40 protein-coding genes, 4 tRNA genes and 1 pseudogene are annotated in these 41,974 nt (G+C 58.6%); 17 read left to right on the top strand and 28 right to left on the bottom strand.

Annotation, left to right across the window (positions count from 1 at the left end):
• Window positions 1–78: 78 nt before the first annotated feature.
• The 6 genes and pseudogenes from GIB19_RS26000 to GIB19_RS25975 all read left to right on the top strand — a co-directional run bounded on the left by GIB19_RS26000 (window position 79) and on the right by GIB19_RS25975 (window position 6,238).
• Window positions 79–888: pseudogene (locus GIB19_RS26000) on the top strand (IS5 family transposase).
• 394 nt (window positions 889–1,282) lie between these two features.
• Window positions 1,283–1,765, top strand: coding sequence for a toll/interleukin-1 receptor domain-containing protein (locus tag GIB19_RS25995; protein ID WP_256231998.1), 483 nt, complete (start codon window positions 1,283–1,285; stop codon window positions 1,763–1,765).
• Between the two features lie 62 nt (window positions 1,766–1,827).
• Window positions 1,828–1,959 carry a hypothetical protein gene (locus GIB19_RS25990; protein WP_256122401.1) on the top strand — a complete coding sequence of 44 codons (132 nt, stop codon included), beginning with the start codon at window positions 1,828–1,830 and terminating at the stop codon, window positions 1,957–1,959.
• Between the two features lie 1,212 nt (window positions 1,960–3,171).
• Window positions 3,172–3,807: an abortive infection family protein gene (locus tag GIB19_RS25985; RefSeq protein ID WP_274888561.1), complete on the top strand. Its 636-nt coding sequence runs from the start codon at window positions 3,172–3,174 to the stop codon at window positions 3,805–3,807.
• Window positions 3,808–4,526: 719 nt separating this feature from the next.
• Window positions 4,527–5,126 carry a Cap15 family cyclic dinucleotide receptor domain-containing protein gene (locus GIB19_RS25980; protein WP_027609779.1) on the top strand — a complete coding sequence of 200 codons (600 nt, stop codon included), beginning with the start codon at window positions 4,527–4,529 and terminating at the stop codon, window positions 5,124–5,126.
• Window positions 5,126–6,238 (top strand): hypothetical protein, encoded by a 1,113-nt coding sequence (locus tag GIB19_RS25975; RefSeq protein ID WP_027609780.1) that lies wholly within the window; start codon window positions 5,126–5,128, stop codon window positions 6,236–6,238. Before GIB19_RS25980 ends, GIB19_RS25975 begins: the two co-directional genes overlap by 1 nt.
• Window positions 6,239–6,496: 258 nt before the next feature.
• Here the strand turns inward: GIB19_RS25975 and GIB19_RS25970 are convergent, their stop codons facing one another.
• The 7 genes from GIB19_RS25970 to GIB19_RS25940 form a co-directional block, all read right to left on the bottom strand.
• Window positions 6,497–7,822 (bottom strand): hypothetical protein, encoded by a 1,326-nt coding sequence (locus tag GIB19_RS25970; RefSeq protein ID WP_141099613.1) that lies wholly within the window; start codon window positions 7,820–7,822, stop codon window positions 6,497–6,499.
• Window positions 7,823–7,861: 39 nt separating this feature from the next.
• Window positions 7,862–8,578: an SLATT domain-containing protein gene (locus GIB19_RS25965; protein WP_274888559.1), complete on the bottom strand. Its 717-nt coding sequence runs from the start codon at window positions 8,576–8,578 to the stop codon at window positions 7,862–7,864.
• 470 nt (window positions 8,579–9,048) lie between these two features.
• Entirely contained in the window at window positions 9,049–9,324 is a 276-nt protein-coding gene (locus GIB19_RS25960) for a hypothetical protein (protein ID WP_274888558.1), read from the bottom strand.
• Window positions 9,321–10,301 (bottom strand): integrase domain-containing protein, encoded by a 981-nt coding sequence (locus tag GIB19_RS25955; protein ID WP_274888557.1) that lies wholly within the window; start codon window positions 10,299–10,301, stop codon window positions 9,321–9,323. Before GIB19_RS25955 ends, GIB19_RS25960 begins: the two co-directional genes overlap by 4 nt.
• An 893-nt stretch (window positions 10,302–11,194) precedes the next feature.
• Window positions 11,195–12,523: a tyrosine-type recombinase/integrase gene (locus GIB19_RS25950; RefSeq protein WP_274888555.1), complete on the bottom strand. Its 1,329-nt coding sequence runs from the start codon at window positions 12,521–12,523 to the stop codon at window positions 11,195–11,197.
• 164 nt (window positions 12,524–12,687) lie between these two features.
• Window positions 12,688–12,763, bottom strand: a tRNA-Thr gene (locus tag GIB19_RS25945).
• Window positions 12,764–12,833: 70 nt separating this feature from the next.
• Window positions 12,834–13,244, bottom strand: a complete 411-nt coding sequence (locus GIB19_RS25940; RefSeq protein ID WP_274888553.1) for a pilin — start codon at window positions 13,242–13,244, stop codon at window positions 12,834–12,836.
• A gap of 217 nt (window positions 13,245–13,461) precedes the next feature.
• On the opposite strand from GIB19_RS25940, the gene GIB19_RS25935 reads away from it, so the two are divergent.
• Genes GIB19_RS25935 through yacG form a run of 4 tightly spaced genes read left to right on the top strand, consistent with a single transcriptional unit; the run spans window position 13,462 to window position 16,359 of the window.
• Window positions 13,462–14,670, top strand: a complete 1,209-nt coding sequence (locus tag GIB19_RS25935; RefSeq protein WP_274888552.1) for a type II secretion system F family protein — start codon at window positions 13,462–13,464, stop codon at window positions 14,668–14,670.
• 2 nt (window positions 14,671–14,672) lie between these two features.
• Window positions 14,673–15,539 carry a prepilin peptidase gene (locus GIB19_RS25930; RefSeq protein ID WP_274888551.1) on the top strand — a complete coding sequence of 289 codons (867 nt, stop codon included), beginning with the start codon at window positions 14,673–14,675 and terminating at the stop codon, window positions 15,537–15,539.
• Window positions 15,539–16,162: a dephospho-CoA kinase gene (gene coaE / locus GIB19_RS25925; RefSeq protein WP_274888550.1), complete on the top strand. Its 624-nt coding sequence runs from the start codon at window positions 15,539–15,541 to the stop codon at window positions 16,160–16,162. The genes GIB19_RS25930 and coaE overlap by 1 nt, the downstream gene beginning before the upstream one ends.
• Entirely contained in the window at window positions 16,159–16,359 is a 201-nt protein-coding gene (gene yacG / locus GIB19_RS25920) for a DNA gyrase inhibitor YacG (protein WP_027594560.1), read from the top strand. Before coaE ends, yacG begins: the two co-directional genes overlap by 4 nt.
• Before the next feature lie 143 nt (window positions 16,360–16,502).
• Here yacG and GIB19_RS25915 read toward each other — a convergent pair whose 3' ends face one another.
• The gene (locus GIB19_RS25915) at window positions 16,503–17,243 is read right to left on the bottom strand and encodes an energy-coupling factor ABC transporter permease (RefSeq protein ID WP_274888549.1); all 741 of its coding nucleotides are present in this window, start codon (window positions 17,241–17,243) and stop codon (window positions 16,503–16,505) included.
• A gap of 202 nt (window positions 17,244–17,445) precedes the next feature.
• Between GIB19_RS25915 and GIB19_RS25910 the strand changes: the two genes are divergently transcribed.
• The 3 genes from GIB19_RS25910 (at window position 17,446) to GIB19_RS25900 (ending at window position 19,761) form a co-directional block, all read left to right on the top strand.
• A complete protein-coding gene (locus GIB19_RS25910; protein ID WP_019473259.1) occupies window positions 17,446–18,075 on the top strand; it encodes a DUF1780 domain-containing protein in 630 nt (209 codons plus the stop codon).
• Between the two features lie 132 nt (window positions 18,076–18,207).
• Window positions 18,208–18,381: a DUF3094 family protein gene (locus tag GIB19_RS25905; protein ID WP_013970765.1), complete on the top strand. Its 174-nt coding sequence runs from the start codon at window positions 18,208–18,210 to the stop codon at window positions 18,379–18,381.
• Window positions 18,382–18,465: 84 nt separating this feature from the next.
• Window positions 18,466–19,761 (top strand): NAD(P)/FAD-dependent oxidoreductase, encoded by a 1,296-nt coding sequence (locus GIB19_RS25900; RefSeq protein ID WP_027594562.1) that lies wholly within the window; start codon window positions 18,466–18,468, stop codon window positions 19,759–19,761.
• Window positions 19,762–20,071: 310 nt separating this feature from the next.
• On the opposite strand, the gene GIB19_RS25895 is transcribed toward GIB19_RS25900, so the two are convergent.
• The 6 genes from GIB19_RS25895 to rluD form a co-directional block, all read right to left on the bottom strand.
• A tRNA-Lys gene (locus tag GIB19_RS25895) sits at window positions 20,072–20,147 on the bottom strand.
• A 6-nt stretch (window positions 20,148–20,153) separates the two neighbouring features.
• Window positions 20,154–20,230 (bottom strand) — tRNA-Pro (locus GIB19_RS25890).
• Between the two features lie 4 nt (window positions 20,231–20,234).
• Window positions 20,235–20,310 (bottom strand) — tRNA-Asn (locus GIB19_RS25885).
• 400 nt (window positions 20,311–20,710) lie between these two features.
• A complete protein-coding gene (gene clpB / locus GIB19_RS25880; RefSeq protein ID WP_274888546.1) occupies window positions 20,711–23,275 on the bottom strand; it encodes an ATP-dependent chaperone ClpB in 2,565 nt (854 codons plus the stop codon).
• Between the two features lie 185 nt (window positions 23,276–23,460).
• On the bottom strand, window positions 23,461–24,201 hold the full coding sequence (gene pgeF, locus GIB19_RS25875; RefSeq protein WP_027594564.1) for a peptidoglycan editing factor PgeF: 741 nt from the start codon (window positions 24,199–24,201) through the stop codon (window positions 23,461–23,463).
• Window positions 24,198–25,160, bottom strand: a complete 963-nt coding sequence (gene rluD, locus GIB19_RS25870; protein WP_085274311.1) for a 23S rRNA pseudouridine(1911/1915/1917) synthase RluD — start codon at window positions 25,158–25,160, stop codon at window positions 24,198–24,200. The genes pgeF and rluD overlap by 4 nt, the downstream gene beginning before the upstream one ends.
• Window positions 25,161–25,307: 147 nt before the next feature.
• Between rluD and GIB19_RS25865 the strand changes: the two genes are divergently transcribed.
• Both GIB19_RS25865 and GIB19_RS25860 read left to right on the top strand, forming a co-directional pair.
• Window positions 25,308–26,327: an outer membrane protein assembly factor BamD gene (locus tag GIB19_RS25865; protein ID WP_099428275.1), complete on the top strand. Its 1,020-nt coding sequence runs from the start codon at window positions 25,308–25,310 to the stop codon at window positions 26,325–26,327.
• A 94-nt stretch (window positions 26,328–26,421) separates the two neighbouring features.
• Window positions 26,422–26,652 carry a PP0621 family protein gene (locus tag GIB19_RS25860; RefSeq protein ID WP_099428274.1) on the top strand — a complete coding sequence of 77 codons (231 nt, stop codon included), beginning with the start codon at window positions 26,422–26,424 and terminating at the stop codon, window positions 26,650–26,652.
• 128 nt (window positions 26,653–26,780) lie between these two features.
• On the opposite strand, the gene thiO is transcribed toward GIB19_RS25860, so the two are convergent.
• Genes thiO through GIB19_RS25835 form a run of 5 tightly spaced genes read right to left on the bottom strand, consistent with a single transcriptional unit; the run spans window position 26,781 to window position 29,636 of the window.
• Entirely contained in the window at window positions 26,781–27,878 is a 1,098-nt protein-coding gene (gene thiO / locus GIB19_RS25855) for a glycine oxidase ThiO (protein ID WP_274888544.1), read from the bottom strand.
• Window positions 27,879–27,933: 55 nt separating this feature from the next.
• Entirely contained in the window at window positions 27,934–28,323 is a 390-nt protein-coding gene (locus GIB19_RS25850) for a type IV pilin protein (RefSeq protein ID WP_027594569.1), read from the bottom strand.
• Window position 28,324: 1 nt separating this feature from the next.
• Entirely contained in the window at window positions 28,325–28,789 is a 465-nt protein-coding gene (locus GIB19_RS25845) for a hypothetical protein (RefSeq protein WP_274888543.1), read from the bottom strand.
• Window positions 28,786–29,433 (bottom strand): PilW family protein, encoded by a 648-nt coding sequence (locus tag GIB19_RS25840; protein WP_274888541.1) that lies wholly within the window; start codon window positions 29,431–29,433, stop codon window positions 28,786–28,788. Before GIB19_RS25840 ends, GIB19_RS25845 begins: the two co-directional genes overlap by 4 nt.
• Complete coding sequence (locus GIB19_RS25835; RefSeq protein ID WP_085274286.1) at window positions 29,430–29,636, bottom strand: prepilin-type N-terminal cleavage/methylation domain-containing protein; 207 nt, start codon at window positions 29,634–29,636, stop codon at window positions 29,430–29,432. The genes GIB19_RS25840 and GIB19_RS25835 overlap by 4 nt, the downstream gene beginning before the upstream one ends.
• Before the next feature lie 109 nt (window positions 29,637–29,745).
• Between GIB19_RS25835 and GIB19_RS25830 the strand changes: the two genes are divergently transcribed.
• Window positions 29,746–30,228: a GspH/FimT family pseudopilin gene (locus tag GIB19_RS25830; protein ID WP_099428270.1), complete on the top strand. Its 483-nt coding sequence runs from the start codon at window positions 29,746–29,748 to the stop codon at window positions 30,226–30,228.
• Here GIB19_RS25830 and ispH read toward each other — a convergent pair whose 3' ends face one another.
• The 6 genes from ispH to murJ all read right to left on the bottom strand — a co-directional run bounded on the left by ispH (window position 30,229) and on the right by murJ (window position 37,564).
• Window positions 30,229–31,176, bottom strand: a complete 948-nt coding sequence (ispH, locus tag GIB19_RS25825) for a 4-hydroxy-3-methylbut-2-enyl diphosphate reductase (protein ID WP_027594574.1) — start codon at window positions 31,174–31,176, stop codon at window positions 30,229–30,231.
• A gap of 14 nt (window positions 31,177–31,190) precedes the next feature.
• Complete coding sequence (fkpB, locus tag GIB19_RS25820; protein WP_085274283.1) at window positions 31,191–31,628, bottom strand: FKBP-type peptidyl-prolyl cis-trans isomerase; 438 nt, start codon at window positions 31,626–31,628, stop codon at window positions 31,191–31,193.
• Complete coding sequence (lspA, locus tag GIB19_RS25815; RefSeq protein ID WP_027594576.1) at window positions 31,621–32,136, bottom strand: signal peptidase II; 516 nt, start codon at window positions 32,134–32,136, stop codon at window positions 31,621–31,623. Before lspA ends, fkpB begins: the two co-directional genes overlap by 8 nt.
• Window positions 32,129–34,960, bottom strand: coding sequence for an isoleucine--tRNA ligase (ileS, locus tag GIB19_RS25810; RefSeq protein WP_274888540.1), 2,832 nt, complete (start codon window positions 34,958–34,960; stop codon window positions 32,129–32,131). The genes lspA and ileS overlap by 8 nt, the downstream gene beginning before the upstream one ends.
• The gene (ribF, locus tag GIB19_RS25805) at window positions 34,957–35,907 is read right to left on the bottom strand and encodes a bifunctional riboflavin kinase/FAD synthetase (protein ID WP_027594578.1); all 951 of its coding nucleotides are present in this window, start codon (window positions 35,905–35,907) and stop codon (window positions 34,957–34,959) included. The genes ileS and ribF overlap by 4 nt, the downstream gene beginning before the upstream one ends.
• Window positions 35,908–36,025: 118 nt before the next feature.
• The gene (gene murJ, locus GIB19_RS25800) at window positions 36,026–37,564 is read right to left on the bottom strand and encodes a murein biosynthesis integral membrane protein MurJ (RefSeq protein WP_099428269.1); all 1,539 of its coding nucleotides are present in this window, start codon (window positions 37,562–37,564) and stop codon (window positions 36,026–36,028) included.
• Between the two features lie 249 nt (window positions 37,565–37,813).
• Here murJ and rpsT point away from each other — a divergent pair, with 249 nt between their 5' ends.
• Window positions 37,814–38,092, top strand: coding sequence for a 30S ribosomal protein S20 (gene rpsT / locus GIB19_RS25795; RefSeq protein WP_003247625.1), 279 nt, complete (start codon window positions 37,814–37,816; stop codon window positions 38,090–38,092).
• A gap of 206 nt (window positions 38,093–38,298) precedes the next feature.
• Here rpsT and GIB19_RS25790 read toward each other — a convergent pair whose 3' ends face one another.
• The 3 genes from GIB19_RS25790 to GIB19_RS25780 are packed head-to-tail and all read right to left on the bottom strand — an operon-like array spanning window position 38,299 to window position 41,861.
• The gene (locus GIB19_RS25790; RefSeq protein ID WP_099428268.1) at window positions 38,299–40,599 is read right to left on the bottom strand and encodes a PqiB family protein; all 2,301 of its coding nucleotides are present in this window, start codon (window positions 40,597–40,599) and stop codon (window positions 38,299–38,301) included.
• Complete coding sequence (locus tag GIB19_RS25785; RefSeq protein ID WP_099428267.1) at window positions 40,592–41,215, bottom strand: paraquat-inducible protein A; 624 nt, start codon at window positions 41,213–41,215, stop codon at window positions 40,592–40,594. Before GIB19_RS25785 ends, GIB19_RS25790 begins: the two co-directional genes overlap by 8 nt.
• Window positions 41,202–41,861: a paraquat-inducible protein A gene (locus GIB19_RS25780; protein WP_027594582.1), complete on the bottom strand. Its 660-nt coding sequence runs from the start codon at window positions 41,859–41,861 to the stop codon at window positions 41,202–41,204. The genes GIB19_RS25785 and GIB19_RS25780 overlap by 14 nt, the downstream gene beginning before the upstream one ends.
• Between the last annotated feature and the right edge of the window lie 113 nt (window positions 41,862–41,974).

Below are 41,974 nucleotides of genomic sequence, written 5' to 3'. Positions count from 1 at the left end.
TCCCGTGAAACCCAATCGCCGCGCCGCGAACGCTGAGGTTTTGTAGAGTCCCCGCCATCTACGGAAAGGAATCCTGTGATGGCAAAGCGTTACGAACTCTCGGATGAGGCCTGGGTTGTGGTTGCCGATCTCTTCACCGAAACTCATGGCCGGGGGCGGCCTCGCTTGAGCGACCACCTGATGCTCGATGGCGTGCTCTGGGTGCTCTGCTGCGTGGCGAGATGTACCGGACTCTTCGGCCCATGGTTAACGGCGTACCAACGGTTTCGGCGCTGGCGAAACCAGCGGACATTCGATCAAATGCTTCAACGCTTGCATCTGAGATTGAATGAGCAAGGCTTGATCTGATTTGCAAACCTGGATGATCGACTCAACCGCAGTACGCGCAAACCGAGCCTCTTCTGGCGCCGGGAAAAAAGGGGGCCTGACAAGCCTGCCGATCGCACTTTAGGCCGCAGTCGCGGTGGCCTTACTACCAAAATCCACATGCTCTGCGACGCCTATGGCACACCGTTGCGCTTCCTTCTCTCTGGCGGACGAAGTCAGCATTCCATCGAGCCAACGTGGCCGCCCGCGTAAACGCTGTAAATGGTTGCTTGCCGACATAGGCTACGACGCCGAACCGCTACGCCGCTACTGCGACCAATATCGAATGCAACCCGTCATCCCGCTGCGCTCGATGAAGCGCAAACCCAAGCCTGGCTTACCAGGCTGTTTGATCAGCCCAAGTACCTACAGCGCAACATCATCGAGTGCGTGTTTGGCTGGCTGAAAGAGAACCGCCGGATCGTGACACGATTCGATACACTCGCGAAAAGCTATGCCGCCATGGTCTCGCTGGCATGCTCCAGACAATGTTTGCGACATCTCTTTTCGTACAGAGCCTAGCGGAGTTCGCGCTATGGGCTATCGTTTGTGCCAGCATTTTGAAATCACGACCTGAGGTTCAGGTTGATTTCTAGCCAATAAGGATGGGCTGCGGTGTTTTCAAAAGCTGATGGCTCGGTACAGCAGCTGCGTAATCATCTCTCGGGCATGCAGCTACAAACGGAAGGTTTACGACATGTCTAGATGTACAGCACCAGTACAGGGTCATCGTTCGGCAAGCGCAAGAGCAGCGTGTCCCGCATGTGGCGGCGGATATAGCGGCTATGGATCGCGATCGTATTCATCCTCGTCCTACGCACCATCCTATTCGTCCCCGTCTCACGGCGGGGGTAGTCGCAGTAGTGGCGGTTCATCCAGCAGCGCAAAGCCGCGCTGGTCGAAGTCCGGGTCCTCTGTGGCCTATACCTCCGCCGAGGTACGAACACTCACACCGGTACGCGAAAATGTCGAAAAGCGTGCGGCAATACCTGATCTACGTGACGTATTTCTTTGTCATGCCTGGGACGACCGGAAAGGATCCGCGAAAGAGCTGCATGATGTACTCGAGTCGCTCGGTGTTTCCGTTTGGTTCAGCGAGAAAGATGTCCTTCTAGGCTCCTCGTTAATGCGTGAAATTGATAAGGGATTGGCGAAGTCTCGAGTAGGGATTGTGCTGGTGACCCCTGCTTTGCTGCGCCGCCTAACGGCCGAAGGCATCGCCGACAAAGAACTTTCCGCGCTCCTCGCAAGGGATCTGCTGGTTCCAGTCATTCACGACACAACATACGAATCGCTTCGCGAAGTCAGTCCTTTACTCGGCTCGAGAAGCGGCTTGAGCACCGCTGAAGATACCTTTGGAGATATCGCTGCCAAGCTTGCCGAGTTGGTGGCCCCGTAGCTTCACTGTACAGGCGTACCGCTTTACTTAGATACACGTCATCAATCGAAGGAGCTGAACACATGAGTATTAAACCCGGCCCAAAACCGATCGCTGAATCCACCGGGAAAAAGGACCAGCGCCGTCGTGTTACCGAAGAAAACAAATCCAAACATCCTGATCTGGAGGTACACAAACACAAAAAAGGTGACTGACCTTAAATGCAGCGAGAGGGGACGAATAACTTAGATTAGGCCCCTCCTGGCCGAATCTACTTCCGCTAACAGCAGACTTGAGGCGGAATCAGTCGGTTACCTCTGCTCGATATCGACCTAGGCTCCATAACCGAAGCGACACCGGCGATATCACCATCGACTGGGCAAAATAAAAAGCGACCCTTCCGGGGTCGCCTTCGGATGTTACTGAGACTGCAGTCGCAGCGATTCTTTAGTTTCCGGATCTACGATCCATAAGTTCAGAACCCAGTCGAATCATCGGCCGTATGGTGGGGCCTATTGACTGTCCCTACGTCAGTGAGTGCCAGTTTCACTGCTGCCAGATCCGGGGGGCCAATGACTGGCAAGCCATGCCCGAAAATGCGCGCTTGCAGTCCTCGGCGAAGATTGTCGAAGATTTGCCCTGAAAGCTCAAACTACCGGTTTTCGGCAGTATCGTTCAGCAGGTGGCTGAAATCTTCGCAATCTCGCAGGCACAAAAAAGGCCTGCATCGCAGCAAGCCTTGATGTGTGGTGCGGAGACAGACGGACGGTTGTTGGACGTGAGGGCCCGGTTTTGGCGGGGCTGGCATTTGGTGGGTTTTTTGATGTACCTCATAGGGTATATAAAAAAATCAGCTAGTTATGGCTTTCAGTGGAGTCGAATCGAAACTTGCGAAGGATCCAGTAAGAGCTACGTACACCCGCGTCAAATGCTAGGTCAGGGCCGACCCAAAGCGGCCTTTAGCGGAAGGCATAAAACGGCCAGAGGCTGCCCCTGAGGAAACTGACTAATTCCTCGCCACGAGCACAGCCGCTCGCCCCAAAAACCCCATGGACACATTGCTATAGACTTTGTAACCTCTGCTAGAGCCATGTCGCTTTTTCTTCCTGCTTCCTGTTGCGTTTCCACCGAGCTACGCGCCGCTGAAGATTGTTTCATGGAAGAAAATCGTTATCAGACACAAGTGGCGGAAAGTATTACGCCGCTTGTGGCGTTTAATTAATAGTTGGCGACTGGAGAGAAATTTGTCTATTACGATTCCAAACTCAGTTATAGGCGCAGTCTCCTCCGTCATTGGGGCGTACTACTTCAGCCATTCGACGCTTAATTCTCTATTTATGGAAAGCGGAGCGCCCGGTGACGTCCCCGTCGGGAACTGCGAGACGAAATGTTCCCTTTGGCTGAAACGCTGCAACGAAGATCCGTCAGTGGATGCCTTGGTAGTACTCGGCCAAATCATACAAAAATTCATGGATCAAGAGCCCAACGACTGGCGTCCGGAAATCGCTATCGGCCAGAAAAGAATCCGTGAAAGTCTCGCGAAGAATCAGCTCACATATCAGCTAAACGGATACGTAGGGCTTGCAGGAGCAAGTCTTGCTACTAGAACACTAGCTGACTTCCTCCGGGATGGCGATTTTACCTCTGTCGAGGTGGAATTCGAGCGGGCAATCGTTCAACTTGAGCGTGATCCCCATGCGGCTATCACAGCAGCCTGTTCAATCATTGAGGCGACTTGTAAAACCTACATTGATACGTTTGCTCTAGATATGCCGACCAACCAGACAGTCACGCCGCTTTGGCGCACTGTTCAGAGTCACTTGGGCCTTAATCTAGATCCAACGCTCCGAGATGATCAGAAGAGAATTCTTCAAGGGCTAGCTTCCATCGTAGATGGTGTTGGCGCGTATCGAACGCATATTGGTTCAGCTCATGGCCGTGGGGTAAGGCCGCCGCTACTCACTGTATCCGAGGCACGTCTCGCGGTGAACGCATCGCATTCGTTGGTCATATTCATCATGGAACGTTGGCACTCAACGCAGACGCCCAGCCATTTGTGCTAGCGGACTGCCTTCAGCAGTCACTTAACTCAAGATTTACAGGCCCTCTCAGTTTAAGAGCCATTTTTGAAGGGCAGTTATAGGTCGATAACAGCCAGTCACGACTGACCGCGCTATCGACTCAAAGCTGCCGTTCTAGCAAGGCAGGTAACGCCCATCAAGCATCAGTCGGGCGCTCAGGCGCGGGGGCCTTCGGCCATGGGTTTCGATGAAGATATCGGAGACTACTCTCCAGGCCTCATCCTAAGTTCGCCACGCTTTGCCATCACGGAATTCCTTTCCGTCAATGGCGGGGCACTCTAAAAAATTCAGAGTTCGAAGGGCGACGATTAGGTTTATCGGGATTCAGTATAGAGCCTAGCCTCTGTGTGAAAAGTCTTGAGACGAAGGTCAGGCAAGGCAAAAAAGCCGAGGAAGCGGAGTTTGCGGGTTGTAAATGAGCATTCCGAGGCTGTTTTCAACGCAGCATCACCGAGTATCAAGGCTTCTCACACAGAGCCTAGTGTAAAGCGTTCTGGCCCCTTTAACTCTATTGCCGCATAAGTGAATTGGCACCTTATGTATTAAATTATTAACCTCCCAAGTTAATAGTAAAACTTAATTATTCAGCACATTGAAATTAAGTTCCCGAGAGCGAAACTTGCATTCTCCCCCTACTTTGACACATAATGGCACATCTATGGCTCAACATGCGTAAAACCATAGTTACAAGGAGCGAATAAATGCATGACTATGCTATTTTTGGGCACGATAGAGTCGCCATTGGAAGATGGTTAGGAGTTGGCTCTATTTTATTGGCCGGTGGACTGTCTCAAGTTATTTCTTATGCCGGTTCTTTGACGGGATGGGAAGCCTTCGGTAAGGCTACGATAACCACTGGCGCGATATACTTCGCATTGCATTGGCTGTTTAACAAATGGGTCTGGAAGGTCAAAATCCTGGAAGTACCGGATATAAGTGGTGAGTGGTCTATTGTTGGTCGCACATTAGATGAGCAAGGTAATGTACGTTGGGACTGGAAGGGTGATATAGGCATTGCTCAAGACTGGAAGCAAATACTGATTCACCTAAAGACCGAAACCAGTCAAAGCTGGAGCTACACCGCTACATTTTCTAAGCGAAGTGGCCCTTTAGGAGGGTGGCTGCTGTCTTACAGCTACGCGAACACTCCTGAAATTGAAAGCTCTCATGAATTAAACGCTCATAAAGGTTATTGCGAGGCCGAACTAAATACTGATTTGACTGCTGGGAAAATACGGTATTTTAACCATAACGGGCGAAATACGTTTGGCGTAATAGAAATGAAAAGGAAGGCTGCGTAATGGATTTTTCGTCTAGGCTTGATGCACTTAAGAAACGTCGAGAAGGCCCATCGACTGCTTATTCGATGGAAGCTTATGATTCTGTAACGGGCACGGCTTCCAACAGGGAAGTGATTGCTAAGTCTAATATATTTGAGTCGCTAAAGGAGCCTGACGGGGTTAAGTATGCGGTTATTGCTATGACCGCAGTAGATGCAAAGGATACCGAAATTTCCATTAAGGAAGGAGAAAGAGTAGCAGATAGCTTGGCTAAATCCCTGTCCGGTGAAGGAGTGGAAGTTGATACGAGGCTGCAAGGTTCTGTTGGGCTGAATGTACATATCAAAGGTTATTCCGATGTCGATATGCTTGTACTTGTTGGGAGTACGATTTTAGTAGAGCGACCTCACGTACGCCCAGGGACATATCCTCCAGCTACGGATACTAGGCCTATGACCGAAATTGTGGGTGACTTGCGCGCACGGTCTGAAAGGATTTTACCAAAAAATTTTCCAGCTGTAGATGTCAATGTTGATGGGCCTAAATCCATTGCGCTAGAAGGCGGAAGCCTTAAGCGTAAGATCGACATCGTTCCTGCTACGTGGTACCACACCTTAACCTATCAACATAGCCTTCTTGATCATGACAAGGCTGTAAAGATATTCAATAAGGCAGATAGTTCATTCATCGTTAACTTTCCATTTCTTAACAGAAAGATAATTAATGATGCAGATGCCTTGGTGAATGGTAATATTAAGCGTATCGTCCGATTGATGAAGACTTTGCAATCCGACTCAGATGCTGAGGCAATAAAGAAAATCAACAGTTTTGACGTGCTATCTATTGCGTATGATATGCGTCACCTTTTGAATATTCCTGCCTACCTAGAGCTTGCATTAGTCGAAATCTTGCGCGCCAGGCTCGAATTCTTGATGGAAAATAAATCGCATCGCGAATTGATGGACACCCCTGATAAAACGCGTAAAGTTTTTGATAATACCAACAAACTAGAGGCATTGACATTGCTATTTATTGAGTGTAGAGACCTTGCCAATTCATTGGTGAAAGAAATAAATCCATATCTCGGCCAGTACAGTAAAGATATACTTTTGAACAAGGCAATAATTAGGTAGTGCTGTAGCGTTGCTGAGGCTTGGTTGTGAAACTCTTCAGGTGGTAGATCTACTCCTTTGCCGGGTAGACTACCACAGAAGCAAAACTTAAATCATCTAACATGAAATTCAGGTTTTCCGCTACCCGATGGCGCTCGGTTGCGCGTGAAGCAGTTGAGTCGTTTATACATCCCTGGCGTCATGCTACTTGAATGCTAAGCGTTACGCACGAATGCTTTGCTGCCGGCTCACTTAATGATTCAAAACCACAACCCACTTTCATATAACTAGCGGACCTGCAATGCTATCACTAAACATTTTTATTCTTCCATCTTGAGAAATCTTTATAGCTAAGCCATTTTCTGCCAATAAAGCGGCCACAGTTTCCCCAGTACCTTTGACGCCTTTTACAGGTTTTTTTGAAATATCAATATGGGAGCCATATGAAACAAGATCACCCTGCCTTGTAAACACAGAAGCACCGTCACTGGAAAGTATTCGCAACAAAGTTTGAGTGTGTCTTTCACTCATTATTGACAACGGCTTCCTCGTAAAACTGTTGTCAGACAATAACAATGAATTGACAGAGTCCATGTCAATAGGAATCCAGATAATTGAGCTTAGGCGTCGCCGAGAAAGATAAAGAATATAGTATAAAAGACTTTGGACAAATGGCTCATCTACACCCAGGGTGACGCGAATTACTTCTGCAATTTTGTTCAGGTCTCGAACACGCCACCCATTCTCCTTATAGTTAAACTCCACGCCTTCAGACCCGACAATCGAAAACTCTGACTGGCTTGTAACCCTGAATAAAACATCACTACCTTTAATGGTTTTACTAAGAGTGTAATCATCAACAAAGGAGCCAAGTGACTGGCGAGAAGAATCAACCACAAACAAATTTGAAATCTTCAACTGCTTATTCGCAACAAAAAAAGAGGTCTGCCCGTCAGCCAGGTACCAAAATCTTTTATCGAGTTGATTGATTGGAGACAAAGTACTCCCACCTACCAACGGATAAAGGTCGCCTTGACGTTCTTGATCACTCTTCTTAGAAAATGCATGCAAGGATCTTGTGAGCACTAACCCGGTTGTAAACCCTCTACCTTCAAATTGCGTTGTTGATAATTGACTAAATAATCTGATGAGGTATTGAATATATCTGTGATCAAAACTCCCCTTGCCAAAATGCTTCGCAATAGCAAGTTCAACCAAATCATCGCCGAACTGTTGCGGCTTCACAACTAACTTCTTGATTGCCGCACTACTCAAGGTCAATGCTAGAGCAGCCTCAAAGTTATTAAGCAGCTTTTCCAAACCTGAGAAATATGAGCCGGTCAAAGTTAACGAGAACGCAGCTTTAACCTCTTTCTCCTGGAGAATACGGCCCAACAGTATTACAGCCTTCCCATCATCCACTACATAAACACCACGATTAACATTCTCGAGAATGTCTATGCCATGATGCATTTTGACGCCAACAATCGGACGCGAGTCGAATCTAACCACACAGCCAAAAAAACGACGCACTGCTCCTAGCAAGTAGGGGAGCACAATTTTCTCATATCTTTTATAGTCTGGCCAATCTGCAAAATTTATCATCGGGCTATCGACGGCTCCAACTTAAGCATCATAGTGCGCTTAAGAAACTAATGGTTTAAGGTAAGGAGTCAACACACATGTAACTCCTAGCATATCCAAAATAAACAAAATTTGAAATGCAATGAATGAGACCGGAACCACATATGGTATAGCGTAAATAGTAACAGCGCGAACTCGTTGGTACACTCTAGAAATGCCCGTTATACGATAATCATCCTTCATCTCAAGTGAGGCCAACGAGAAATCAACCCGCGTATGGTTTTCAGAGTCAGTAGATATGAGATTGTATCGCTCATGAAATTTTTCTAGCGGAATACTTATACCGCTCAACTTTGACTGTTTTATCTCCGTTCTGAGCTCCCTAATCAATTCTTTTATCTTATCCCCGCACTCATTTAAAGTTTGAGAGCGAACCTCATATCTAGCAGTAGAGTTTATGACTGAATAAACCAGCACGGCTACTGCAAGAAAAATCTGCAGCATATTTAAAACTTTTGAGCTGAATGCAATACTTACATCTGAATTTTGTACCAATGGTATAAAAATCAAACCTAACGACAGCATGGTAGTGGTGAAGAATGAAAAATTACTCTGCCTTTTCAAACGCACAGAAGCATTAAATCTGCATCTAGCGGTCACGCGCATGCTGTTCAAAAGTTTCTCTGCGGGATCGTCAATATTTTTTTCAATAGGACCCAAGCTAAAGACCCATGAGAAAAAAGTAGCCCCCGCACTCTTAATGCTTTTTAAACACATGAAATTCTTCTTGACTGGATTAATCGAATGCTAGTAATTAGTAGCGCTTAACCGTGAAACGCCCACTCCCTTCTAGAGCGAATATATCACAGTCACTCTCCTGGTCAATATCAAAAAGCCATTATTATTGCATTTGTGAAAAACTCGAACTGCGGAACTTAGACTTTACTTTTTAAGGGATAGAAGCCGAGCAAATTTTAGATCTAAGCGGCTTTAGTATTGAAACCTGAGGTCGGAATTAAGCCGGGGTGGCGTTTTGCATTTACGGGATCGGCATCACGATTGATTGCGAGCATATGGTCTTTGTATTCTAATTTAGAGTTCATAAGGCTTTTCTCTGCCATCATCCTGCCTGTTCCAGCAAATCACATTTAATCGGAGAAGGCGGCATCGGGTCGATTTCTGCCTATCACTAAAACTTGCTAAGGGCCGAATTTTGTCAGTCCTGCCTATCAAAATCAGATCTTCGCTCAGAGGTCGAACACCCATATTTTCTGTAACCGGCGAACGAGTAACCGCACGGTCAGAAGGTAGTAGTACCGGGTCATCCTGCTGTGTCCATTTAAGTGATGCTCTAGAAACCAAGCCAAATGCTTTCTCTGCCAGGCCCAAGGCGTCTCTCGCTGCCAGCGATTTGCAATTTCATCTTGGATAAGCGTTGCCTGCCGCAAGTGGCGTTGTCGTGTCGCGTGCGAGCCCGTCAGCACGCCAGCCAAGAACAACTCCATATCGAATGGTTTGCTCATGTCCGTCCTCCAATGTACGCCGCGACTACGTCGGTCCGACCGTGACCCAACTCGTAGCTGATGCGCCTCCGGGCCTCGCGATCAAGGTGCTGATCTGTCTGGTAGCATTTACCGCCGTTGATAGGTGCGCGGTGTAGAGTGATTTGCTCGTAGCGGTCACATGCGTAAGCAGCTCGTAACTCATGGAAGCCTTTCAGGTTGTGTGCATGCAGGATGTCCCGCGCAGGGCGGACGATTTCTTGCAGAAAATCCAGGTAGCTTTCGTGGGGCGCAATCAGGTTGTGGCTGCCCGCAGGCGACACCTGCCGTGCAAACCCAAGTGCGTCTTGAACATGTTGGTTCACCGCAATCCATCGTGGCGCTGAGGCGCCAGCGCGACCGCCTTTAGTGCCATCTTGAATGTTGATCCTGCCTAAGTCTTCAGCCTCACGGCTCAGCCGTGGCAGGTCAGCCAGGATGGCCTCACGCAGGCGCATGCCGGTGGCTCGCGCCAACAGAACAATCGCGGCGGCCCGTTGCTGATGATGGCGACAAAGCGCATCGACGATCTGCTTAACCTGTTCGCGGTCTTGGCCTTGCGGAGCCGATTGGCGAACTCCGGTGCGCTGCACTCCCAACGCCTTGCTCGGACCGGGCAATTTCACACACTGATCACCGCGCAGCGCCGCCATGGTCCTGTTAACGCTGGATAGGCGGTTTTGTGCGGTGCTGATGGCGAGGCTACCGCACTCAACCGCATCGCGCAGATACGCCGCATAGTCCGCCAATACCTTCCGATCAATCTGCCCCGCATCACTGATACCTGGCCCTTGTTCGGAGCGGCACCACTTCACGAATGCCTGCCATCGACCACTGTGCGCCTTGACCGTACCGTAGTGGCCACCGCCGAACATGTCTTTCAGTGCCTGCGGTCCTGCATAGCTCAGTTGCCTACCGTAGCCAAAATTGCGGCCGTCGCGTCTACCCACCAATGCCATGTCGATCACCTCATCGTTCGCTCTCCGATCCTCGCCCCACGTCATCCCGCCAAGAATGCTGAGTGTTATCAGGGATCAAGGCCCCTGCGACCTGTGGGGAATGTCCTCTACGCGGGACTGGCGGCTCCTTACGTCCGGGAGCAAGGGCATCTCATGATCTGGCCTCCTGAACACCGTTACCGGTGGGCGGGTGGAGGCAGCACTGGCTGACGAGATCAGCGCCTGAAGATCCTGAGCCATGTGCAAGCAGCAATGCGATGACCGGGGCATACCTGACTGTCAGTCAGGTGCAGTCCATTCCTTGGTCTGCGGCACCATCATCTACAGCGCTGTTGCTGGTGACATCGGCGTTTGTCACGCCGATTGTCACGAGGGGGAATGCCGCAAAGCCTTGTGCGATCAGGGCTGCAGCAGTGGTAGAAGTGCCCGTCTCTTTCCACAGAAAGAGACGGGCACAGGTTGGCGCAATATTCGGCCAAGCGGATAGGTTGCTGCAGGGCAGCGAGGTACGGTGTGTCTGGCGCACGAGGGCCATATGTGTAAGAGCATCCATCACCGGGAAGGTGACCGGGCGAGCTGCCGGATGCGAATCGCCCTTGGGGAGAACCACCGCGAGAGCGGCGTGACCTTAAAGGTTCGGGTCACCTGGGGTGCTGTCATCGACAGCGCTTGCACGGCCAGTTCTACGCCTGTGGATAAACCCGGTCAAGGGCCGAAACTCAGTGCTCTTGGGGACGTGAAAAGCGGTAATCCATCGGTGGAATTCCGTGGTAAATCTTGGACAACGTTGTGGCTTTTAGCTTTTCAAAGTGAGGTCCATCCAAACAGGGCGGCTTTGCAGCCCTGTTTGGATGGACCCGCGTGAAAGAGCAGCCAGCGCCGATCTTTAAGGCTCACCCACGATTGAATGCGCCATGGCCATTTGGCAAGGCGGTGACGTTATCGCCTACCGGATGGGCAAACTCATGCGGAGTGACATGGCCCGATCTGTTGGCATCGATGTAGTTACTCCACCACGCCATGATCAACCGACGCTGCTCCAGAAATTGGGCCTTGTGGATGTACGCAGCGCGCACGCAGTTACGCTCCTGATGGCTCATCTGCCGCTCAATCGCCGCGTCCGTCCACAGCCCCGATTCGAGCAAGGCGCTACAGGCCATGGTCCTGAAACCATGCCCGCACACGTCCTTGGTGGTGTCGTAGCCCATATTGCGCAGCACCTGGTTAACCGTATTCTCCGACAAGGGTTTCCAGTACCTGTGATCACCGGGCAACACCAGTTCAGAGAACCGATTCAAGCTGCGCAGCCGCTCAAGGATCTCGATGACTTGCGGCGACAGCGGCACTATCTGAATGTCCCCACTCATCTTGGTCCCGCGCGTGGAGTAACTAACGCCTTCAATCGGCTTACGGGTATCGGGGATCTCCCACATCGCCCGTTGCAGGTCGAATTCATCCCACCGAGCAAAGCGCAGTTCGCTGGAGCGCACGAACACATGCAGCGTCAGCAGCACTGCGAGCCGAGTCAGCTCGCGACCGGTGTAGTTGTCGATTCGATCCAACAGTTCAGGAAGGCGGTTTAGCGAAAGTGCAGGACGGTGCACGGTACGCGGCGCTTGAATCGAGCCGGCCAGATCGAGCGCCGGGTTTTGAGTGATCTGCCGCGCCCGCTTCGCGCCCCGCATGATCGTGGATAGGTAGCTCTGCACACGCAGCGCAACATCCATGGTGCCGCGATCCTTGATTCGCTGGGTAACCTCAAGCAGATCGTGGGTGTCGAGTTCGGCGATGGGCCGCTGGCCAATCAGTGGAAACACATGGGTGCGCAACCTGCTCAGCACCGTCTTGGCGTGGCCCTCGGTCCAGCGCCGGGACATTTCGACGTGCCACTCCAGGGCAACGGTTTCAAAGAGAAGGCTCGCCCGCTGGGCTGCGATCTTGGCCTTTTGCTTTTCTTCCATCGGATCAAGATTGTCTAGCAACAGAGCCTTGGCCTCATCGCGCTTGGTCCTTGCGACGGCCAACGAGACGATGGGGTACTTGCCGATAATCAGCGTGCCTTCCTTGCCGTTGGGTTTGAAATACCGCAGCCGCCAAGTCTTCGAGCCACAGGGCGTGACGTAAAGGTACATACCCCCGCCGTCGAACAGTTTGTAGGCGCGATCACGCGGTTTGGCCGTGCGGCATTTGAGGTCGCTGAGCGGAATGGCTAGACGTGGCATAAGGGTACGTTCTCCATTCAGGAAAGACGCTGTACCCCAAAAATACCCCCGGTTATTGGGGATTTTGTTGGTTCCCGACGGAGGGTCGTGGAAACGAAAAACCGGCCAAAAGGCCGGTTTAGAGAGCTTCCAAAGCATTCAGCGGAATGCAGTGGAGCTGGATGTGGTGCCGGAGACAGGAATCGAACCTGCGACCTTCGCGTTACGAGTGCGCTGCTCTACCGACTGAGCTACACCGGCGTGTAGCGCAACGTACCACTGCCGCAGCCGTTACGCAAACCCCTGTTTCCCTTCGTTTATTGCCCTACCCTCACGCCCCTTTGCAACCCTTCGGCGCCAGGTCTGCCTCGATGTTGGTGGTGCAGGTCCATCCGGTCGTGGAGCGGGTCAGGGTGATGGCCTTGCCAACCACGGTGGCCGGGGCATCGACCAGGGTGCATTCGATGATCCCGGTGCCGTCAGCAGCCTTGCCTTCAGCTTTGATCGCGCAATGCGCCGTCGCTGGCTGGCCGCCCAGCGACCCTACATCCAGCACGTCCTTGCCTTCGTTCAAGCGCAGGTCCATGGGGGGCTTGAGTGAGGTGATCTCCAACAGCCCGGCCGCCGACTTGGCGCGGGACTGGTGGTTGGTGTACATCGGGATGGCGATGGTCGCCAGAATGCCGATGATCGCGACGACGATCATCAGTTCGATCAGGGTGATACCGCGTTGCCCTTTCATGAACGTTTTCCTTGTTTATACGCATACACATTTGGGGTCACTCTCGACCCCAGGCTGGCAGCGGCGCAGTAGGCCTGAACAGACACCTTTTGTCACCCCTGCCCGCCTGGGCGTCACCTTCGCTGAACTACTCTAGTGAGCATCAGGGAAGCACGCCCTCTCATGGACACGGCAAGCTGTTTCCAAGCTTGTCGCTCGGGCAAAAAAGGACCTTTGCATGAACCATTCGATACGCCTCTACGCCTGGCAGGGCACCGACGCCAATGGCCTGGCCGTCAGCGGGCAAACACCTGGGCGCAGCCCGGCTTATGTGCGCGCGGGGTTGCTGCGCCAGGGCATTCTGGTGGCCAGTTTGCGGCCGGCTGGTGGGCTGGCGTGGCGGTGGCCAAAGCGGCCGGAGAAGACCGACCCGGCGGGCTTTAGCCGGCAGCTGGCGACCTTGCTGAAAGCCGGGGTGCCGCTGCTGCAGGCGTTCGAGGTGATGGGGCGCAGTGGGTGTGATGCGGCGCAGGCGGCGTTGCTGGTGCGATTGAAACAGGATGTGGCGTCGGGGCTGGGGCTGGCGGATGCGCTGCAGCGCCACCCGGGGTGGTTCGATACGTTGTACTGCAACCTGGTGCGGGTGGGTGAGCAGTCGGGCACGCTGGACCGGCAGCTCGAGCAACTGGCGGGCATGCTGGAACAGCGCCTGGCCCTGCACAAGAAGGTGCGCAAGGCGATGATTTACCCGCTGTTGCTGCTGCTGACGGGGTTGGGGGTGTCGGCGGTTTTGTTGCTGGAAGTGATCCCGCAGTTTCAGAGCCTGTTCGCGGGGTTTGATACTGCGCTGCCGGCTTTTACGCAGTGGGTGATCGACTTGTCCACAGGGCTGGGGCGTTATGCGCCGCTGTTGCTGGTCGGTATGGCGATGCTGGGTTTGGCTGGACGCCAGCTTTACCGGCAGCATGCGCCAGCGCGCTTGTGGATATCTCAGCGTGTGCTGGGCCTGCCGGTGTTCGGCGCGCTGCTGAGGCAGGCGGCGATGGCGCGTTTTGCGCGTAGCCTGGCAACGTCGTACGCCGCTGGGGTGCCGCTGCTGGATGCCATGGGGACGGTGGCCAAGGTGAGTGGTGGTGAGTTGCATGAACACGCGATTTTGCGGTTACGCCAGGGCATGGCCAATGGGCAGGGGCTGAACCAGGCGATGGCCACCGAGCCGCTGTTCCCGCCTCTGCTTGTACAACTGGTAGCCATTGGTGAATCCAGTGGCACGCTGGACACGATGCTGGAAAAAGCCGCCAGCCACTACGAGGACCAAGTCAGCCAGGCGCTGGAGCAGTTGACCAGCCTGCTGGAGCCCGCCATCGTGCTGGTCCTGGGCCTGCTGGTTGGCGGCCTGGTGGTGGCGATGTACTTGCCGATCTTCCAGCTGGGTAGCTTGATCTGAACATGACTTTATGGACCTTCCTGGCTTTGCAGCCGGCTTACTTCATCACCTTGGCGACCGTGCTGGGGCTGTTGGTGGGCAGTTTTATCAATGTGGTGGTGCACCGCCTGCCGATCATGCTGGACCGCCAATGGCAGCGTGAGGCACAGGAGGTGCTGGGGTTGCCGGTGGCCGAGCATGCGCGTTTCGACCTGTGCCTCCCGGCCTCGCAGTGCACCCAGTGTGGGCATCGGATTCGGGCGTGGGAAAACGTCCCCATCCTCAGTTACCTGGCGTTGCGTGGGCGTTGCTCTGCCTGCAAGCAGCGCATCAGCGCGCGTTATCCATTGGTCGAACTGGGCTGTGCGCTGCTGTCGATGGCGGTGGCCTGGCGCTGCGGGGCCAGTGTAGAGGCACTGGCGCTTCTGCCGCTGACGTGGGGTTTGCTGGCCCTGAGCTTGATCGACCATGACCAACAATTGCTGCCTGATGCGATCGTGCTGCCGGGGCTGTGGCTTGGGTTGATCGTTAATTACTTCGGCGTATTGGTGCCCTTGCCCGATGCGGTGTGCGGTGCCGTGGCTGGGTACCTCACCCTGTGGACGGTGTACTGGCTGTTCAAACTGGTGACCGGCAAGGAAGGCATGGGCTATGGCGACTTCAAGCTGCTGGCACTGATCGGTGCCTGGGGTGGGTGGCAGGTGCTGCCGCTGACCTTGCTGCTGTCGTCGGTGGTGGGGGCGTTGGTGGGCGTGTTCCTGCTGCGGATGCGCAAGCATTCCATCGGCATGGCCATGCCGTTTGGCCCCTATCTGGCAATTGCGGGGTGGATTGCTGTGCTCTGGGGTGATGAAATATACGCCTCTTACCTGCAACTGCTTGGATTCTGATGACCACTGCAGCTTTCACCCCCTGGATTCTCGGCCTGACCGGTGGCATCGGGAGCGGCAAGAGTGCCGCCGCCGAGCGTTTCATCGAGCTTGGCGTGCACCTGGTCGATGCCGACCAGGCCGCGCGCTGGGTGGTTGAGCCTGGTCGCCCGGCGCTGGCCAGTATCGTCGAGCGCTTCGGCCCAGGCGTGCTGCTGGCCGACGGCCAGCTCGACCGCAGCGCCTTGCGCCAGCTGATTTTCGCCGACCCGGCCCAGCGCCAATGGCTGGAGGCCCTGCTGCACCCGCTGATCGGGCAGGAGATTTTCAGCTACCTGGCCAAGGCGCAGTCGCCGTATGCGGTGTATGTGTCACCCTTGCTGATCGAGTCTGGCCAGCATCGCAAGACCCAGCGCGTGTTGGTCATCGATGCCCCGCAGGCGTTGCAGGTGCAACGCACCCTGCAGCGGGACAACACCAGCCCCGAGCAGGTGCAGGCCATTTTGCAGGCCCAGCTGGCCCGCGAAGAGCGCCTGCGCCATGCCGACGATGTGGTGGTCAATGACCGCGACCTCGCGGCGCTGCACGAGCAGATCGACCGTCTGCACCACTTTTACCTGACTTTACGAGGAGGCCAGCCATGAGCCAGCCATTGACCGTCGATTGCCCGACCTGTGGCGCACCTGTGGAATGGAACGAGAAAAGCGCGTTCCGGCCGTTTTGCTCTGACCGTTGCAAGCTGATCGACCTGGGGGCTTGGGCGGCTGAGGAGCACAAGATCGCGGGTTCGGAAGAGTCCGAAGATGAGCTGTACTCCGGAGACCTGGAGCCGCGGCACTAAACCTGTGTACTGCCCCCGTGTAGGAGCGGCCTTGCGTCGCGAAAGGGCCGCGAAGCGGCCCCATCACTATCTGTGATGACACTGAAACTGGGGCCGCTTTGCTGCCCATCGCGACGCAAGGCCGCTCCTACAAAGGGCGGGGTTCAGTGTTCATCGTCCTTCCACGGCGCCTGCAGGTACCGCGTGCGGTTGAAGGTTTCCAGCCACTCCGGGCAAAACACCACCAGCGCACTGATCACCATGCCGTTGATGAACGCCTCGGGGAACATCATCAGCCACAGGTAGCCCACAAAGTCACTCAGCCACTCCGGCATGGCAAAACGCCCGTCCAGCCACAAGATACCCAGCCCGGCCAACAGGCACACCAGCACCGTCAGCGCCGCGGGAAAGAACCCTGAACAAAAGATATACACAAACAGGTTACGCGGTTGCGCGCGTTCGACCGCGATGGCGCACAGCTCGGTAATCAGCACCGGCAAGCCAATCAACAGCAGGCCGTTGACGCCGAGTGCCGCCAGGTCCTGACGCCCCAGCGCCAGCAACCCCAACTGCGCCATAAAGCCCCCCAGCACAGCCAGTGGCCAGTCCAGCAGCAGGGTCACAGCCGTCATGCCAATGAAGTGATACGACACGCCCGTATCGAAATCGCGCCTGACCAGCCACAGGGCAAACAGGCAGAACACCGTGCCAAACAGCAGGTGCTGGCGGCGCCGGTCGGTGAACAGTTCCACCCAGCGAGCGCGGCTGGCGGCCCAGAGCAACAGTGGCACGTAACCCAGCCAGCCCAACGTGAGGCTGGTGCCCGACAACACCTGTGCACTGATCACCGGACGAATACCCCTCTCTCCCCTGTGGATAAAGGTGAGTCTACACCCATTCCCCATCTCCTCCCGCTGCTGTAGGCTGGCACCTCCCCGCGCTTAACCTGGCCTGATCTGGCGGCCGCCCTTTCTGCATGCGGATGCTTCTGCCTGGGGTTTGGCGTGGTGCATCTGCTAGGTATCGTGCAGCAGTGGCCGGTGCTGAGCTGATTTCTACGCACAAACAGCATCTTACCGTCATCGATTAGCGACTAAGCTTGTCTGCATGGATGACTCAGACTACCTGCGCCTGCTTACCATCCAGGCCGAACAAGCCAATGCTTTTCTCTCCAATGCACGCAAATGGGAGCGTGAGCGTTGGGTATGCCAACGCCTGCTGCAAGGGTTGAACATTCCCTACCGCAGCGAGGACTTCACGCCAGCCGGCCAGGAGCCGCCAGACGTGCTGTTCCGCGATGCGGCATTCGAGGTGTTTTTCGTGCTGGACGAAGGCCGCCGCCTCAACGATGAGTGGCGCGAAGAACTGCAACGCCGGCGCAGTGCGTTTTCCCTGGCGCAATTGGTGCGCCGTGAAGCACGCCCGCGGCGGATCAGCGCCACCGAACTGCTGGCTCGGCTGGCCCCGACCTTGCGCAAGAAGGCGCACAACTACCGTGAACGTGGGCTGGAGCTGAACGAGCTGGACATCATCGCCTTCGCCAGCCTCAAGCGCGAAGTGCTCGACCTCAACACTCACTTCCCGCCACCCACCGAATACCTGCGCCAGGGTTGGCGCTCGTTGTCACTGGTCGGGCCAACGTTCGCCCGTGTGCTTTTCGCCCACCCGGATGCGCCAGACTTTTTGCGTGGCAACCTGGGGCGCAGCATTGTGTTCGATGTGGGGATCAGTCTTTGAGCCAGTGCCGAGAGTCTTTGCGATGGCGTACACTCGGCGCCAGAGATAGAAAGCATTATCATTTGTTTCAAGCGCTTGCCTGAACGCTGTAGCGTTTGCGCAGTCACAAACGTCTATCTGACGAGGCCCACCATGACCAGCCGCCTGAATCCTGAAGATCAGCGTCGTGTCGATGAGTATCTACGCGCCCCCCAGCACCAAGTTGAGCGCAGGCCCTTCCGGCCATGGCTGCTCCTTGTACTGGTGGTGGCCGTGACCATTGGTCTGGGCCTCATAAGCCGCCTGTTGAGTGGACTGGTGCTATGAGCTGCCTCGCGCTCGCCCTCCCCTCATGCAGTTTGCGGCCAGCCCCCAGGGCCACGAATTCCGTAAACCTTATGAGATATCCCCATGACTCATCGCATCGTGATTGTCGGCGGCGGCGCCGGCGGCCTGGAACTGGCGACCCGCCTGGGTAAAAGCCTGGGCAAGCGCAAGCAAGCCGACATCACCCTGGTCGACGCTAACCTGACGCACATCTGGAAGCCGCTGCTGCACGAAGTGGCAGCCGGCTCGCTGAACTCCTCGGAAGATGAACTGAACTACGTGGCCCAGGCCAAGTGGAACCACTTCAACTTCCAGCTGGGGCGCATGAGCGGCCTGGACCGGGAAGGCAAGCAGATCCAACTGGCCGCAACCCTCGATGAAGAGGGCCGCGAGCTGGTGCCTGCGCGCACGCTGAGCTACGACACGTTGGTCATCGCCGTGGGCAGCAACACCAACGACTTCGGCACCTTGGGCGCGGCGCAGCACTGCCTGTTCCTGGACACCCGCAAGCAGGCCGAGCGTTTCCACCAGCAACTGCTCAACCACTACCTGCGCGCCCACGCCGGTGATGTGGCCAGCGAACAAATCAGCGTGGCCATCGTCGGCGCCGGTGCCACTGGCGTAGAGCTGGCGGCCGAGCTGCACCACGCGGCGCACGAGCTGGCAGCCTATGGCCTGGACCGCATCCAGCCCAAGGACATGCACATCACTTTGATCGAGGCTGGCCCACGGGTTTTGCCTGCGTTGCCCGAGCGCATCAGTGTGCCGGTGCACAAAACCCTGGAAAAACTGGGGGTGAAGGTGATGACCAATGCCGCGGTCAGTGAAGTGACCGAGGATGGCCTGAAAACCAAGGACGGCGAAGTGATCCAGGCCAGCCTCAAGGTGTGGGCGGCGGGTATCCGTGCGCCGGGGTTCCTCAAGGACATCGATGGGCTGGAAACCAACCGCATCAACCAGCTGGTGGTACGCCCTACCCTGCAGACCACGCGCGATGACAACATCTTCGCCTTCGGTGACTGCGCCGCGTGCCCGCAACCGGGTAGCGACCGCAATGTGCCGCCACGGGCCCAGGCCGCACACCAGCAGGCTTCGATGCTGGCGCAAAGCCTGAAGGCGCGGTTGGAGAACAAGGCGCTGCCGACTTATGAGTACAAGGACTACGGTTCGTTGGTATCGCTGTCGCGCTTCTCGGCGGTGGGTAACCTGATGGGCAACCTGATGGGCAGCGTGAAGCTGGAGGGCTGGCTGGCGCGGATGTTCTATGTGTCGCTGTATCGCATGCACCAGATGGCGCTGTACGGGTTCTTCCGCACGGCGATGATGATGCTGGGTAGCAAGATTGGGCGAGGGACAGAGCCGCGGTTGAAGCTGCACTGACAGCTAAGCCCAGCCCCTCAGGCTGGGCTTTTTTGTGGCAGATCACCCAGCCCTTTGGGCTGCGGCAAGCGGCTACCAAAACCTGTGGGAGCCGGCTTGCCGGCGATGCAGGCGCCGCGGTGCATGGCACCGGCTTCGCCGGTGTTCGCGGGGCAAGCCCGCTCCCACAATGCGTCAATTTTTAGAAATTGCGCAAGACAGTTGCTCTTAAAGGGCCCCGCTTAAACAGAAATCTTAACGGGTGCTTTTTTCGTGGGTTAAATTCGAGGCAAAAGAAAAAGGGCATCTCAGTCGAGATGCCCTTTTTACATGGTGGGTCGTGTAGGATTCGAACCTACGACCAATTGGTTAAAAGCCAACTGCTCTACCAACTGAGCTAACGACCCTGAAAATGGTCGGGGTGAGGGGATTCGAACTCCTGACATCCTGCTCCCAAAGCAGGCGCGCTACCGGACTGCGCTACACCCCGAGATTGGCTCCGCGACCTGGACTCGAACCAGGGACCCAATGATTAACAGTCATTTGCTCTACCGACTGAGCTATCGCGGAACTGAACTTCGGTACATCTTTACTACTTCGAAGTCTGTGTTAGCTTCGATCTCTTCAGCTTCTCTGCTTTCGCTTTGTCGCTGCTGAGGCCGGCTATTCTACATTCTTCGTTTTGCTTGTCAACCACTTTTTTTCATTCAACTTACTGATTTCTAAGTTGTTTTGCTAACACCGATGTTCCTGGTGATTCGCTTAGTGCCTGACAACGCGGCGTATATTAGGGGCACTCGATTTTAGATGCAAGCAGAAATTTCAAAATTTTCAGCAAGTTATCAAAAAAACCGGCGAGGCCCCGATTTTACGGTGTTTGCCGGGCCTCTTCGCGGGCAAGCCCGCTCCTGCAGTGGCATCAGGGGCATAAAAAAGCCCCGCAGGTGCGGGGCTATTTTTTTCAGCTGGATCAGGCAAAGACGATTTCGTCGCCTTCCACCTTGGCAGTAATCGCCGACCCTGGCAGGAATTTGCCAGAGAGGATCAACTGCGCCAGCGGGTTTTCGATCCAGCGCTGGATCGCACGCTTCAGTGGCCGTGCGCCATACACCGGGTCGTAACCCACTGCGATCAGCTTGTCCAACGCCTCAGGGCTCAGGCTGAGCGACAGTTCACGTTCCAGCAGACGGCTGCGCAGGCGGCCCAGCTGGATTTCGGTGATGCCGGCGATCTGGTCGCGGCCCAGGGGCTCGAATACCACCACTTCGTCGATCCGGTTGATGAACTCCGGACGGAAGTGCGAACCCACCGCGTCCATCACCGCAGCACGCTGCGCCTCACGGTCACCGACCAGTTCCTGGATCTGTGCAGAGCCCAGGTTGGAGGTCATCACGATCACGGTGTTGCGGAAGTCCACAGTACGGCCGTGGCTGTCCGTCAGCCGGCCATCCTCAAGCACCTGCAGCAACACGTTGAACACATCCGGGTGCGCCTTCTCCACCTCGTCGAGCAGCACCACCGAATAAGGCTTGCGCCGTACCGCTTCGGTCAGGTAACCGCCCTCCTCGTACCCTACATAGCCTGGTGGAGCGCCGATCAGACGAGCCACGGAATGTTTCTCCATGAACTCGGACATGTCGATGCGCACCATCGCCTCTTCCGTGTCGAACAGGAACTCGGCCAGGGCCTTGCACAGCTCGGTCTTACCCACCCCGGTCGGGCCGAGGAACATGAACGACCCACTTGGCCGGTTCGGGTCGGACAACCCGGCGCGGGAGCGACGTACTGCGTTGGCCACGGCGGTAACGGCTTCGTGCTGACCGATCACGCGCTGGTGCAGCAGTTCTTCCATCTTCAGCAGCTTTTCGCGCTCGCCTTCGAGCATCTTGGCAACCGGGATGCCGGTCCACTTGGACACCACTTCTGCAATTTCTTCCTCGGTGACCTTGTTACGCAGCAGCTGGTTTTCCGACTTGCCGTGCTGGTCGACCATCTGCAGGCTGCGCTCCAGGTCCGGGATCACCCCGTACTGCAGCTCGGCCATGCGGCTCAGGTCGCCTTTACGACGGGCGCTTTCAAGCTCTTGGCGAGCCTGCTCGATCTTTTGCTGGATCTGCGCCGAGCCTTGCACTTCAGCTTTCTCGGAGGCCCAGATCTCTTCGAGGTCGGAATACTCACGCTCCAGCCGCTCGATTTCCTCGTGCAGTTTTTCCAGGCGTTTTTTCGCGGCTTCGTCTTCTTCTTTCTTCAGCGCCTGGGATTCCACCTTCAGCTGAATCAGACGACGGTCCAGACGGTCGAGCACTTCAGGCTTGGAGTCGATCTCCATGCGAATGCGGCTGGCCGCTTCGTCGATCAGGTCGATGGCTTTGTCCGGCAGCTGGCGGTCTGTGATGTAGCGATGGCTGAGCTTGGCCGCCGCAATGATCGCGCCGTCGGTGATGGCCACCTTGTGGTGCACTTCGTAGCGTTCTTTCAGGCCGCGCAGGATGGCAATGGTGTCTTCCTCGCTCGGCTCTTCTACCAGTACCTTCTGGAAGCGACGCTCCAGGGCGGCGTCCTTTTCGATGTACTGGCGGTACTCGTTGAGCGTGGTGGCGCCAACGCAATGCAGCTCGCCACGGGCCAGGGCCGGTTTGAGCATGTTGCCCGCGTCCATGGCGCCCTCGCCTTTACCGGCGCCGACCATGGTGTGCAGTTCGTCGATGAACAGGATGATCTGGCCTTCCTGTTTGGACAGCTCGTTAAGCAGCGACTTCAGGCGCTCTTCGAACTCGCCGCGGTACTTGGCACCGGCGATCAGCGCCCCCATGTCCAGCGCCAGCAGGCGCTTGCCTTTGAGGCCATCGGGCACTTCGCCGTTGATGATGCGCTGGGCCAGGCCTTCGGCGATGGCGGTTTTACCCACGCCAGGCTCACCGATCAGCACCGGGTTGTTCTTGGTACGCCGTTGCAGCACCTGCACGGTACGGCGGATTTCGTCGTCGCGGCCGATCACCGGGTCCAGCTTGCCCTCTTCGGCACGCTTGGTCAGGTCGACCGTGTACTTGTCCAGAGCCTGGCGCGACTCTTCGGCGTTGGCGTCGTTGACTGCCGCGCCGCCACGCAGGTTATTGATGGCGTTTTCCAGGGCCTTCTTGGTCACGCCCTGGCTCAACAGCAGCTTGCCGAGCTTGCTGTTCTCGTCCATGGCGGCCAACAGCACCAGCTCGCTGGAGATGAACTGGTCGCCCTTTTGCTGGGCCAGGCGGTCGGCCTGGTTGAGCAGGCGCGCCAGGTCCTGGGACATGTTCACGTCGCCCGTGGGGTTCTGGATTTTCGGCAGTTGGTCGAGTTCTTTCACCAGTGCCTGACGCAGGCTGTTGATGTCGAAGCCGACCTGCATCAGCAGCGGCTTGATCGACCCGCCCTGCTGTTCGATCAGGGCCTGCACCAGGTGCAGGGGCTCGATGGCAGGGTGGTCCATGCCTACGGCGAGGGACTGAGCGTCGGATATTGCTAATTGAAGCTTGCTGGTCAAACGGTCTATTCGCATGGGAGTACCTTCCTGTTAGGGCAGGTCGGAGCGATGGACAGCGCCTTTAATGAAGAAACCTGCCAGAGATGACCAATAGATATGGGTGATTCTGGAAGATTCAAGCGTAGCGGGGTTGACCGAAGTCAACCTGATGGATTAGTGGTGGCTGCGTTGAGGGCTTGCCCGCGTAGAGGCGTGATACGTCAGCGAGGGGCTAGCCAGACCAACGAGGCAAACCGCCCACCTTGGGGCGTGCGGCGATACGAGAAGAACCGTGAGTCGCTGACCGTGCAGAAACCACCGCCATACACCGCTGTCACGCCACGCGCCGCCAGGCGAATACGCGCCAGCGCATAGATGTCGGCCATCAGCTTGCCCGGCCGCTCACCGTCGACAAAGGCCTTGGCAGCCTCCGGGTGCACGGCAGTAAAGGCATCGCGCACTTCCAGCCCCACTTCGAAGGCCTGCGGGCCAATGGCCGGGCCCAGCCACACCAGCACGTCTTCAGGCGGCAGGGCCAAACGGTCGAGGGTCGCTTCCAGTACCCCGCCCGCCAACCCGCGCCAGCCAGCATGGGCTGCAGCCACGCGGGTACCCGCACGGTCACAGAACAGTGCGGGCAGGCAATCGGCAGTCATTACGGTGCAGGCGATACCGGGCTGATCAGTCCAGCTGGCGTCGGCCTCGGCCACCACGGCCGGGTCGGCATCCGCCACCACCAAGCCATGCACTTGCTTGAGCCAGGCAGGCTGGATAGCAAATTCATCGCTCAGACGGCGGCGGTTTTCGGCGACTGCGACAGGGTCATCACCCACGTGATCACCCAGGTTGAACGCTTCATAGGGCGGCAGGCTGACGCCGCCCTGACGCGTAGTGACACAAGCGCGAACCGAGGCCGGGGCCGGCCAGTCAGGAAACAGCAGCGCCTGCGTCAGACCGTTCATCCGATAAAGCTCTCGCGGTCTTCGTTCAGCAGTGTCAGCAACCAGAGGAAATCATCAGGCAACGGCGATTCCCACTTCATGATTTCACCGGTAATCGGGTGGGCCAGCGCGAGGAAACGCGCATGCAGCGCCTGACGCGGGAAGGTCTTGACCGCCTCGACCATGGTTGGGCTGGCAGCCGGCGGAATGCGGAAGCGCCCACCGTACGTCTGGTCGCCGACCAGTGGAAAGCCCACATGGGCCATGTGCACACGGATCTGGTGGGTACGGCCGGTTTCCAGCTTGACCCGCACGTGAGTGTGGGAGCGGAAGCGCTTGAGCACACGGTAGTGGCTGACCGCCGGCTTGCCGCCGTCGGTTACCGCCATGCGCTGGCGCATGCCGCCGTGGCGACCGATCGGGGCGTCGATCTTGCCGCCGGAGGTCACCACACCAATCACGATGCACTCATAGATGCGGCTGACCTTGCGGCTTTGCATTTGCTCGACCAGCCGGGTCTGCGCCTGCAGGGTCTTGGCCACCACCATCAGACCGGTGGTGTCCTTGTCCAGACGGTGGACGATACCGGCGCGCGGCACGTTGATGATGTCTGGCACGTGGTGCAGCAAGGCATTGAGCAGGGTACCGCTGGCATGGCCGGCGGCCGGGTGCACAACCAGCCCGGCAGGCTTGTTGATCACCATGATATGGTCGTCTTCGTAGACGATATCCAGCTCGATGTCTTCTGCGATCCACTCGCCCTGGGCCTCTTGTTCGGCCTGTAGGGCAAGCAAAGAGCCACCATAGACGGTGTCTCGAGGGCGCACGACGGCACCATCGACCGTCAGGCGGCCCTCTTTGATCCACGTAGTAAGCCGCGAACGCGAGTACTCGGCGAACAATTGGGCGGCGACCTGGTCGAGGCGTTGACCGCCCAGATCGGACGGTACCTCTGCGCTAAGTTGAATGATCTCGGACATGCTCGATTCGGCGGGCGCACAGCCTTTGGTTTCGGCTGCGAGCTTGTGGTTAAATACGGCTTCTTTTGTCCCGGGGTTGGCCGGGGCGCTCATCATAACAGGACGGCACCGCCCAAGACAGCGGCCGTCAAAGGGACGCAAGCCGCCATGCAAGTGAAACACCTGCTGCTGATCGCCATCCTCGGGCTTACCGCGGCCTGTTCCTCTAACAAGGAAGTCATTGACGAGAACCTCAGCGAAGCCGAGCTGTACCAGCAGGCCCAGGCTGACCTGGACAATTCCAGCTACACCAGCGCCGTGAACAAGCTCAAGGCCCTGGAGTCGCGTTACCCGTTCGGCCGTTACGCCGACCAGGCGCAGCTCGAACTGATCTACGCCAACTACAAGAACACCGAGCCGGAGGCCGCCAAGTCCGCCGCCGAGCGTTTCATCCGCCTGCACCCGCAGCACCCGAACGTCGACTACGCCTACTACCTCAAGGGCCTGACGTCGTTCGACCAGGACCGTGGCCTGCTGGCGCGCTTCCTGCCGCTGGACATGACCAAACGTGACCCGGGTGCCGCCCGTGACTCGTACAACGAGTTCGCCCAGCTGACCAGCCGCTTCCCGAACAGCCGCTACGCGCCGGACGCCAAGCAGCGCATGATCTACCTGCGCAACCTGCTGGCCTCCTACGAGATCCACGTGGCCGACTACTACCTGGGCCGCCAGGCTTATGTGGCTGCCGCCAACCGTGGCCGCTACGTGGTCGAGAACTTCCAGGAAACGCCATCGGTCGGTGACGGCCTGGCAATCATGGTCGAGGCGTACCAGAAGATGCACCTGGACGAACTGGCTGCCACCAGCCTGGAAACCCTCAAGCTCAACTACCCTGACCACCCGAGCCTGGTCGATGGCGAGTTCCAGCCCAAGCAGACCGAGTCTGACGGCCGTGGCTGGCTGTCCAAGGCGACCCTGGGCCTGATCGAAACCGACGCCCCGCTGCCGCCGGGCGAAACCCGCGCCAACCAGGACGTGGTCAAGCAGTTCCAGGACGCGCGCTCCGAGATGCCGCAAGAGCTGCTGCCGAAAGACGAAAACGGCGACGTGATTCTGCCGCCCGGCCCGAAAGAAGCCGAGCAGGACCGTTCGTGGTTCAGCTACATGACCTTTGGTCTGTTCGACTGATTGATCGCAACACAAGAAAGGGAGGCCTTGGGCCTCCCTTTTTTATTGGCTGCGTCCTAGACTGTCGGCTTCTTCATTCGACAAGCTGGACACCATGGTTCGCCTACTTTTCTGGATCGCCCTGATCGCCGCCGCGTTCTGGCTGTGGCGCAAGTTCAAGATCAGCCAGCAATCCCACCCTGAGCCCAAACTCGACGACCCGCTGAAGATGGTGCGCTGCGCCCATTGTGGCGTGCACCTGCCCAATGACCGGGCGTTGCAGCTGGGCAAGGAGTGGTACTGCAGCCAGGCGCACCTTGAGCAGGGGCCTGGGCAATCGCGCTGAGGCGGGATTCGCTGAATGGGGGCGCTGCGCGCCCCAATCGCGACGCGAGGCCGCTCCTACAGAACAGCGTCATCGCCTGTAGGAGCGGCCTTGTGTCGCGAAAGGCCCGCAAAGCGAGCCCGGCACTCTCAGCCCAAGCGCCCTGCGGGCGCATACGGCGCCGGGTCGATGATCGGCTCAGCTCCGGTCAGCAAATCGACGAACAGCTGGCAAGACGCGGGCGCCAGCACCAGCCCATTGCGGTAATGCCCGCAATTGAGCCACAACCCATCATGCCCAGGCACCGGCCCGATATACGGAATACCTTCCGGCGACCCCGGCCGCAGCCCTGCCCAATGCCCCACCACCGTGGCCTCTGCCAGTTCCGGCAGCAACTCGACCGCCGAAGCCTTGAGGCTTTCCAGCGCCTGCTCGGTCGGGGTTTTGTCGTAACCAGCATGCTCCAGCGTACTGCCCACCAGAATATGCCCGTCACGGCGCGGAATGGCGTAGCGCCCCTTGGCCAGCACCATGCTCGGCAAAAAGTCCTCGGCACACTTGAACAGGATCATCTGGCCCTTCACCGGCTCTACCGGCAGTTCCAGGCCCAGCGTGCGCAGCAGGTCGCCGCTCCACGCGCCTGCGCTCAGTACCACTTCATCGGCATTGATCACGCCATCCGCCGTCTGCACACCGGTAACGCGCTCACACTCATGCCGGAAGCCTGTCACCTGGCAGTGCTCACGCAAGCTCACGTTTGGTAGCGCCAGCAATGCTGCCTTGAGCGACTTCACCAAGCGTGGATTACGCACGTTGGCCACACCCGCCATGTAAATGGCGCGCTTGAAGCCAGGGCCCAGCACCGGTACGGCGTCATAGGCCGCCGAGATATCCACAGCACTGAGCGGGCGTCGCTCGCGCTCGGCCCAGGCCAATGCCTCGGCTTCATCATCCAGGTCCAACCAATACAACCCAGTAGTATGGACTTGCGGATCAATGCCCGTGGTAGCGAACAGGTGCTCGCCCAGTTGTGGATAAAAATCCTGGGACCAATGCGCCAAAGCGGTTACCGCCGGGCTGTAGCGCCATGGGTACAGCGGCGAGACGATACCGCCGCCGGCCCAGGACGACTCGCGGCCGACCTCCCCCTGATCGCAGACCACGACCTGCCCGACGCTCGCCGCCAGGTTGAATGCCGTCAGCAGGCCGATAACCCCGCCGCCGACCACCACTACTTGCTTGCTCATCTGTCGATCCAAACACCTGAAGTAAAACCGCGATGCGCCGGGCATCATTCATTCTTCAGCTTCCCCAGCATCGCTCGCGGCCTTCCAGGCTGCCCGGGTTGCTCTGCACGCCGCTTTGGTCGAGCTGAAAATCACCACAGCGGTCATCGGCCATCAGGCCATTCGGCAGCCGCCTTGCGCTCAGCGTAAAGGTATCGCTGCTGCGCTGGGCCTGCAGGCTGTAATGACGGTTGGCAGTGGGCAAGGCCAGCTCGCCTTCGGCGTATTGGCCCGTGCGCACGCGGTGGCGCTCCAGGCGCAAGGCAGCGTCATGCAGCAGGCCAACCACTTCACTGCGTGCGGCTCGCCGAAGCTGGTCGCTGTAACTGGGGTAGGCAATGGCTGCCAGAATGCCGGTCACGGCCACGACAATCAACAATTCGATCAGGGTCAGGCCTTGCTGCATGTCAAGGTTCCCCCAATCGTTGTCGCCAGAGGATGCGCCGCACCTCATCACCTGACAGGGCATACACCGCTTCAAGTACATGGCGCGACTCGACCTGTCGGCTGACGGCAGTCACCCTGAACAAGGTGGCCTGTTGGCCCTCGGGCAAGTGTGCGACGCGGTCGCTTGTGCCAAGGTTTTGCACCTGAAAATAGCCGCTTTCGATGCGCTGCCAGCTGCCTTGCAAGTCGTGCGGGCGTTGTGGCGGCTGGCAGGGCTTGCACAGCGGGGGCGTAACCAGCGTTAGCTGGTCAACAGCCAGCAGCAGTGTCTGTTCGGCTTCCTCAAGTGCCTTGAGCCCATCACGCCAGTAGCCGGCCATGCGTGTTTCAACCAGCGCATCTCGCAGCGCCGAGGCCGCGATCAGACCAAGCAGCAAGCTCAGCACCAGCGCCAACAGCAACACCACGCCGCGTTGGCGCTTCACAGTTCGGGCACCGGGTTACGCAGCGCCACACTCAGCGCATGCTGCTGTTCGATGCGCAGGGTGGGCTCGTACAGGGTCAGGTGCACATCTACCCGCCCGCCCTGCGGTGTTTCGACGAACGCCACGCGCATCTCGCGCACATGGTCGACCAACGGTTGCGGAGTACCTCGTCGCCGGAACTTCAACGTACCGTCTTCCAGCGCATACACGTGCCGGCTGATAGGGAACGCCAACAGCTGACCGCTGCTTTCAGCTCGCCCCTTGTACACGTGGGCCTCGTCGGTGCAGTTGGTCAGCAGCGTCCAACCTGGAGCACCGCTATGCCCTGGCAGCTCGGCGACCACCAGGCTCAGGCTGGTGGGGCTCACGTGCAGCGGTCGGGCGAATGCCTGAAGTGCTTCCGGGTCGTTGAAATCGCCGGGCTGCAAGCGCAGGCAACCGAACATGCCGGCCATGCGAATATCCTGGGCCATGCGCTGCAAGGCCAGCCGGGCATCATCCTGCAGGCGTGCGGCCACACCTTGCAGCCGCCAGGTTTCATGGGCAGACACGAACAGCTGGCTAGCCGCCGCCAGCAGCCCCAAACCGATGGCGAGCGCCAGTACCCCTTCAAGCAGGCTGAAGCCGCCTTGTGCGCGCTTCAACGCTGCACCTTCCGCGCATCAGCTGCCCTGCTCCGCTCTAGCTGCGTGTGTTTCAACAAGGCGGCCTGCGCGTCGTGCCGTGCGCTGTCGGTTGCCTGCAGTGCGCGCACCTGCAGCGCAGCAGCGGCAAACAGGCCCACCGCCACGACCACCATGGCCAGCAGTACCTCGAGAAGCGTCATGCCCCCTTCCATCGTTCGCATCCCTGCGCCCCCTGCGACTTTTCCTGCAGCTGTTTAATCACTGGGCGACTGGATCAATTGCCCTGCGACGTTGAAGCTGAAGCGAAGCACGTCCAGGGAGAAATGCACGGTGCGGCAACAGGGTGCAACACTGATACAAATGATGTTGGCGCTGGCCATGGCGGCCGTTCTGACACAGCTGGGGATGCCGGCCTACACCGGGCTTTCTGATGACTTACATAGCGCAGCCGCAGCGCGGGACCTGGCGCAGGCACTGCGCAGCGCGCGCAGCCACGCCTTGCTGCAAGGCCAGACAGTGCTGGTGCAGCCGATGGAAAGCGATTGGGGTAAGGGTTGGCGTGTGGTGCTTGAACACAATCAGCAGGTGCTGCGTGAACACCGCTTGTCGCGGCCGCTGAGAATTGCTCACAACACCCCGGGGCAGGTGAGGTTCAGTGCAGTAGGTGTTCCGCTGGGGCGTAGCAATTCAACACTGGAGATCTGCGAACGCGCCTCCCCCACCGGCCAGCATCACGTCGTGCTGTCGACCAGCGGCAGAATCAGCGTGCGCACAGGTGAGCCCGAGCGGGGCTCTCTGTGCGCACGCTCTTGATCAGATCAGCGAACGAACCCGCAGCTCTTTGGGCATCGAGAACGTGATGTTCTCTTCACGCCCATCGAGCTCTTCGGCGCCAGAAGCGCCCCACGCCTTGAGCTGCTCGATCACACCACGCACCAGCACCTCTGGGGCAGAAGCACCCGCCGTGATGCCGATGCGGGCGGCGTCGCCAAACCAGCTGCGCTGCAGGTCCTCGGCACCATCGATCAGGTAGGCCGGGGTGCCCATGCGCTCGGCCAGCTCACGCAGGCGGTTGGAGTTGGAGCTGTTCGGGCTGCCGACCACCAGGACCACGTCACATTCGTCGGCCAGTTGCTTGACTGCATCCTGGCGGTTCTGGGTGGCGTAGCAGATGTCATCCTTGCGCGGGCCACCGATGTTCGGGAAGCGCGCACGCAGGGCATCGATGACACGGCTGGTGTCATCCATCGACAGCGTGGTCTGGGTCACGAAGGCCAGGTGGTCCGGGTCGCGCACCTGCAGCTTGGCAACATCCTCCTCGTCTTCGACGAGGTAGATGGCGCCGCCGTTGCTGGCGTCGTACTGCCCCATGGTGCCTTCCACTTCCGGGTGCCCGGCGTGGCCGATGAGAATGCACTCACGGCCGTCGCGGCTGTACTTGGCCACCTCGATGTGCACCTTGGTGACCAGGGGGCACGTGGCATCGAACACCTTCAGGCCACGCCCGGCCGCTTCCTGGCGCACGGCCTGGGAAACGCCATGGGCGCTGAAGATGACGATGACGTCGTCAGGCACCTGCTCCAGCTCTTCGACGAAGATGGCACCGCGGTTGCGCAGGTCTTCGACCACGAACTTGTTGTGCACCACTTCGTGGCGTACGTAAATCGGCGGGCCGAAGACTTCCAGGGCACGGTTGACGATCTCGATCGCCCGGTCGACCCCCGCGCAAAAGCCGCGAGGGTTGGCGAGTTTGATTTGCATGCTCGGCTCCAGGCTTACAAGGCCTTCACATCGAGGATCTCCACCTCGAAGCTCAGGGTCTTGCCAGCCAGTGGGTGATTGAAGTCGATGGTCACCTGCGCGTCATCGAAGGCTTTGACCACGCCCGGCAGCTCGGCGTTGGCGGCGTCGTTGAAGATCACCAGCAGGCCTTCGGACAACTCCATGTCGGTGAACTGCGAGCGCGGCATCACTTGCACATTCTGCGGGTTCGGTTGGCCGAAGGCGTTCTCCGGGGCCACGGTGACGGTGCGCTTGTCGCCGGCCTTGAAGCCGAACAGCGCGGCTTCGAAACCGGGCAGCAGGTTGCCGTCACCTACCTTGAACATGGCGGGCGACTTGTCGAACGTGCTGTCGACCGTGTCGCCGTTTTCAAGGTGCAGGGCGAAGTGCAAGGTGACTTCGGTGTTCTGGCCAATACGGGTGTCAGTCATGGACAGGCTCCTCGGACTTCTTGCTCTTGAACATATCCAGCGCCAGCATCACCGCACCAACGGTGATGGCACTGTCGGCCAGGTTGAAGGCCGGGAAATAATGGCGGTTCTGCCAGTGCACCAGGATGAAGTCGACCACGTGGCCAAGCACGATGCGGTCATACAGGTTACCCAGCGCACCACCCAGCACCAATGCCAAGGCGACGGCCAGCCAGGTCTCGCTGCGCCCCAGGCGCTTGAGCCAGACCACCAGCACCGCACTGACCACCAGGGCGATCAGGGCGAACAGCCAACGCTGCCAGCCGGAGCTGTCGGCGAGGAAGCTGAACGCCGCCCCGGTGTTGTAGGCCAGGGTCCAGCTGAAGTAGTCAGGAATGACCACGATCTGCTGGTACAGGCTCAACTTGCCTTCGAAATAGACCTTGGTGACCTGGTCAAGGACCAGGACCACCAGGCTCAGCCAGAGCCAGGCAAGGCGCCCGAAGCGCCCCGCAACAGGGTTAGGCATAGTGGCGCACCTCGCCCGAACCGCTCAGGTTGTCGACGCAACGGCTGCAGATTTCCGGGTGCTCCGGGTGGCTGCCAACGTCGGCGCGGAAGTGCCAGCAGCGGCCGCACTTGGCGTGGCCGGACTTGACCACTTTCAGCTTGAGGCCTTCGACTTCGGTCGCCACGGCATCCGCCGGTGCCTGCACGAACGGCACCACGCTGGCAGCTGAGGTGATCAGCACGAAGCGCAGTTCGTCGCCCAGCTTGCTCAGGTCGGCGCTCAGGCCTTCTTCGGCGTACAGGGTAACTTCGGCTTGCAGGTTGCCACCGATGACCTTGGCGGTACGCTGATTTTCCAGCTCCTTGTTGACCGATGCCTTGACCGCCATGACGCGGTCCCAATAGGCACGGTCAAGCTCGGTGCCTGCCGGCAGCTCGCTCAGGCCCTGGTACCAGCCGTTTAGCATCACCGACTCGTTGCGCTCGCCCGGCAGGTACTGCCAGATTTCGTCGGCGGTGAAGGCCAGGATCGGCGCGATCCAGCGCACCAGTGCTTCGCTGATGTGGTACAGCGCAGACTGGCACGAACGGCGCGCGACACTGTTGGCGCCGGTGGTGTACTGGCGGTCCTTGATGATGTCGAGGTAGAAGCCACCCAGCTCCTGCACGCAGAAGTTGTGGATCTTCGAGTAGACGTTCCAGAAGCGGTACTCGCTGTAGTGCTCTTCCAGCTCGCGCTGCAGCAGCAGCGTGCGGTCCACTGCCCAACGGTCCAGGGCCAGCATGTCCTCTGGGGCCAGCAGGTCGCGGGACGGGTCGAAGCCCGACAGGTTGGACAGCAGGAAGCGCGCGGTGTTGCGGATACGGCGGTAGGCGTCGGCGCTACGCTGCAGGATCTGCTCGGAAACCGCCATCTCACCGGAGTAGTCGGTGGCCGAAACCCACAGGCGCAGGATGTCGGCACCCAGGGTGTTGTTGACCTTTTCCGGCTCGATGGTGTTGCCCAGCGACTTGGACATCTTGCGGCCGTTCTCGTCCACGGTGAAGCCGTGGGTCAGCAACTCGCGGTACGGCGCGTGGTTGTCGATGGCGCAACCGGTCAGCAAGGACGAGTGGAACCAGCCGCGGTGCTGGTCGGAGCCTTCCAGGTACAGGTCGGCGACCGGGCCGGTAGCGTGGCCGATGTCGTGCGAGCCACGCAGCACGTGCCAGTGGGTGGTGCCGGAGTCGAACCACACGTCCAGGGTGTCGGTGATCTTGTCGTACTGGCCGGCTTCGTCACCGAGCAGTTCGGCGGCGTCCAGCTTGAACCAGGCCTCGATGCCTTCTTGCTCGACGCGCTTGGCCACGGTTTCCATCAGCTCGACGGTACGCGGGTGCAGCTCGCCGGTCTGCTTGTGCAGGAAGAACGGGATCGGCACACCCCAGTTGCGCTGACGCGAGATGCACCAGTCCGGTCGATTGGCGATCATCGAGTGCAGGCGCGCCTGGCCCCAGGCCGGGACGAACTTGGTTTCTTCGATGGCCTTGAGCGCGCGCTCACGCAGCGGCTCGCCGGTGGTTGGCTGCTTGTCCATGCCGACGAACCACTGCGCGGTGGCGCGGTAGATCAGCGGGGTTTTGTGGCGCCAGCAGTGCATGTAGCTGTGGCTGATGGTTTCGGAGTGCATCAGCGCACCGACTTCGCCCAGCTTCTCGACGATGGCCGGGTTGGCCTTCCAGATGAACTGGCCGCCAAAGAACTCCAGCGACTCGACATACACGCCGTTGCTTTGCACCGGCGTGAGGATGTCGTCGTTGACCATGCCATAGCGCTTGCAGGTGACGAAGTCGTCTTCACCGTAGGCAGGTGCGGAGTGGACCACACCAGTACCGGCGCCCAGCTCGACGTAGTCAGCCAGGTAGAGTGGCGACAGGCGGTCGTAGAACGGGTGGCGGAAGTTGATCAGCTCCAGGGCCGAGCCTTGGGCGGTCGCAACCACCGAGCCTTCCAGGTTGTAACGCTTGAGGCACGACTCGACCAGCTCTTCAGCCAGCACCAGCAGGCGCTCGCCAGTGTCGACCAGGGCGTACTTGAACTCCGGGTGGATGTTCAGCGCCTGGTTGGCAGGGATGGTCCACGGGGTGGTGGTCCAGATCACGATGGCGGCAGGCTTGGCCAGCGAGGCCAGGCCAAAGGCGGCGGCCAGCTTGTCGGCGTCGGCGACCGGGAAGGCCACGTCGATGGTCTGCGACTTCTTGTCGGCGTATTCGACTTCGGCTTCGGCCAGTGCCGAACCGCAATCGAAGCACCAGTTCACAGGCTTGAGGCCCTTGAACACGAAACCTTGCTTGACCATCTCGGCCAGGGCACGGATTTCACCGGCCTCGTTGGCGAAGTTCATGGTCTTGTAAGGGTTGTCCCAGTCGCCCAGCACACCCAGGCGGATGAACTCGGTCTTCTGCCCTTCGATCTGCTCGGCGGCGTACTCGCGGCACAGCTCGCGGGTGCGGTCGGCGGACAGGTGCTTACCGTGGGTGACTTCGACCTTGTGTTCGATCGGCAGGCCATGGCAGTCCCAGCCCGGCACGTAGGGCGCGTCAAAGCCCGCCAGGGTCTTGGAACGGACGATCATGTCCTTGAGGATCTTGTTCAGCGCATGACCGATGTGGATCTTGCCGTTGGCATAGGGCGGGCCGTCGTGCAGGACGAACTTCGGACGATCCTTGCCAATTTCGCGCAGCTTCTGGTACAGGCCAATGCTGTCCCAGCGCTGCAGAATCTGCGGTTCGCGCTGAGGCAGGCCGGCCTTCATCGGGAAGGCGGTGTCCGGAAGGTTTAGCGTGGCTTTGTAGTCGGTCATTTCAGGCTCTTCGTTAGCGGTTGAGCGTGCCAATGTGCACGTGCGGCGGCGATGTCCGCGTCGATCGCCGACTTCAGCGCCTCAAGGGAGGCGAATCGCTGCTCTTCACGCAGCTTGTGGTGGAACTCCACCGTCAGACGCCGGCCATACAGGTCGCCGGCATAATCCAGAAGATGAATCTCCAGGTGCGGGCGCCCATCACCAGCAACGGTGGGGCGCACGCCGATATTGCCGACACCCGGCCAGGCCTTGCCGTCGATTTCGATGCTGGCCAGGTAAACCCCGGACAACGGCACGCGGCGGCGCTTGAGCTGGATGTTGGCGGTGGGCGTGCCAAGTTGGCGCGCGAGTTTTTGGCCGTGCAAGACCCGGCCAGTGATGCGGTACGGGCGGCCCAGCAGGTGCTCGGCCAGTTCGAAGTCGCCTTCGGACAACGCCTTGCGCACTTCGGTGCTGCTGACCCGCAACCCATCTTGGATAACCGTGTTGGCGGCTTCGACGGTGAACCCGTACTTGTCGCCGGCCTCGACCAGGAAGGCAAAATCGCCTGCGCGGTCGCAGCCAAAGCGGAAGTCGTCGCCCACTTCAAGGTGCCGCACGCCCAGGCCGTCGACCAGGATGGCCTTGACGAACTCATCGGCGCTGAGCTTGCTCAGGCGCTGGTTGAATGCCAGGCACAGCACGCGGTCGATGCCTTCGGCGGCCAGCAGCTCGACCTTGTCGCGCAGCCGAGCCAGACGCGCCGGGGCAGTATCGGGGGCAAAGTATTCGCGCGGCTGTGGCTCGAAGATCACCACGCAGGTCGGCAGGCCAAGTGCTTGGCCGCGCTCGCGCAGACGCGCCAGGATTGCCTGGTGGCCGCGGTGAACCCCGTCGAAGTTGCCAATGGTGGCGACACAGCCCCGGTGCTCGGGGCGCAGGTTGTGAAGACCTCGAACCAGCTGCATAACGCGCTTCTTGCTCATAAAGTGGCCGATTATAACCACACCCGGGCGCCGGTGACAGGCAGCAGCGCCCAGGGGTGGCGTGGAATGCGAAAAACCGACGCCTGACGTGCGCTAGGCCTCAGTGCAGGGCCTTGCGGGCAAAATGCCGAGGCCGGAAGCCGCACAGGTACAGGCAGCCGAAATACGTCACGATGCCCGCCAGGATCAGCGCCCCGAGACGCACGAAGCGCTCGAGCATGCCGCCCTGCTCCCAGGCCGGCATGACGTGCATGCCCGCCAGCAATACCGCCGACATCAATGTAACTGCCAATACCAGCTTGAACAGGAAGCGTGCCCAACCCGCTTGCGGCTCGAACAGCCCTTGGCTGCGCAGCTTCCAGAACAGCAGGCCAGCATTGAGGCAGGCACCCAGGCTGATCGCCAGGGCCAGGCCAGCATGTGCAAGCGGGCCGACCAGGACCAGGTTCAACAGCTGAGTGCAGACCAGCGTGAACACCGCGATCTTCACGGGTGTCCGGATATTCTGCTGCGCATAGAAGCCTGGTGCCAGTACCTTGACCAGAATGATCGCCAACAGGCCCACAGAATAGGCCATCAACGCACGCTGGGTCATGGCCGCATCGAACGCGCTGAACTTGCCGTACTGGAACAGCGCCACAGTCAGCGGCTCGGCGAGAATGGCCATGGCCAGTGTGCAAGGCAACACCAGCAGGAAGCACAGGCGCAGGCCCCAGTCGAGGATGCGCGAGTATTCTTCGCGGTCCTTGTTGGCGTAGGTCTTGGCCAACGTCGGCAGCAGGATGGTGCCCAGGGCCACGCCGAGCACGCCGGACGGCAGCTCCATCAGGCGATCGGCGTAATACATCCACGACACCGAGCCGGCCACCAGGAACGAGGCGAAGATGGTGTTGATGATCAGCGATATCTGGCTGACCGAAACGCCGAGGATCGCCGGCAGCATCTGCTTGAGCACGCGCCATACACCGGTGTCGCGCAGGTTCAGGCGTGGCAGTACGAGCATGCCGATCTTCTTCAGTGCCGGCAGCTGGTACAGCAGTTGCGCCAGGCCGCCGGCCAGTACACCCCAGGCCAACGCCATGATGGGCGGGTCGAAATACGGCGTGAGCACCACGGCGAAGAAGATCATCGCCACGTTCAGCAGGGTCGGGGTAAATGCGGGGACCGAGAATCGGTTCCAGGTATTGAGGATCGCCCCCGCCAGCGACGACAGCGAAATCAGCAATATATAAGGAAAGGTCACCCGCAACAGGTCGGTGGTGAGCGCGTATTTTTCGGCGCTGTCGACGAACCCAGGCGCTGTCGCCCACACCACCCAGGGCGCCGCGAGGATGCCAACGGCCGTGACCAGGGCCAGGACCAGGGTCAACAGGCCGCTGACATAGGCAATAAAGGTACGGGTCGCTTCCTCGCCCTGCTGGGTCTTGTATTCGGCCAGAATCGGCACGAACGCTTGCGAAAACGCCCCCTCGGCAAAAATCCGCCGCAGCAGGTTGGGCAGCTTGAACGCGATGAAAAAGGCATCAGTGGCGATGCCGGCACCAAATACACGCGCCAGGATGGTGTCGCGCACAAAGCCCAACACCCTGGAAATCATGGTGATTGAGCTGACTGCGGCCAGGGATTTGAGCAGATTCATCGAAAAGATTCACGTCAGAGACAGAGGACGCTGCAGACAGCGTTCGAATGTGCGATACTCCCGCGCCTTCGCAGGGGAGCCAAAAATTCCCGAGTTTACAGGTCGCGCAGCAGAAAGGAATCTTTCCCTCTTGTTGGCGCACCGCTCGGCGGAACCTTGCAGGTGGCCTTGACATCCGTTCGACTGATCGGCATGATTCGCGGCCTATTTTGTTTGCTATTTACCTAAAGTCTTTCGAGGAGCTCGACGGTGGCCAACACACCTTCCGCCAAGAAACGTGCAAAACAGGCTGAGAAGCGTCGCAGCCACAACGCCAGCCTGCGTTCCATGGTCCGCACCTACATCAAGAATGTAGTTAAAGCCATCGACGCAAAAGACGCTGAAAAAGCGCAAGCCGCTTACGTTCTGGCTGTGCCTGTAATCGACCGTATGGCCGATAAAGGCATCATCCACAAGAACAAAGCTGCTCGCCACAAAGGCCGTCTGAATGGCCACATCAAGGCGCTGAAAGAAGCTGCAGCTGCCTAAGCGACATGCTTGTCAAAAAACCGACCCTAGGGTCGGTTTTTTGTTGCCTGCGATTTTTCATTACACGGGCTTTGTGTAGGAGCAGCCTTGTGCTGCGAAGAGGCCGGTGCAAGCACCTGACATCAAGGGTGCCTGCACCGGCCTCTTCGCAGCACAAGGCTACTCCTACACAAAGCCAGGGCCGCATTGTGCGGCCCTGGCATCCATCACTTGGCTATCTGGATCTTCGGCGCCCACTGCAGCCATTGATCCTCTGCCTTGTCGAACAGGGCAAAGGTTTGTTGCGGCCGTGCCGGGTTGCCCATCTGCTCGCCATCCGGGGTGGCAAAGGCAATACCGCCATCGATCAGTGTCTCCAGCGACTCGGTACGCACCGTAGCGCCCCTCAACAGCCCCCAATCGAAACCAAAGCCACTGCTGTTCCAGAAGCGGCTGCCGCTGCGCACCAATGCGGCATAGCGCGGCTCGATAAGGATATGGATCAGCACGCGGTCGGCGCTCTGGCCCAGCTCGAAGCCTGTCACCTTGCCGACTGCAACTTCACGGTAGGTCACCGGCACACCCGGCTTGATCGAGCCACGCCGCGGTGCACTGAGCGTCAACGGCAAACCGACCTCAGGGCCAGCCACCTCTGGGGCATCTGCCAGGGCAATGAAATCACGCTGCGTGCCTCTGTCTTTGGCCGCCGGCTGCACTTCCAGGTATTGCCCACCAATCAAGGTGTCGAGGTTCTCAGTGCGCACCAGGCCCAGCGCAGGCTTTACCACCCAGAACTGGGTGCCGACCCGGGCAATACGCTCCGCCGCCTCGGTAATACGTGCACGCAACAGCACCGCCTGCAAGTCTGCGGTCAGGTCGACGCTTTCGATACTGCCAACGTCCAGGCCACGGAAGCGGATCGGCGTGCCTGGCTTCAAGCCATCGGCACGGTCGACACGAATGGTGATCAAGGTACCCGCACGATTGACCGCCTCCTCGCTGTCATGCAGGCGGAAGCGTGGAATATGACGCTTGAGCGCCACATCAGGCCTTGGCGTGTCGAAGGCGATACCGCCCGCCATCAGCGTTTGCAGTGATTCACTTTTGATCTTGATGCCCGACAACCCACCGGTCAGGGTAATACCACTGACATTCCAGAAGCGCGACGAGCCGTTGACCAGCTTCTCGTACTCCTTCTCGATGTGCACACCGATCAGGATGCGGTTGCTGTTGTGGGCGAACTGGTAGCTCTGCACGCTACCCACTTTCACCTGGCGATACATCACCGGGCTACCGACTTCCAACGAACCCAGGGTATCGGCGAACAGCACCATGTGCAGGCCCGGTGCCTTGAGGTCCAACGGCGGCGCCTTGGGCCGAGCCTCGAACTCACGCAGCGGCTTGGCGCCCTTCTCGCCGGGGCGAATGGCAATGTAGTTACCTTTTACCAAAGCCTCCAGGCCTGTGATGCCCGCCAGCGAGATGGACGGTTTGACCACCCAGAACTGCGTCCCTTCGACCAGGTAGTCCTCGGTCAGCGGGTCGAGGGTGAGCTCGGCCATGGCGCTGCCGAGGTTATCCTCCATCTTCAGTGCTTTCAGCGAGCCGACCTGTATGCCTTTGTACATCACCGGCGTGCGGCCAGCCTGCAGGCCTTCGTAGTCACTCAGCTTGACCTTGATGCGGATACCGGCCTGGGCAGCATCGAAGTCTTCGTACAGGCGGAACGGCAGGCTTGGGTCGGTCGGCGGGCTGTCCTTGCGGTATTCCGGTGTCGCAAAGGCAATACCGCCGGCGACGATGCTCGAGAGCGACTCGCTGCGCACCTTCACGCCCGACAGGCTGGCATCGATACTGATGCCGCTGGCATTCCAGAAACGCGTATGTTTGCGCACCAGGCTGGCGTAGGCGGGCTGGATGAATACCTTGACCTCGACCGTATCCTGATCATCGGAAAGCCGGTAGCTCTTCACCCGGCCGACCTGAATCTGCTTGTAGAAGACCGGGCTGTCGCGGTTGAGCGACCCCAATCGATCGGCCTTGAGCGTCAGGTGCAAACCGGGCTCACTGTCGGACAAGGGCGGCGCCGTGGACAAGGCGGTAAAGCGCTTGGCCTTCTCCCCTTCGCCAGGGCTGACGGCGATGTAGTTACCCGAGACCAAGGTTTCCAGGCCGGAAATACCCGCCAGGCTGACGCTTGGCTTGACCAGCCAGAAGCGCGTACCGGTTGTCAGGTGTGGTTCTGCCGCCTTGTTCATCTCAATGGTGGCGATCACCCCTTGGTTGTCGCCCTTGGCGTCCAGCACCAGTGACGTCACCTTCCCGACCGGCATGCCCTTGTAGATAACTTCGGTCTTGTTGGCGACGATCCCTTCACCGGTGGTGAAACGAACTTCGATTTCTACACCCGCATCCCGATACGCCTGCCATGCCAACCAGCCGCCGATCATCAACGCAATCAGCGGCAGAATCCAGATGGCCGACCAGTTCGAGGCTGGGCGGGTTTTTGCCGTAGGCAGGTCACTCATGGTCGTCATCCGACTCCGTGTTATCCCAAATCAGTCGGGGATCGAAAGTTAAAGCAGCGAGCATCGTCAGGATCACCACAGTGGCAAAGGCGACAGCACCCAGGTTGGCTTCGACACTGGCTATTCGGCCGAAATTCACTACCGCCACCAGAATGGCGATGACGAAAATATCGAGCATGGACCAGCGTCCGATGAATTCGATGAAGCGGTACATCAGGATCCGCTGGCGCGCAGAAAGCGGCTGTCGGCGTTGAACGGAGTACAACAGCAAGCCGATGCCCACCAGCTTGAAGGTGGGCACCAGGATACTGGCAATGAAGACCACCGCCGCAATGGGCACCATGCCGTGCTTGAGCAGGGTGATGACGCCCGACATGATGGTATCGGGGCTGCCCTGGCCGAGCGTGCTGACGGTCATGATCGGCAACAGATTGGCAGGGATGTACAGAATGGAAGCCGCAATCAACAGCGCCCAGGTACGCACGATGCTGTTGGGTCGACGGCCATGCACGATGGCGCCACAGCGCGTGCATGTCTGCGAGGCGCTGTCGGCCTCCTGCCTGTTCAGTTCGTGACACTCATTGCAGACAAGGATGCCTGCATCAATCGCCCGCATGGAGATCCTCCCCGGAAAGCGCACTCCAGATCTGATGCGGTGACATCACCACTTCAAGCCACACCTGAATCAATAACAAACTGATGAAGCAGAATAGGCCCAACCCGATGGTCAACTCGGCCAGGTCTACCAGTTTGACGATCGCAACCAGCACGCCCATGAAGTAGACCTCGAGCATGCCCCAGTCGCGCAGATGGTGATAGATGCGATAGCACAACAAGCCATAGCTGCGCCCTACATCCAGGCGAATGCTCAGCAGCACCGCTAACTGGCACAGCAGTTTTGCCAGGGGAATGGCCATGCTGCACAGGAAAACCACGACGGCCACGCCACGCATTTCGGAGTTGTAGAGGCCTAAGACGCCACTCCACACCGTATCGTCGGACGTCTGGCCAAGCAGGTGCAGCTGCATGATCGGCAGGAAATTGGCCGGCACGAACAGCAAGAGGGCGGTGAGCACCAGGGCTAGGCTACGGTTGACCACGTTGTGCCGGTGGGCGTAAAGCTCATAGCCGCAGCGCGGGCATTGGGCCTTTTCGTCATGCTGCAGCACGGGTTTGCGCATCAACAGGTCGCATTCGTGGCAAGCAACGAGTTCGTCCAGCGGCAATTGGGCCAGTGCTTCGGGTTCGACAGGGTTGGGCATATCGAGCTTCTGAATGGATGCGTGGGCTCTATTCTAGTGATCTGGCTCAAAATGTGGGAGGCGACTATTGACCGGTGTGCAACTGCAGGTGCCCGCCGGTGTTGAAGCCCGGA

This window comes from Pseudomonas sp. ITEM 17296, from assembly GCF_028895205.1.
Lineage (GTDB): Bacteria > Pseudomonadota > Gammaproteobacteria > Pseudomonadales > Pseudomonadaceae > Aquipseudomonas > Aquipseudomonas kermanshahensis.
This window is presented reverse-complemented; position numbering and strand designations above follow the sequence as displayed.

Coding starts and splice junctions, on each gene's coding strand:
- GIB19_RS25990 (WP_256122401.1), top strand. CDS start 1,828: ATGAGTATTAAACCCGGCCCAAAACCGATCGCTGAATCCACCGGGAAA.
- GIB19_RS25980 (WP_027609779.1), top strand. CDS start 4,527: ATGCATGACTATGCTATTTTTGGGCACGATAGAGTCGCCATTGGAAGA.
- GIB19_RS25975 (WP_027609780.1), top strand. CDS start 5,126: ATGGATTTTTCGTCTAGGCTTGATGCACTTAAGAAACGTCGAGAAGGC.
- GIB19_RS25970 (WP_141099613.1), bottom strand. CDS start 7,822: ATGATAAATTTTGCAGATTGGCCAGACTATAAAAGATATGAGAAAATT.
- GIB19_RS25965 (WP_274888559.1), bottom strand. CDS start 8,578: ATGTGTTTAAAAAGCATTAAGAGTGCGGGGGCTACTTTTTTCTCATGG.
- GIB19_RS25960 (WP_274888558.1), bottom strand. CDS start 9,324: ATGAGCAAACCATTCGATATGGAGTTGTTCTTGGCTGGCGTGCTGACG.
- GIB19_RS25955 (WP_274888557.1), bottom strand. CDS start 10,301: ATGGCATTGGTGGGTAGACGCGACGGCCGCAATTTTGGCTACGGTAGG.
- GIB19_RS25950 (WP_274888555.1), bottom strand. CDS start 12,523: ATGCCACGTCTAGCCATTCCGCTCAGCGACCTCAAATGCCGCACGGCC.
- GIB19_RS25940 (WP_274888553.1), bottom strand. CDS start 13,244: ATGAAAGGGCAACGCGGTATCACCCTGATCGAACTGATGATCGTCGTC.
- GIB19_RS25935 (WP_274888552.1), top strand. CDS start 13,462: ATGAACCATTCGATACGCCTCTACGCCTGGCAGGGCACCGACGCCAAT.
- GIB19_RS25930 (WP_274888551.1), top strand. CDS start 14,673: ATGACTTTATGGACCTTCCTGGCTTTGCAGCCGGCTTACTTCATCACC.
- coaE (WP_274888550.1), top strand. CDS start 15,539: ATGACCACTGCAGCTTTCACCCCCTGGATTCTCGGCCTGACCGGTGGC.
- yacG (WP_027594560.1), top strand. CDS start 16,159: ATGAGCCAGCCATTGACCGTCGATTGCCCGACCTGTGGCGCACCTGTG.
- GIB19_RS25915 (WP_274888549.1), bottom strand. CDS start 17,243: ATGGGGAATGGGTGTAGACTCACCTTTATCCACAGGGGAGAGAGGGGT.
- GIB19_RS25910 (WP_019473259.1), top strand. CDS start 17,446: ATGGATGACTCAGACTACCTGCGCCTGCTTACCATCCAGGCCGAACAA.
- GIB19_RS25905 (WP_013970765.1), top strand. CDS start 18,208: ATGACCAGCCGCCTGAATCCTGAAGATCAGCGTCGTGTCGATGAGTAT.
- GIB19_RS25900 (WP_027594562.1), top strand. CDS start 18,466: ATGACTCATCGCATCGTGATTGTCGGCGGCGGCGCCGGCGGCCTGGAA.
- clpB (WP_274888546.1), bottom strand. CDS start 23,275: ATGCGAATAGACCGTTTGACCAGCAAGCTTCAATTAGCAATATCCGAC.
- pgeF (WP_027594564.1), bottom strand. CDS start 24,201: ATGAACGGTCTGACGCAGGCGCTGCTGTTTCCTGACTGGCCGGCCCCG.
- rluD (WP_085274311.1), bottom strand. CDS start 25,160: ATGTCCGAGATCATTCAACTTAGCGCAGAGGTACCGTCCGATCTGGGC.
- GIB19_RS25865 (WP_099428275.1), top strand. CDS start 25,308: ATGCAAGTGAAACACCTGCTGCTGATCGCCATCCTCGGGCTTACCGCG.
- GIB19_RS25860 (WP_099428274.1), top strand. CDS start 26,422: ATGGTTCGCCTACTTTTCTGGATCGCCCTGATCGCCGCCGCGTTCTGG.
- thiO (WP_274888544.1), bottom strand. CDS start 27,878: ATGAGCAAGCAAGTAGTGGTGGTCGGCGGCGGGGTTATCGGCCTGCTG.
- GIB19_RS25850 (WP_027594569.1), bottom strand. CDS start 28,323: ATGCAGCAAGGCCTGACCCTGATCGAATTGTTGATTGTCGTGGCCGTG.
- GIB19_RS25835 (WP_085274286.1), bottom strand. CDS start 29,636: ATGCGAACGATGGAAGGGGGCATGACGCTTCTCGAGGTACTGCTGGCC.
- ispH (WP_027594574.1), bottom strand. CDS start 31,176: ATGCAAATCAAACTCGCCAACCCTCGCGGCTTTTGCGCGGGGGTCGAC.
- fkpB (WP_085274283.1), bottom strand. CDS start 31,628: ATGACTGACACCCGTATTGGCCAGAACACCGAAGTCACCTTGCACTTC.
- lspA (WP_027594576.1), bottom strand. CDS start 32,136: ATGCCTAACCCTGTTGCGGGGCGCTTCGGGCGCCTTGCCTGGCTCTGG.
- ileS (WP_274888540.1), bottom strand. CDS start 34,960: ATGACCGACTACAAAGCCACGCTAAACCTTCCGGACACCGCCTTCCCG.
- ribF (WP_027594578.1), bottom strand. CDS start 35,907: ATGCAGCTGGTTCGAGGTCTTCACAACCTGCGCCCCGAGCACCGGGGC.
- murJ (WP_099428269.1), bottom strand. CDS start 37,564: ATGAATCTGCTCAAATCCCTGGCCGCAGTCAGCTCAATCACCATGATT.
- GIB19_RS25790 (WP_099428268.1), bottom strand. CDS start 40,599: ATGAGTGACCTGCCTACGGCAAAAACCCGCCCAGCCTCGAACTGGTCG.
- GIB19_RS25785 (WP_099428267.1), bottom strand. CDS start 41,215: ATGCGGGCGATTGATGCAGGCATCCTTGTCTGCAATGAGTGTCACGAA.
- GIB19_RS25780 (WP_027594582.1), bottom strand. CDS start 41,861: ATGCCCAACCCTGTCGAACCCGAAGCACTGGCCCAATTGCCGCTGGAC.